The 57,195-nt window shown below is 58.4% G+C and carries 48 protein-coding genes, 4 tRNA genes and 3 pseudogenes (1 of these 55 running past the window's edge); 27 read left to right on the plus strand and 28 right to left on the minus strand.

From position 1 onward, the window contains the following. Positions 1–483: 483 nt before the first annotated feature. From C2U40_RS22825 to C2U40_RS27070, 10 genes and pseudogenes are all read left to right on the plus strand, one after another. Positions 484–1,455 (plus strand): annotated as a pseudogene (locus C2U40_RS22825) (DUF6444 domain-containing protein). A gap of 187 nt (positions 1,456–1,642) precedes the next feature. Continuing rightward, the gene (locus C2U40_RS26310) at positions 1,643–2,092 is read left to right on the plus strand and encodes a hypothetical protein (RefSeq protein ID WP_146054395.1); all 450 of its coding nucleotides are present in this window, start codon (positions 1,643–1,645) and stop codon (positions 2,090–2,092) included. A gap of 176 nt (positions 2,093–2,268) precedes the next feature. Further along, entirely contained in the window at positions 2,269–3,810 is a 1,542-nt protein-coding gene (gene istA / locus C2U40_RS22830) for an IS21-like element ISAs29 family transposase (RefSeq protein ID WP_103829338.1), read from the plus strand. Between the two features lie 14 nt (positions 3,811–3,824). Continuing rightward, positions 3,825–4,580 carry an IS21-like element ISAs29 family helper ATPase IstB gene (istB, locus tag C2U40_RS22835; protein ID WP_000194037.1) on the plus strand — a complete coding sequence of 252 codons (756 nt, stop codon included), beginning with the start codon at positions 3,825–3,827 and terminating at the stop codon, positions 4,578–4,580. A gap of 91 nt (positions 4,581–4,671) precedes the next feature. Beyond that, entirely contained in the window at positions 4,672–5,337 is a 666-nt protein-coding gene (locus tag C2U40_RS26315) for a hypothetical protein (RefSeq protein ID WP_146054422.1), read from the plus strand. 63 nt (positions 5,338–5,400) lie between these two features. Further along, entirely contained in the window at positions 5,401–6,603 is a 1,203-nt protein-coding gene (locus C2U40_RS22840; RefSeq protein ID WP_081000878.1) for an ISL3-like element ISAeme19 family transposase, read from the plus strand. Between the two features lie 75 nt (positions 6,604–6,678). After that, positions 6,679–7,236 (plus strand): hypothetical protein, encoded by a 558-nt coding sequence (locus C2U40_RS22845; RefSeq protein ID WP_199773228.1) that lies wholly within the window; start codon positions 6,679–6,681, stop codon positions 7,234–7,236. Positions 7,237–7,777: 541 nt separating this feature from the next. Beyond that, complete coding sequence (locus C2U40_RS22850; protein ID WP_103829312.1) at positions 7,778–8,866, plus strand: multiubiquitin domain-containing protein; 1,089 nt, start codon at positions 7,778–7,780, stop codon at positions 8,864–8,866. Continuing rightward, positions 8,863–10,233 carry a ThiF family adenylyltransferase gene (locus C2U40_RS22855; protein WP_103829311.1) on the plus strand — a complete coding sequence of 457 codons (1,371 nt, stop codon included), beginning with the start codon at positions 8,863–8,865 and terminating at the stop codon, positions 10,231–10,233. Before C2U40_RS22850 ends, C2U40_RS22855 begins: the two co-directional genes overlap by 4 nt. A gap of 105 nt (positions 10,234–10,338) precedes the next feature. Beyond that, complete coding sequence (locus tag C2U40_RS27070) at positions 10,339–10,575, plus strand: DUF6527 family protein (RefSeq protein WP_373887361.1); 237 nt, start codon at positions 10,339–10,341, stop codon at positions 10,573–10,575. A gap of 401 nt (positions 10,576–10,976) precedes the next feature. Here the strand turns inward: C2U40_RS27070 and C2U40_RS22865 are convergent, their stop codons facing one another. Further along, a complete protein-coding gene (locus C2U40_RS22865) occupies positions 10,977–13,472 on the minus strand; it encodes an AAA domain-containing protein (RefSeq protein ID WP_158656460.1) in 2,496 nt (831 codons plus the stop codon). Positions 13,473–13,677: 205 nt separating this feature from the next. Between C2U40_RS22865 and C2U40_RS22870 the strand changes: the two are divergent. Beyond that, a pseudogene (locus C2U40_RS22870) lies at positions 13,678–14,876 on the plus strand (IS3 family transposase); the annotation flags it as partial. On the opposite strand, the gene C2U40_RS22875 reads toward C2U40_RS22870, so the two are convergent. Both C2U40_RS22875 and C2U40_RS27075 read right to left on the minus strand, forming a co-directional pair. Then, entirely contained in the window at positions 14,871–15,386 is a 516-nt protein-coding gene (locus C2U40_RS22875) for a hypothetical protein (protein WP_103829068.1), read from the minus strand. The pseudogene C2U40_RS22870 and the gene C2U40_RS22875 overlap by 6 nt on opposite strands. A 93-nt stretch (positions 15,387–15,479) precedes the next feature. After that, complete coding sequence (locus C2U40_RS27075; RefSeq protein ID WP_199773229.1) at positions 15,480–15,680, minus strand: winged helix-turn-helix domain-containing protein; 201 nt, start codon at positions 15,678–15,680, stop codon at positions 15,480–15,482. A 212-nt stretch (positions 15,681–15,892) separates the two neighbouring features. Here C2U40_RS27075 and C2U40_RS22885 point away from each other — a divergent pair, with 212 nt between their 5' ends. Genes C2U40_RS22885 through repC form a run of 3 tightly spaced genes read left to right on the plus strand, consistent with a single transcriptional unit; the run spans position 15,893 to position 17,913 of the window. Then, positions 15,893–16,228 (plus strand): helix-turn-helix domain-containing protein, encoded by a 336-nt coding sequence (locus C2U40_RS22885; protein WP_103829067.1) that lies wholly within the window; start codon positions 15,893–15,895, stop codon positions 16,226–16,228. Between the two features lie 7 nt (positions 16,229–16,235). Beyond that, positions 16,236–17,087: a helicase RepA family protein gene (locus tag C2U40_RS22890; protein ID WP_103829069.1), complete on the plus strand. Its 852-nt coding sequence runs from the start codon at positions 16,236–16,238 to the stop codon at positions 17,085–17,087. 25 nt (positions 17,088–17,112) lie between these two features. Beyond that, a complete protein-coding gene (repC, locus tag C2U40_RS22895) occupies positions 17,113–17,913 on the plus strand; it encodes a replication protein C, IncQ-type (RefSeq protein WP_199773230.1) in 801 nt (266 codons plus the stop codon). A gap of 198 nt (positions 17,914–18,111) precedes the next feature. Here repC and C2U40_RS22900 read toward each other — a convergent pair whose 3' ends face one another. The 9 genes from C2U40_RS22900 to C2U40_RS22940 all read right to left on the minus strand — a co-directional run bounded on the left by C2U40_RS22900 (position 18,112) and on the right by C2U40_RS22940 (position 25,692). Then, on the minus strand, positions 18,112–19,254 hold the full coding sequence (locus C2U40_RS22900; protein ID WP_103829065.1) for a site-specific integrase: 1,143 nt from the start codon (positions 19,252–19,254) through the stop codon (positions 18,112–18,114). Positions 19,255–19,416: 162 nt separating this feature from the next. Next, positions 19,417–20,778, minus strand: coding sequence for a tRNA uridine-5-carboxymethylaminomethyl(34) synthesis GTPase MnmE (gene mnmE, locus C2U40_RS22905; protein WP_103829064.1), 1,362 nt, complete (start codon positions 20,776–20,778; stop codon positions 19,417–19,419). Positions 20,779–20,887: 109 nt separating this feature from the next. Next, positions 20,888–22,534, minus strand: a complete 1,647-nt coding sequence (gene yidC, locus C2U40_RS22910) for a membrane protein insertase YidC (protein ID WP_103829063.1) — start codon at positions 22,532–22,534, stop codon at positions 20,888–20,890. A 5-nt stretch (positions 22,535–22,539) separates the two neighbouring features. After that, positions 22,540–22,788, minus strand: coding sequence for a membrane protein insertion efficiency factor YidD (gene yidD / locus C2U40_RS22915; protein ID WP_010635605.1), 249 nt, complete (start codon positions 22,786–22,788; stop codon positions 22,540–22,542). Further along, positions 22,755–23,114 carry a ribonuclease P protein component gene (gene rnpA, locus C2U40_RS22920; RefSeq protein ID WP_011707927.1) on the minus strand — a complete coding sequence of 120 codons (360 nt, stop codon included), beginning with the start codon at positions 23,112–23,114 and terminating at the stop codon, positions 22,755–22,757. The genes yidD and rnpA overlap by 34 nt, the downstream gene beginning before the upstream one ends. Next, positions 23,114–23,248 carry a 50S ribosomal protein L34 gene (gene rpmH, locus C2U40_RS22925; RefSeq protein WP_005307156.1) on the minus strand — a complete coding sequence of 45 codons (135 nt, stop codon included), beginning with the start codon at positions 23,246–23,248 and terminating at the stop codon, positions 23,114–23,116. The genes rnpA and rpmH overlap by 1 nt, the downstream gene beginning before the upstream one ends. 269 nt (positions 23,249–23,517) lie before the next feature. Beyond that, a complete protein-coding gene (locus C2U40_RS22930; RefSeq protein ID WP_017410488.1) occupies positions 23,518–24,252 on the minus strand; it encodes an amino acid ABC transporter ATP-binding protein in 735 nt (244 codons plus the stop codon). A 12-nt stretch (positions 24,253–24,264) separates the two neighbouring features. Continuing rightward, positions 24,265–24,933, minus strand: a complete 669-nt coding sequence (locus tag C2U40_RS22935) for an amino acid ABC transporter permease (RefSeq protein WP_011707929.1) — start codon at positions 24,931–24,933, stop codon at positions 24,265–24,267. Beyond that, complete coding sequence (locus C2U40_RS22940) at positions 24,934–25,692, minus strand: amino acid ABC transporter substrate-binding protein (RefSeq protein WP_005307144.1); 759 nt, start codon at positions 25,690–25,692, stop codon at positions 24,934–24,936. A gap of 313 nt (positions 25,693–26,005) precedes the next feature. Between C2U40_RS22940 and dnaA the strand changes: the two genes are divergently transcribed. From dnaA to gyrB, 4 genes are read left to right on the plus strand one after another with little or no spacing between them, the layout of a single operon-like run. After that, a complete protein-coding gene (gene dnaA, locus C2U40_RS22945; RefSeq protein WP_005307141.1) occupies positions 26,006–27,376 on the plus strand; it encodes a chromosomal replication initiator protein DnaA in 1,371 nt (456 codons plus the stop codon). Between the two features lie 18 nt (positions 27,377–27,394). Then, positions 27,395–28,498, plus strand: a complete 1,104-nt coding sequence (gene dnaN, locus C2U40_RS22950) for a DNA polymerase III subunit beta (RefSeq protein WP_011704048.1) — start codon at positions 27,395–27,397, stop codon at positions 28,496–28,498. A gap of 2 nt (positions 28,499–28,500) precedes the next feature. Beyond that, positions 28,501–29,604: a DNA replication/repair protein RecF gene (recF, locus tag C2U40_RS22955; protein ID WP_024946260.1), complete on the plus strand. Its 1,104-nt coding sequence runs from the start codon at positions 28,501–28,503 to the stop codon at positions 29,602–29,604. Next, on the plus strand, positions 29,601–32,012 hold the full coding sequence (gyrB, locus tag C2U40_RS22960; protein WP_103829062.1) for a DNA topoisomerase (ATP-hydrolyzing) subunit B: 2,412 nt from the start codon (positions 29,601–29,603) through the stop codon (positions 32,010–32,012). Before recF ends, gyrB begins: the two co-directional genes overlap by 4 nt. Before the next feature lie 116 nt (positions 32,013–32,128). Here gyrB and C2U40_RS22965 read toward each other — a convergent pair whose 3' ends face one another. Continuing rightward, entirely contained in the window at positions 32,129–32,506 is a 378-nt protein-coding gene (locus tag C2U40_RS22965; protein ID WP_101150421.1) for a VOC family protein, read from the minus strand. Positions 32,507–32,573: 67 nt separating this feature from the next. After that, complete coding sequence (locus tag C2U40_RS22970; RefSeq protein WP_103829061.1) at positions 32,574–32,933, minus strand: WYL domain-containing protein; 360 nt, start codon at positions 32,931–32,933, stop codon at positions 32,574–32,576. A 235-nt stretch (positions 32,934–33,168) separates the two neighbouring features. Here C2U40_RS22970 and C2U40_RS22975 point away from each other — a divergent pair, with 235 nt between their 5' ends. Beyond that, a complete protein-coding gene (locus C2U40_RS22975; protein ID WP_010635612.1) occupies positions 33,169–33,582 on the plus strand; it encodes an Hsp20 family protein in 414 nt (137 codons plus the stop codon). Positions 33,583–33,674: 92 nt separating this feature from the next. Beyond that, complete coding sequence (locus C2U40_RS22980; RefSeq protein WP_029305108.1) at positions 33,675–34,112, plus strand: Hsp20 family protein; 438 nt, start codon at positions 33,675–33,677, stop codon at positions 34,110–34,112. A gap of 72 nt (positions 34,113–34,184) precedes the next feature. Here the strand turns inward: C2U40_RS22980 and C2U40_RS22985 are convergent, their stop codons facing one another. Beyond that, complete coding sequence (locus C2U40_RS22985; protein ID WP_103829060.1) at positions 34,185–35,435, minus strand: valine--pyruvate transaminase; 1,251 nt, start codon at positions 35,433–35,435, stop codon at positions 34,185–34,187. 283 nt (positions 35,436–35,718) lie between these two features. Between C2U40_RS22985 and C2U40_RS22990 the strand changes: the two genes are divergently transcribed. Continuing rightward, on the plus strand, positions 35,719–35,952 hold the full coding sequence (locus C2U40_RS22990) for a hypothetical protein (protein ID WP_016348875.1): 234 nt from the start codon (positions 35,719–35,721) through the stop codon (positions 35,950–35,952). Here C2U40_RS22990 and C2U40_RS22995 read toward each other — a convergent pair. Then, the gene (locus C2U40_RS22995; protein WP_103829059.1) at positions 35,882–36,706 is read right to left on the minus strand and encodes an AraC family transcriptional regulator; all 825 of its coding nucleotides are present in this window, start codon (positions 36,704–36,706) and stop codon (positions 35,882–35,884) included. The genes C2U40_RS22990 and C2U40_RS22995 overlap by 71 nt on opposite strands. Positions 36,707–36,798: 92 nt before the next feature. On the opposite strand from C2U40_RS22995, the gene C2U40_RS23000 reads away from it, so the two are divergent. Then, the gene (locus C2U40_RS23000) at positions 36,799–37,926 is read left to right on the plus strand and encodes a multidrug effflux MFS transporter (protein WP_103829058.1); all 1,128 of its coding nucleotides are present in this window, start codon (positions 36,799–36,801) and stop codon (positions 37,924–37,926) included. Positions 37,927–38,022: 96 nt separating this feature from the next. Here C2U40_RS23000 and C2U40_RS23005 read toward each other — a convergent pair whose 3' ends face one another. From C2U40_RS23005 to C2U40_RS26940, 10 genes and pseudogenes are all read right to left on the minus strand, one after another. After that, on the minus strand, positions 38,023–38,706 hold the full coding sequence (locus C2U40_RS23005; protein WP_011704058.1) for a response regulator: 684 nt from the start codon (positions 38,704–38,706) through the stop codon (positions 38,023–38,025). Positions 38,707–38,736: 30 nt separating this feature from the next. Continuing rightward, complete coding sequence (locus C2U40_RS23010) at positions 38,737–41,325, minus strand: sensor histidine kinase (protein WP_103829057.1); 2,589 nt, start codon at positions 41,323–41,325, stop codon at positions 38,737–38,739. 103 nt (positions 41,326–41,428) lie between these two features. Further along, on the minus strand, positions 41,429–41,956 hold the full coding sequence (locus tag C2U40_RS23015) for a potassium-transporting ATPase subunit C (protein ID WP_104467500.1): 528 nt from the start codon (positions 41,954–41,956) through the stop codon (positions 41,429–41,431). Between the two features lie 157 nt (positions 41,957–42,113). Beyond that, positions 42,114–44,171: a potassium-transporting ATPase subunit KdpB gene (gene kdpB, locus C2U40_RS23020; RefSeq protein WP_103829161.1), complete on the minus strand. Its 2,058-nt coding sequence runs from the start codon at positions 44,169–44,171 to the stop codon at positions 42,114–42,116. 55 nt (positions 44,172–44,226) lie between these two features. Beyond that, positions 44,227–45,909, minus strand: a complete 1,683-nt coding sequence (kdpA, locus tag C2U40_RS23025) for a potassium-transporting ATPase subunit KdpA (RefSeq protein ID WP_103829160.1) — start codon at positions 45,907–45,909, stop codon at positions 44,227–44,229. Positions 45,910–46,334: 425 nt separating this feature from the next. After that, a complete protein-coding gene (gene gorA, locus C2U40_RS23035) occupies positions 46,335–47,684 on the minus strand; it encodes a glutathione-disulfide reductase (protein WP_103829159.1) in 1,350 nt (449 codons plus the stop codon). Between the two features lie 76 nt (positions 47,685–47,760). Further along, entirely contained in the window at positions 47,761–49,728 is a 1,968-nt protein-coding gene (locus C2U40_RS23040) for an ATP-binding protein (protein WP_171279904.1), read from the minus strand. 122 nt (positions 49,729–49,850) lie between these two features. Continuing rightward, on the minus strand, positions 49,851–52,931 hold the full coding sequence (locus tag C2U40_RS23045; protein ID WP_016348885.1) for a multidrug efflux RND transporter permease subunit: 3,081 nt from the start codon (positions 52,929–52,931) through the stop codon (positions 49,851–49,853). Positions 52,932–52,946: 15 nt separating this feature from the next. Next, positions 52,947–54,053, minus strand: coding sequence for an efflux RND transporter periplasmic adaptor subunit (locus C2U40_RS23050; protein WP_011704066.1), 1,107 nt, complete (start codon positions 54,051–54,053; stop codon positions 52,947–52,949). Positions 54,054–54,085: 32 nt separating this feature from the next. Next, a pseudogene (locus tag C2U40_RS26940) lies at positions 54,086–54,653 on the minus strand (TetR/AcrR family transcriptional regulator). Positions 54,654–54,913: 260 nt separating this feature from the next. Between C2U40_RS26940 and C2U40_RS23060 the strand changes: the two are divergent. The 5 genes from C2U40_RS23060 (at position 54,914) to C2U40_RS23080 (ending at position 56,066) form a co-directional block, all read left to right on the plus strand. After that, positions 54,914–54,990: transfer RNA gene (locus C2U40_RS23060), tRNA-Arg, on the plus strand. 50 nt (positions 54,991–55,040) lie between these two features. Next, positions 55,041–55,116 (plus strand) — tRNA-His (locus C2U40_RS23065). 20 nt (positions 55,117–55,136) lie between these two features. Next, positions 55,137–55,222, plus strand: a tRNA-Leu gene (locus C2U40_RS23070). Positions 55,223–55,294: 72 nt separating this feature from the next. Beyond that, positions 55,295–55,371: transfer RNA gene (locus tag C2U40_RS23075), tRNA-Pro, on the plus strand. 185 nt (positions 55,372–55,556) lie between these two features. Further along, complete coding sequence (locus C2U40_RS23080; protein ID WP_101150428.1) at positions 55,557–56,066, plus strand: RICIN domain-containing protein; 510 nt, start codon at positions 55,557–55,559, stop codon at positions 56,064–56,066. Positions 56,067–56,149: 83 nt separating this feature from the next. Here the strand turns inward: C2U40_RS23080 and C2U40_RS23085 are convergent, their stop codons facing one another. Next, on the minus strand, positions 56,150–56,962 hold the full coding sequence (locus C2U40_RS23085) for a Cof-type HAD-IIB family hydrolase (RefSeq protein WP_029305093.1): 813 nt from the start codon (positions 56,960–56,962) through the stop codon (positions 56,150–56,152). A gap of 93 nt (positions 56,963–57,055) precedes the next feature. Beyond that, positions 57,056–57,195, minus strand: the 3' portion of a protein-coding gene (locus C2U40_RS23090; protein WP_103829158.1) for an alpha/beta fold hydrolase. 901 nt of this gene lie beyond the right edge of the window; 140 of the gene's 1,041 nt are visible here — the last part of the coding sequence; its start codon lies off the right edge, out of view; it ends in the stop codon at positions 57,056–57,058.

Raw genomic sequence — 57,195 nt, forward strand, 5'->3', positions numbered from 1 at the left:
TCCACATAGTGGAATGCCTGTTCAGAACGAGTTATGTGGAATCCTGATCGAAGATTTCCTATCTATCTGGAAACTTCGTGCCGTTTTTCTCTCTGGAATGTTGGACATCTTGTCTGAGGGAGTGGGAGACCCAGTTGTGCTGGAATTGATGGGGGTGGGTTCCTATCTATCTGGAATTTTGGGGTTCTATTTCGTAAAACATATGCAGTTGCCTTAGGGCTCTTCAAGTGTTCGCTCGCAATGGGCATGGTCAAAGTAATTGTCGCGGAAACCTCTTTTTAAGCAGCCTCTGCTCTCCCTTGCTTGATTGAGCATGATTGCCTCGGCTATCAGTTATTGGCCTCGGTTATTGATACAGCTATGTGCTGGAGGTATACACGTGCACTGACCGTAACTGTTCACCGAGATGCGTTGACAGTAAAAATGAGATGATCGTCCGTTGATCCGCTGGTGCTCTTTGCTTGCTCCCGCTCGCTTGGCACTATCAGGGCATTAGCTAATTCAGCCCCTCTGGCCGTATTGCCGCAGATAATTGAGTTGATCCACAAGCAACTGCAACACGTCGCCGAGATTGAAGACTGCCTTAACCAGAACAGTAGTAACTCCTCCAAGTCCCCCTACAGTGATGGGCTAGGAGCTCTTCCATCACCGCAAAAACGGCCCACCTCTGGCAGAAGATGGGGCGCCCAAGCGGGTCACAAAGGGCGTCGACATATCATCACGCGGATGACTGGCTGACCGCAGTGGCGCATTACCCGGCTAGGCAGTACGCCTACTGTGGCGACAAGGTCATGGTCCATGACTAGCCCTACCGGGTTCATTAGGTCTTTGATTTGCCCAAGGTCAGCTATCGGGTGACAGAGCATCAGCAGTTTCTCGGCACCTGTCATGGCTGCATTGAGACCAGTCAGGCGCAGTTGTTTGATACCGTGAGCCAAACTCAGATGGGCGCCAATCTGCTGAGCTGAATCGCCCTGCAAAGTGGCCAGTTTCACTAGGGCATCTGCAAGATCCAGCAGCATTTTGAGCGTGGCTTCATGTGAGGCTCTTTTGGTGAGTCGAAAGAGCTGGTCAGCGCCATGCTGACACCGACCTACCAGTCCATCAAACAGCACGTGCAGTCTGCCGCCTGTGTTAACGCCGACGAAACCCGGTATCAGCGCGGCGGTGAGCGGCTCTGGATGTGGTTTGCTCTGAGCCCGGTCGTGGTCATGATGTCGCAAAGTGGTTGTCGGAATGCCTGCTTGGATTAGCCCATGGCTGCTCAAGGACGATGAGGTGCTGTGGCGCAAGGGGAGCTATGAGGTTCACCAAAGTATCTTGCCGTTGGTAGAGACAGTGAAGCGACTAGAACGTAGTCCGTTGGAGTGGCTGAGGGCAGTGGTGACCTCGTGCATCGAGAAAGCGGACTACTCGCTGTCGGAGGAATTGGTGTTGTCAACACCGTCCCGGTGAACGGTTGCCACTGACCAACTCGATCAGGCTGCCGCAGAATCTTTTTGGATTGGTATGGTTGATGCTTTAAGTGTGAAGTTCTGGTTTACTATGGCCTCACTCATTACGCTGTACGTGCTGTAACATTGTTAGGAAAGTTACTTTTCAATGATAGATAACCCGTTGTTCTCTCTGCTTTGAGCTGGATATGCTGAAAAGAATTATAAAACTACTCAAGGTGCAGCCAAGCCTCAAGGCAAGTGATATAGCCCGTGACTTAGGTGTTTCTCGTAAATCAATAAATCAAGTTTTGCACAAAAACCCCGACATTTTTTTACAAGATGAGACCTTCCATTGGTCTTTGCAGGAAAGCGCTAGTTTTGAACTTGAATTAATCTCGGAAAGACGCTGGGTTACACAGGAGCATTTTGAACGAGCTTTAGATAACAAAGGCTCGCCACTTGACTCGAATTGCAGTGAAGTGCTCATCAAAATTACGGATGATCAACCCGTTTTGTTATGTGCAGCAGCAAGAATCCTTTCTCTTTCAAATCAATTGGTTATGGCTGGAAAGAGGGTTGTGATCGATTTCACTAACAATAATTCAACCGTCTGCATATTCCGGCCGATCATGAACACCGATTCTGGTTCAACGTGAACACCATTTCCGGACCAACGTGAACGCTCATTCCGGTTCAACCTGAACACTTTGCACCTCCTTTCCGGAAACAGTGTTCAACATCCCGGAATCACTGTTCACATTCACCAGAATCATCCTTAACGCATTGATTTAACAACCTTTGATACGCTCTCCCTTTTGCCAGGGAAGAGCCTATGTCTGCCAAGAGGATTGCAATGCGTAAAATTCGTGAAGTGCTGCGACTGCGGCTGGAAGCTGACCTCTCTGTTCGCCAGATAAGTTGCTGCACCAAGGTCAGCGTTGGCTCCATCCAGAAACTCCTCAAAAGTGCCCAGACGCTCGGCCTGACCTGGCCTTTACCTATCGAGCTTGATGATGGCCAACTGGCGGCCCTGTTCTATCCGCAGGCCGATACCACCATCTCGGCCCGCCATGTTGTACCGGATTGGCCCTCTGTCCATCAGGAGCTCAAGCGCAAGGGGGTCTCCAAACAGCTGCTCTGGGAGGAGTACACCCAGCGCTATCCCAATAGCTGTTACAGCTACTCCCAGTTCTGTGACCGTTACAAGTCCTGGTGTCAGTTGCAAAAGCGCTCCATGCGCCAGATCCATAAGGCGGGGGAAAAGCTCTTTATCGACTACTGCGGGCCCACGGTGCCCATCGTCTCGCCGACTACGGGTGAGGTCCGTCAGGCCCAGATCTTTGTCGCCGTGCTTGGTGCGTCCAACTACACCTTTGCCGAGGCCACCTGGTCCCAGTCACTGCCGGACTGGCTGCAAAGCCATGTCCGTGCCTTTGAGTTTTTCGGTGGTACACCGGCACTACTGATCCCCGACAACCTCAAGAGCGGTGTCAGCAAGGCTTGCCGATACGATCCCGAGCTCAACCCCAGCTACCAGCAGTTGGCCGAGCATTATCAGGTGGCGGTGATGCCAGCTCGTCCTTACAAGCCCAAGGACAAAGCCAAGGCCGAGGTGGGTGTGCAGATCGTCGAGCGCTGGATCCTGGCCCGTCTACGCCATCAGACCTTCTTCTCGCTTGCCGAGCTCAACCAGTGCATCCGGGCTTTGTTAAATGAGCTCAACGAGCGCCCGTTCAAGCAACTGCCCGGTAACCGACGTGACGCATTTGAGCAGTTGGACCGCCCGGCACTGGGGTCACTACCGGTGCATCCCTATCGCTATGTCGCCATCAAAACGGTCAAGGTCAACATCGACTATCACGTCAGCTATGAGCAGCACCATTACTCGGTGCCGCACCAGTATGTGGGTCAGCAACTGGAGCTCCATGCGGGCGATACCCTGCTTCAGGTTTATCACCAGCAACAGCTGGTCGCGAGCCATCCGCGTAAAACCATCCCGGGAATGAGCACACTCCCTGAGCACATGCCGGAACGTCACAGCAAGCAGCAACGCTGGACGCCAGGGCGTCTTAAGCAGTGGGCTGCCGACATCGGACCGGGCACCTTGTGCTGGGTTAGCGAACGGCTGGCAGAGAAAGCCCATGCCGAGCAGGCATACCGACTCTGCCTGGGACTGCTGAGTCTTAGCCGGGAGTATCCGCCATCACGAGTCGAAGCCTGTTGCCAGCTGGCCAACCGGGAAGGACTGGTGCGGCTCAAGCAGCTCAAGCCGGTGCTGACCAGTGGCCGCGACCAACTGCCCGCAAGTCCGCTCAGTTATCCAGAACTGCCGCAAGAGCACGAGAACATCCGCGGCCCCCAGAGCTTCCACTAGAGAGGATACGTCCCATGACCCAACAAACGCTGACCCGCTTGAGACACCTGAAACTGACTGGCATGGCGGATGCCGTGCAACAACAACTGGAACAGGCAAGTACCTACGAAGGGCTGCCCTTCATCGAGCGGCTAAGCCTGCTGGTCGAACACGAACAACTGAGCCGGGAGCAGCGTAAACAAGCTCGGCTGGTCAAGCAGGCGAGGCTCAAACTCCAGGCCACGGTGCAAGAGGTGGACTACCAGTCTGCACGCAACCTGGAGCGGTCACAGGTGGCAAACCTGGCCCAAGGAGAGTGGCTGCGCCGGGGCCAGAACCTGCTCATTACCGGCCCCTGTGGCTGCGGAAAAACCTACCTAGCCTGTGCGCTGGGCTACCAAGCCTGTCAGCAGGGGCACAGCACTCGTTACTACCGGCTGCCGCGTCTGCTACTTGAGCTGAGCCAGGCCAAGGTAGATGGCAGTTACGCCAGACTGCTGGGTCAACTGGCAAGGATAGAGCTGCTGATCCTGGATGACTGGGGACTGGAAGCGGTGAATGCCGAGCAGCGCAACGCCCTGCTGGAGATCATGGATGATCGGTACGGGAAATACTCGACGGTCGTGGTCAGTCAGCTGCCAACGGAAGAGTGGTACGCGAGCTTGGGGGACAACACTCTGGCAGATGCGATCCTGGACCGGCTGATGCACAACGCTCACCGGCTGTCACTGAAGGGAGAATCGATGAGAAAGAGGAGAAGTGAGTTGACCCAATCTGAACACTCGAGTTAGAAACGGGGTGACGTGAGCGCGTTAAGGATCAGGGTGTTCACGTTGGCCGGAATGGCTGTTCAACTTCGCCGGAATACGCACCGTCTCATACTTGAGTCGTGCTTGCTTCTTTGCTCGACTTGATGAGGCTGTAGAAGTACTGCCGACAAGGCCACCAAATTCAGATTCTGAGCTCTACAAGGCAAACAACCTTTCATTAGTAGAACTGTTGGAAATATGCCCTGAAGATAATGTGCCGTCGCGCATTAAACAAAGCTTTGTGGATAAGTTTGGTCCCGAGCATTCAACCAAATTATTCACGCTCGTGGCCGAGATGGTCAGTAATGTTGAAGACCACTCAGAAACAAAGATCCCAGGTTTTGCTGGCCTTCAGGTGTATAGCAAAAAGAAAGGAAGATCTGTAATCGTTGTCATTTCTGATGGTGGTATAGGTATTTGTGCCTCGTTACGCCCAGTGTTGGATACACACTTTCCCGACATCGCAGTACGATTCCCGACCGCCGAACCGGACACTGACCCTCAGCTTATCATTCATGCGATGGAGCATAGAGGTCTAAGTCGGTTAGGTAAGGGACGTGGTGCTGGCCTCCATACTAGCCACGGGGAAGCAGCCACATTAGATGCAAAAGTTACAATCCGACAAGAAAATTTTGTTGTATATATGAAGTACAAGAATGGGAGTCTTCATGATAAGAGTTGGGTTACGAAACTCCCTAAAATCAGGTTCTTCGCGGGATCTTGGGGAAGTGGAAGTTGACAGACAGGGTGCTGGTAAACTGGCTGTCTCCAAACACACCACCACCATCACCCTGCTGTCGCCGTGCATCATATTGATATTGCCTCCTTCTGGCCAGGTTATACCGTCATCGCCCAAGCGCTTTCTGCCAACCATCACACCCTGTTTACCCTTGAGCCTCGCGCCGACTTCTTGCCCCGTTGTCGCCGATGCCTGCAACCCACGCCATTGATCCACGACCAACGTATCCGCCGGGTGCGTGAGCGAGACCTATTTGACCGACAAGTCTGGTTACAACTGCCTGTTCGCCGCGTCGACTGTCTGCGCTGTGGTCGCGTCAGTGAACATATCGACTGGCTCCCCTCTGGCTCCCGCCTCACCCGGCGCATGCAGTGCTGGATTGAAGCGCTCGTTCAGTACCTCCCCATCCGCCATGTCAGCCAGCTCACCGGGGTCGGTTGGCACACCATCAAGGAGATCGACAAGCGCCGTTTGCAGACCAGTGTGGGCACCATCGAACTTGGGGAGGTGCGGCGGCTGGTGATGGATGAGTTTGCCCTGCACAAGGGACACCGCTATGCCACCGTGATCATGGATGCCGAGCGAACCCGCGTCCTGTGGGTGGGGCACGGCAACAGCCGGGCCGCTATCCGTCCCTTCTTCGAGCAGCTCGGCGAGCGATGCCAGCAGATTGAAGCGGTGGCGATGGACATGAACACGGCGTTCGACCTGGAGGTGAAGCAACACTGCCCGCAGGCGGAGGTGGTCTACGACCTGTTCCACGTGGTGGCTCGCTATGGCCGAGAGGTGGTGGACCGGGTGCGAGTGGAGCAGGCGAATGCACTGAAAAGCGATAAACCGGCGCGAAAAGTGGTCAAAAGTGCGCGTTGGTTGCTGCTACGTAATCGGGCGAAGTTGAGTGAAAAACAGGATGTGAAGTTGCAGGAGCTGTTGGCGGCGAATCAACCGCTGGCGATGGTGTACGTGCTGAAAGAGGGGTTGAAGGGCATCTGGTATGCGCCGAGCGTGTGGGAAGGATGGCGACGATGGCGGAGCTGGATGCGGCAGGTGAAGGAAAGCGGGCTAGCGCCGCTGCAACGATTTGGTCGAAATTTATCGAAATATATGCGGGGGATCCTGGCGAGTGCAAACTACCCGATGCACACGAGTGTGCTGGAAGGGGTGAACAACAAGATCAAAGTGATAAAGCGTATGGCATATGGATTTAGGGACTCAGAATACTTTTTTCTGAAAATCAAGGCGGCCTTCCCCGGAAAGCCGCGATGAACCTAAAATCATGGGAACTCATATCGTTTTTGAGTTCTTTTTGACAGCCGAATAGGGTCTGGTTAAACTCGAGATATGAAACAGAAAAACTACACTTTAAACCTTCGTCAGTATGCCGATGAATCTAACCCCTATGGCACTAGTCGGGGTCGTAAGGCTCATGGGTTGCTTGTCAGGGACATAGATGTACTCCACGGCGCTTCAGTTGTCGGTATATCCCTTGCTGACATTGAAGCTGCTGATGTTTCTTTTTTCCGAGAAAGCATTATCTATACCGTTAAACGATATAGTAAGCAGATTGCGTTTTATGTTTTTGATATTACTGATGAAGATCTACTTTCCAACTTACACGGTGCTGCAATTTCCGGTGATCAAAGCCTAACCTGTTGGGTAGGTCATGAATGCAGATTTGTAGGCCCCGAGCCATCCGCCTCTAGTAAGGCTCTTTTGGATTTTGTTGTTGAGCATCGTGAAACTACCACTGCAAAAGCAGCATCAGCTTTAGATATCAGTGTTCAGAACGCTAGCACTCGGCTTAAGCGCCTCGCTGACGATGGCTTCTTGCTCCGTTCCGAAGAGTCAGCCGATAGTGGCGGGAAGGAGTTCGTTTACAAGGTGATCGGAAAAATCTGATTAAATGGCTTCCATTAACCAGAAAAAGGATCTACACTGTTTGCAGGTGGTCCTTTTTTAAGGGTTCTGGTTAAACAGCTTTATTTAAACGGTGTGGTTGGCATCGAGAAAAACGTAGCTGTGAGGAGTGAAATCGTGGCTTTGGGAGTGAAGGTTAATCTCAAAGAAGCATGGAGAGCCCCATACGAAAACAGCCATTGCGGGATGGTCTGGGATGCAAAAAGGAGGAGCTCTAAGCAAGAGCAGTCGAAAAGAGAATAGTTGAACTGTAAGAAGCCAAGTGCACTTCGGGTAAGCGCACCAAATAAAGGAGAGATTATAGATAATACAAACATTTCAACGATCGAATCGTTGAAGAAAAACCATAAGCGCTATGGCAATAGCGCTTGGCCGCGAAGAATCAAAAGCAAATGAATTATCTTCGTGTGTTGCCCATCAGTCAAGTGCTGATGTATGGGGTTTCTTTGGCGGTTACCAATAGGCTCCTTTAGAGCGTTTACCTGAACCATACAAGTACGGCAACGTACTGGGGATATTTCAAATGCAAGATAATCAACCGCAGCAACTCCGTCACCGCATCATTGAAGTGGCAGACCAAACCCTTGTTTACCGACCGGTAACAATGAACGACAGCACACCAACTGGGGCACAAATTGCAGCCGCAGCTGGGTTTAAACCCGATCAACTCCCGGTTGTACTGCAATCAATCTCGAACGGATCTCTTGAGGATATCCGCCCTGACGAGGTCGTGAACCTTGGGGATGAAATTTGCCGTTTCATCGTGGTCGAATCCGACCGCACTTATCGGTTCACCGTTGATGGTGCCCGTTTGGAGTGGCCGTGCCGCCACATAACTGGGTATGTTGTTCGCGAACTGGGTGGTATCGGTGAGGATAAGACGCTGCTTCTGGAACGTGAAGATGAGGCTGACCTCGAAATCCAAAACGATGAGTTCATCAACTTGGATGAAACCGGTATTGAGCACTTCATCAGCCGTAAAACCACATGGAAGTTGAATGTGCAGGGTAAGGTATACAACTTTGATACCCCGACAATCGTGATCCGCGATGCGGTCATCCGCGCAGGTCTGAACCCAGACCAAGCATGGTATATCTTCTTCAAAGTCGCAGGGAAACCGAAGGTCGAGAAGGGCATTGATGATGTCATCGATCTACGCACCCCCGGCATCGAGAAGCTGCGCCTCACTCCGCGTGATGTAAACAATGGCGAGGTGTCTCCGGTACTTCGCCGCGAGTTTAACCTGTTGCCTAGTGATGAGCTGTACCTCAATAACATGGACTACCGCTGGGAGACCTGCGTGAGTGAGAGCTCCAACTGGTTGGTCATCCACGACTACGATCTGCCTGCTGGATACAACCATCAGAAAGTGAAATTGGCACTCTTGATCACCTCTGGCTACCCCATGAGCATGTTGGATATGTTCTATGTGTATCCGCTGCTGCTGCTGGCCAATGGCACTGAAATTCCCGCTACGCAAATTAGGGGGGTGGTCGATGGAGTTACGTTCCAAGGCTGGTCACGACATCGTCCGTGGAACCCTGCGACGGACACAATCGTCTCACAACTTGCTATGGCCGATGGCTGCCTTCTGAAGGAGGTGGGTCAATGAGCACGGGCTCTCGTCTGGTGTTGACGCAAGAAATCCATACCTCGCTCTGGGAACACCTGTTCCCAGGCGATGGCAAGGAGGCTGCTGCAATCCTGCTCTGCAACCGCAATAACGGCACACGCCAGAAATTCCTGGTTAAAGAACTGATTCCCATACCATACGACGAGTGTAAGTCGCGGTCCGTCGATTCCATTTCTTGGCCTGGCAGCTACTTAGAAAAAGCTATCGATGAAGCTGATGCGACATCAATGTCAATTTTCCTTGTGCACTCGCATCCTGCTGGTTTTCTGGAATTCTCTGACATCGACGATGAAAGCGATGCCCAGACCATGCCATCGCTGTTTCAAGGAGTCAGCACTATTCACGGTTCGGCATTAATGGTCTCGAGTGGTGAGATGTGTGCACGTATTTACCGCGATGGTAATCACTGCGAACCCGTGGAGCTGGTAACTGTCGCTGGCGACGACATCCACTACTGGTGGGCCAATACCAAAGTGCCAACTATGGCGTTCACCTCTGGAATGACGGACACCTTCAAGCGCCTTACTGTAGCTGTCATAGGTGTTTCCGGAACTGGTTCGATTGTGGCTGAGCAAGTGGCTAGGCTAGGCTTTGGAGAGATACTGCTATTCGATCATGACCATCTGGAGAAGAAAAACCTGAACCGAATCCTGAACTCAACACTCGAAGATGCTCAAGCAGGCCGTTCGAAGGTGGAGATGTTCGCAGAGGCGATTCAGCGCATCAGAGGAGAGGATATAGCTAGGCCTTTTCACAGGACTATCTGCTCGCGGGATGCCATCCTTGCCGCTGCAAATGCAGACGTGATCTTCTGCTGTGTCGATACCTACCAAGCCCGCATGATCGCGGATCTCATCGCTTCAGCTTTTTTGATTCCATTACTTGATGTGGGGGTGAAAATCCCTACTCATGTTGATCCAGAAGACGGCAGGAAGATCACTGATGTGACCGGGCGAATCGACTATGTCAAACCAGGTGGCTCTACTTTGGCAGATCGTGGTGTCTACACCCCCACACTGTTGTACCAAGAGCACATGCGTCAATCAATGCCTGAAAACTACGAGGACCAATTGGCTCGTGGATACATAACAGGGGTATTGGATGAAGCTCCATCGGTAATTACTCTTAACATGCGAGCTGCATCCGCCTGTGTCTCAGAGTTCATCGCTAGGAGCTTCCCTTTCCGTGAGTACCCCAACAAGCAGTTTGCCAGAACCATTTTCAGTCTCACTGAGGCGGAAGAGGATTATCTTGATGAGAGTTCGTTCTCCAAGGCTGCAAATCCTCGTCTTGCCGAAGGTGGTAAGGAGCCCCTTCTTGGCTTGCCTAATCTGGAGATGATGTAGATGTCAATTTTCAAGAGGATATTTAACTATTTCTTACGGAAGGCAGAACCACTGCTCCCTCCTCGACGCTTAATCGTCATTGAAGGAGATTCGTTGCCCAAAAATATGCCTATACGTTCAATTATTCTCGCAAGAGATGGAGAGGAGGATTGGTGTATTGGGTTCAGATGTCCTTGTGGGTGTGGCCGAAAAATCGAGCTACTAATAATTGAAGAAGCAAAGCCACGCTGGGACTACAGCGTTAGTGATGATGGTTTGCCGACGTTACACCCTTCTGTATGGCTAAATAGTGGTTGTAAATCTCATTTTTGGCTGAGGAATGGGAAAATTTACTGGGTATAACTCTTGGGTCAGATTGAGCTGGTGATAGGCTCTGTTGCTCAGGTCGTCAGTGAACTATCTGTAACCTCGGTAGTGAGTAAAACCGCCTACGAGAGCATCAGAAAGGTTAATTCAGTCAGGAACTGGGAACAGAAAAGTTAACTCCTAGTGCTGCGAGGTTCATTGAGCATCTGGATGGATGAGCAGGCCATTGAGACAGCATTGATACTAAAGGGGGACCTAGGGCTTACTCGTCCTCACTGTGTAATGGTCAACTAAATCCGGATACTCGGTTTCGCAATGCCTCTGTCTCTATGACTTCAGTAAAATTTCTGTGGCCAGCTGCAGCCGGAGTATCCAGATGACCGAGATGACTAGGCCACTACATGAGTGGCCTTTTGCTTAAGGCGTGTCTGGGCCAATTAGCACACCTCTTCTGTTGCGCCGGTAGCAAGGTCACGCTGGCGATGGAGGGTGTCAATCTGTTTTCTGAGCAGACCGGAGGGGGAACCAGGAGCTGTCGCGCCAAACACATGTGGGTGGCCAAACACTATGAAGCTGTCTTTGGCGCGAGAGACTGCAACGTTCAGCATGTTATGGTTCATGTCGTAGAACTTGCCGGCACTGATGTCATTTTCACCATAGACGCTGGAGAACAGTACCAGGGTACGTTCATCTCCTTGCAAGCTATGTACTGTACCGACAGTTAGGCCGTATATCCCCACTTTTCCCAGTGCTTGCCGGATCAAACGAGCTTGTTTGCTAAAGGGAGTTATGATGCCAACAGCCAGTTTCAGCACCTCATCATCGTCCTTATCGGACCACTTAGGGTTTTGTTGGCGTGCATAGTCGAGGATTTTGCTTCGTTCTGCATTGAGCCACTCGGCGATATGGTCAGCTTCTCCCGGATTGCCACGACTACCGCCATAAGAGCGTGATGGAGAAGCCGTTTCTACCATGGAAAAGGTACCCCATGGCACGGGTTGCTTGGGGAAGCCGCGCAGTGGTTCGAGAACGCCTTCATAGACCATGGTGTTGCAGTAGCCGACAATTGGGTCGTAGCAGCGCCTATGTTCGGTCAGATAGAGACCGCGCTGCAGGGGGGCAAATTGGTGATAGTGACACTGCCGTTGCGCTACACCCATGACCGACCCACTGCTGGCCAACAAACCGCTTTGATGCCAGAAGTCATCGTAGTCGTACTGCTCGTTGAGTAGCCCATATAACTCTAGGTTGGCGCGATCAACATAGGCGGGAATGCTCCAGACTGGCTCGATCTGATCCGTATCCCCCACAATCAACGCCCGTTTAGCCAGTGCAAAGCTGGCTGCGGCAACATCGGGGACGGCTTGACCAGCTTCATCGACAATCAACAGATCGATCTCATCGAACAGCGGGATATCTCGCCAACAGTTATCGCGCATCTCATAGGCCATAAAGGTCGACGGAATCATGTAAAATGTCGATACAAAACATGGTGTTAGCTTAGCAAGTCGGCGCAATTTTCGTCTTAGCTTCCAGGGAGATTTTTTATCTTTGTCACCTCTGCTGAGGAAACCTTCAAACTCCGTTAGCCAGCGTGCTTCCCAGTAGTGAGTCGCTAGCTTGAAGAGCGTGAAACGAAGCGAGCGATCGTTCACTTCATGCACTTGATCTTCCAGTGAGCACGAGAACAGCCGGGCTGGTCGGTTTATCTCAATCCAGTTGGTTAGGTCCAGAGTTGCTTCCTGGTAACCGGCTACCACCTGCTGTAGCTGGTTGAGAAGTTCTTCCGACTGTTGCCGTTCCCGGTGTGCCTGCTGAATTCGCTGATTGAGCAATGTCTCGACTGCGTAGTCGGAATGATCGTTCTGAAACAGTTCCCAGCTATTGAGCAAACGTGCGCTCTTGCGCTGCTCATGCCGCTTGAGCGGAGGTAGCCACATCAATAAACGGGACCAAACTGAGCGCCGTTCCCACAAGCTATACATTTCGTCGAGTTGCGATTTGGTTCGGCTGTAGTGCGCCTTGGCATAGTCATGTCTTTGCATGGCTTCTGTTATTTGCTCATGCAGTGAGTCCAGGCCTCCATGGCGGAGGTCGATCTCGTGAGCGTTACTCTGCACCTGTTCCAGCAGAGAGATCCCTATTTCAATTGCCTGCCTGGTCTGCAACAGCGCTCGATGTAATTGCTCTTGCACTTTGCTGACCGCGACAGCCTGGCCATTGAGCCACTGGCTGGCACAGGTTAAAAAATGCTCTTTGGCTCTATCCAGATACTCCCGCGTATGCCAGCTTTCCATGCAACCTTCGCCTTTTGGCCCTAGGTACATGTAGGAATTGTGAACATTCACCTTGCCGCTGGAACAGCAGTAGAGGCCATAGCTGTCGATTTCGGGGAGCCAGCGCCCTTTTAGGCTCTCTGTCAAACCCTCTTCATCGACCTTGGCAAAGCTTTCTAGAATATTGGTGACCGCTTGGTTGTTGTTCGAGGCCGCAACAATCAGTGGCGGCTCTCCCTGAGCCAGCGCCGCCTCACTCCATAGATTAGCTACCACTGAGCGAAGCAGGGTTGTCTTGCCTGTGCCGGGAGGGCCGTTAACGGCTAGGATCTCACCGTGTTGCTGTGCAAGGAAATGGTGCAGGGCATTGCGTTGTTTGGGTGACAGAGGGAACTCCCCTGTCATCTGGCCAAGATGCCCCTTGGCTCCTGTGTTCTGATGCTGCAGATCTTGATGGGGTGTTAGCGTAGGGGATTGCTCGGCACAAAACCGCTGGTAGAGCGGTGGGTACTGGCCGCTATCGCGCAGGTTGTTGAGTACCTTCAAAATGTTGGCTTTTGCCCCCACCACGTTGGGTTCGAGTTGTAGCAGGCTTTGCTCGCTCATCTCGAAGTCTGGATGAATGGGCATGGCATGCAGTGGGGGAGCGGCTTGCATGCTGTTCTCGGCATTTGATGAGAGTGGATAGCCCACTACTGCTGCCAACATATGGCAGCAGTAAGCTACGAGTTGCTGCCACTCTACTATCCCCTCGTAGGGGTTGTGGGTCAGTAGATTGGCCCCTTGAAGATCCAGACACTTCGCCCCTCTTAACTTAAGAGGTAGTCTTGGAGCTATGTTCAGTACTAGTCACAACGAGAAGATGGTCGAAGTGTTAACAGGGGCCGAGCGCCGTCGACGCCGGACTCCACAAGAAAAGATCGCCATCGTGCAGCAGACCTTTGAGCCCGGGATGACCGTCTCTCATGTTGCTCGCTTGCACGACGTCAACGCAAACCAGCTTTTCAAATGGCGTAAGCAATTCCAAGAAGGGTCTCTCACGGCGATCACCGCCGGTGAGGATGTTGTTCCTGCTTCCGAGTTGGCTGCTGCCATCAAGCAGATCCGAGAGCTACAACGTCTGCTCGGGAAGAAGACCATGGAGAACGAGATCCTCAAAGAAGCCGTGGAGTATGGTCGAGCAAAAAAATGGATTGCGCATGCGCCCTTGTTGCCGGGGGACGACGATTAAGTGCTGTGAGCCAGGCTCTTAATGTATCGCGTGCGCAGCTATCCGTTCGTGTTCATCGAAAACCGGGTTGGCAAGATGGTCGTCATCATCGCCAGCGTGATGATGCAGCCTTACTTGGCCGTATCATGGAGGCGATGGCAGAGCTTCCCTCCTATGGCTATCGCCGGGTCTGGGCGCTGTTACGGCGTCAGTCTGAGGCAACAGAACAACCTGTGGTAAACGCTAAGCGGGTATATCGCGTCATGCGCGAGCATGGCTTGCTGCTGGAAAGAAAACCAGCTGCACCATTGGCCCAGCAGGCACATAAGGGGCGTGTTGCCGTCAAGGAGAGCAATCGACGGTGGTGCTCAGATGGCTTCGAGTTTCGCTGTGATAACGGTGAAAAACTACGTGTCACGTTCGCCATGGATTGCTGCGATAGGGAAGCGTTGGACTGGGCGGCCAGTACTGGGGGTTACGACAGTGACACTGTGCAAGATGTCATGCTGAGGTCTGTCGAACGTCGCTTTGGGGATTCGTTGCCGGCATCACCGGTGGAGTGGCTGACTGATAATGGCTCGGCGTATCGAGCCCATGAGACCCGCGCGTTTGCACGAGAAATCGGGTTGGAGCCCAGAACTACTGCGGTGAGAAGCCCACAGAGTAACGGTATAGCGGAGAGCTTCGTGAAGACGATGAAGCGAGACTATATCGAGATGATGCCAAAACCGGATAGCCGAACAGCGGTAGGCAATTTGGCTATCGCGTTTGAGCATTATAACGAACACCACCCGCACAGCGCCTTGGGATACCGTTCACCCCGGGAATTTCTGCGCAGTCGGGTATCACAATCCTAAGCGGGAAAAAGTGTCTGGACCTATGGGGTCAAATCCAGTCAGGAAGGCGTCAAGATCGACATAATCGCCGATGGGGTCCGTTGCACTCTGGTTAGGCGCTAGCCACTCCCGCGGGATCCAGGGGCGCTTGTTGGAAGGAAAGAGAGTGCCGTCAGCCACCACTCTGACGAACACGCCAACCGGTAGCAGCACTCGCCGTTTAAGGTTGTTGGTCTCTCCAAACTGGGAGGTCTGGAGATCGACGCGGGGGAACAAAACCAGCTCGGTCACTTCCAGTGGGGGTTGGCCGACAGGCTGTTTGGCATCGAGGATCTGTTTTGCCTGTACGGGGGAAATGCGCCCGTTTAGCCACACTTGGGTATCGATTGCTAGGTAGTCGGAGGAGGGATCTTCGACTTTCTCGATGCCCAGCACGGGCAACAGATTGCGATCATCCGGGCTGAGTCGCTCGGCATCGATTAATGACTGGCGAAAATAGCCGGTAAGATTGTGCAGAAAGGACATAAGATCCTACCTTCGTTGTTCTTTATAATGAAGCCGGATGGCTGGAATGGAGCATCCGTTTGATGCGTTATTCATTATCCCACTCATGCGCTGCTAGGTGATTACACACAAGCCCCTCTTGGGCTGAGTAATTAGCCCTGCTTTGACCAGATAAGTTTTTGCCCAACCAGCTCGAATACCTTGCGTAGAGGGCGAGCTTTGCCATCTGCTAGGCTCGCAAGTACGGCTGGCATCATGGCTTCGTAACTTGGCAGGTTCATTGATGCTTGGCTTGAGTTTGTATCGATAGAACATCTTGCCACATAGGTTCTGTTGGAACCATTCATGTCACTTCTGTATGTGCGCGAGCTGACATATTTTCTGCTACACACTAGCCAAAATTTCACATGTGAAATTTTTCCCGAAAACGCTGTAAGTGCCCAAAACGGGCTCTTACAGCGCTCTGGATTTCGTTAGGTCCTCGGTACGCTTTGCATGTTGATGTTTGTTACAGGGAGATCATCTGCATGCGTGAGCAAAATCCGTCAGTTTACAGCGATCCTAACGGGTCAATTCTGAAAGAGCTTTATGAGCTTAAGCAACTGGTAATCCAGCAAGGACTGGCGCAAAAAGAGATGCTTTCTACCGAGGAGTGCGCCGAGTTGCTGGGGGTTTCTGTCAGCTATGTGTACCGGCTGACCAGTGAAAAGCGTCTGCCGCATTACAAGCCACAAGGCAAAAAGATCTACTTCAAGCGCGTTGAGCTGCTGGACTGGCTGCTCTCCCACCGCATTTCACCGGACGCCGAACTCACTGAGCATGTAACCAAGCGTGTGCGGCAAGCTAGCCATGGGCGGTTGTGAGGCTGTTATGGAGCGAGATCTCATAACATCTCACTGGCCCCAGGATCTCCGGTCGGCTTTTATTGAACCTCCGAAACCCCTCGATTTTGTCCTCCCGGGGCTGCCTGTTGGCTGCGTTGGTGCTTTGGTGTCACCGGGAGGGGTGGGCAAATCGATGTTGGCATTGCAACTAGCAATGCAGATATCCGGTGGGCCGGATTGGATTGGGCTTGGCAATCTGAGCAGGGGGGCTGTGCTCTACCTGCCTGCCGAGGATCCTTGGCCTGTACTGCACCAGCGCCTGTTTGCCTTGGGCGGATATCTTGACCCTGAACTTCGTGCCAACGTTGAGCGAGACCTTCGCCTCATACCGCTGCAGGGATCCAGTCCGAATGTGCTGGATAGCCATTGGTGGGAAGCGATTGCTATATGGGCTGAAGGGGTGAGGTTGATTGTCATCGATACTTTGAGGCGTTTCCACGATGCCGACGAGAACGCTGCCTGTGCCATGACGCAGGTACTGGGTCAGTTGGAGCGGCTGGCCATGAGGCTGAGATGCGCTGTGTTGTTTGTACACCACACCAGCAAATCCGCAGTATTCCAAGAAGCTGGCGATCTGCAGCAGGCCAGCCGAGGTTCGTCAGTTCTGGTGGACAACGTCCGCTGGCAGGCCTATCTCGCCACTATGACCAAGAAAGAGGCGCAGCAGTTGGGCGTATCGGCAGAGCTGAGCCAGCTTTACGTGCGGTTTGGAGTAAGCAAAAGTAATTATGGGCAGCCACTACCGGAGCGCTGGTTGGTGCGGAGGGAAGGTGGCGTGCTGCACCCCGCCAGTTTGGACGTAACACGCCGGGCTGGAGGCAAACGTGCCTTGCTTTGAACTAACTCATGCCCGGCACGACCATATGCACTGTCTGGCCCCAGGATTGTTCAGAGCCATAGCTCCTGGTCAGCGCCGTCGAGACAAGCTGGCGGTGATTTACCGCTTGGATAACGGTAATCAGATTGAGTTTTCTGGGCCAGAACCCTTGGGGGCCGACGATTTGCGAGTACTTCAAGGGTTGGTTGCCCTAGCTGGGCTTGAATCACAAGGTGGCAAGATTGGGCCTGTTGCGAGTGGTGAAACCGGAGAGATATTGCGAGACCTACTTCAGCTGCGTGGGATTGCCAACCAGCAGGATGTCTTGGTGGTCAAAAGCAGCTTGCGCAAACTGGCCAAGGAGATTGGTTACGCCAACCCTCGTGACACCAACACGGTGCGCCGCAGTGTCGAGCGGCTGTGGAAGGTGTCGGTAATAGCACAGGTGGCTGGCCTGCGTAGCGGTTTTCGTCTGCTGGCGAACTATGCCAGCGATGCCTTGACCGATGGGCTCTTTGTGGCGCTAAATCCCTTGCTGACCAATGCCGTGTTGGGGAATGGCCGATATACCTATATCGATCTGGCTGAGGTACGGCAACTGCGTAGTAGCACTGCTCGGATATTGCATCAGCGGCTTTGCGCCTGGATTGATTGTGGCCGCAGCAAGCCAGTAGGTTTAGATAAACTGGTCTCTTACGCTTTTCCTGATAAGTCCAGCGCGGCCACCGACCGAAAGCGGCAATCGCGAGTCCGCAAGGCTCTGGATGAACTGGCTGAACTGGGTTGGTCAATCAGTGAATATGCCAAGGGGCGGTTCACCATAGGTCGGCCTGCGCTATCACGATAATGGTCACGGACTATCACGAAAGTGGTCACAAAGTTCACGATATTGGTCACAGGCCTAATCAGCTAAACCCCAGTGCTACCTGGGCTGCAGGGCGATCCTGAAATCCGATCTATATTATCTAAGATAATCTAGGCCAGCGCATGGTCGCGCTGGCCTATTTGTTGGTTCTTCCTGGCCATGATCTCGTCGAGGGTGCTTCTATGACTCCAATACGTTGGGAAAATCGAGCATGGCATCTCTACGCCGTGATTCAAGGATGTCTGCATAGATCTCTGTGGTTCTCAGCTCACTGTGCCCCAGCAAGCGGGAGAGGGCATAGATATCTACGCCGCGGTTAAGCTGGATGACGGCGAAGGTATGACGCGCGCTGTGGAAGGTTACCTTCTTGGTTATACCCGCCTGCAACGTCCACCGGGTGAGCTCCATGTTGTGCCAAGCCGAGTACTTGAGGCCCTTGAAGATCCGCTCTGTTGCCTTGCCTGGGCGCCCCATCAGCTGCATCGCCATGTCATTCAAATCCAGGTATTGCAGGCCGCTGGTCTTTTTCTGGGTGAAGACGATACGGTAATGGCCATAGAAGGGCTCCAGCTCGGCCCAGGTCAGCTTGTGAATGTCGGACCAGCGCAAGCCAGTGCAACAAGAGAACAGAAAGGCGCGCTTAAGAACGTCGTACCGGCACTCGGCCTGGGCCAGGGCTCGTACCTCGTCTTCGGTCAGGTAAACCCGTTTGTTCTTCTCCCCCTGGATAGCTTTGACACGCCGTACCGGATTATCCGGTAGCAGCCGTTCCTGCTCAGCCTGGTTCAGGGCTGCCCTTAACTTGTTGAAATAGGCACTCTGGGTGTTGCGGCTCAGTGGTGTGCCGCTTTTGGTGCGGGCCTTGTGCATCAGGTAATGCCGAAACCCCTCCAGGAACAGCTGATCTACTTCCTCGAAAGTCAGCTCTGGCAGCTTATGGTACTGGTGTAAATGCTTGAGGGCTGATATCCAGATGGAATGGTTGCTCTTGCTGCCTGCCGCTTTTTGGTCAGTAACCTCTTGGAAGTACTCGAAGAAGCTGGCCTTGTAGGCATTCGAGAAATCCAGATGGTGTTTACCTGTCTCGTACTCGAAGAGCCGCTTGGCGCGGATGGCTTCGGCTGCTCGCTGGGTTTCTTTGTTGTGGAGCCGCTGTGCTGGGGTACGCGGCTTGTCGTACAGGAAGAGATCCAGGGGCTCTCTGCTGCGTTTGTGCTTGCGGATGCCCGTGGTTAGGTCAAGGTAGGAGCCGGCGTAGTAGGTTAAGCGCAGAGCGCGCTTGCCTTCGGCGTCCGGTGCGCGGTATTCGATGCTGATCTTCATAAGTGTCCCCCGAGAGTACCCCAAGAGGTTACTTTGGGGTACTCTCGGGGTAAATTCTCACGAAACAAGATCAGGCAAGAATAGCCAGTAAAAAACAAAGTCCAATATTTACAATATCTTATGCTCTCATTGGCTGCTTTTTATTGCTGATTTTTCACCACATTACTTGCCGATGCAGAAGCTGGAGAAGATACGGCCCAGCAGATCGTCGGAGCTGAACTCGCCGGTGATCTCGGAGAGAGACTCCTGCGCGAGGCGCAGCTCTTCGGCCACCAGCTCGCCGGCCACGAACACCTCCAGCTGCTCCTTGGCCACCAGCAGCCGCTCGGCGGCACGTTCCAGCGCATCCAGGTGACGGCGGCGGGCCATGAAGCCCCCCTCGGTGTTGCCCTGGAAGCCCATGCAAGCCTTCAGGTGCTCGCGCAGGGCGGGCAGCCCCAGCTCGGTCTTGGCGGAGATGCGATAGACGGCGTGGCCCTGCTCCTGACTCGGTGCCAGATCCTCGCCGGTCAGGTCGGCCTTGTTGCGAATGACGGTGAGGCCGATGTTTTTTGGCAACCGATCAACAAATTCCGGCCAGATCTCCCGCGGGTCGACCGCAGCCGTGGTGGTGCCATCCACCATGAACAGCACCCGATCGGCCTGTTCAATCTCGGCCCAGGCACGCTCGATGCCGATCTGCTCCACCTTGTCCTGGGTATCGCGCAGACCGGCGGTGTCGATGATGTGCAGCGGCATGCCATCCAGATGGATGTGCTCGCGCAGCACGTCGCGGGTGGTGCCGGCGATCTCGGTGACGATGGCGGACTCGCGGCCGGCCAGGGCGTTGAGCAGGCTGGATTTGCCGGCGTTGGGACGGCCGGCTATCACCACCTTCATCCCTTCCCGCAGCAGGGCGCCCTGCTTGGCCTCGCCGCGTACGTCATCGAGCTCCGCCATGATGGCGTAGAGATCGCCCGCCACCTTGCCGTCGGAGAGAAAATCGATCTCCTCGTCCGGGAAGTCGATGGCGGCTTCCACATAGATACGCAGCCGGGTGAGACTCTCCACCAGCTGCTGGATCTTGCCGGAAAACTGCCCCTGCAGAGAGTGCATGGCACTGCGGGCCGCCTGCTCGCTGGACGCCTCGATAAGGTCGGCGATGGCCTCGGCCTGGGCCAGATCCAGCTTGTCGTTCATGAAGGCGCGTTCGCTGAACTCGCCGGGGCGGGCAGGGCGCAGCCCTTTTATCTGCAGGATGCGGCGCACCAGCATGTCCATGATCACCGGGCCGCCATGGCCCTGCAGTTCCAGCACATCTTCGCCGGTGAAGCTGTTGGGGGCCTTGAACAGCAGGGCGATGCCCTGATCCAGCGGCTGGCCTTGCTCATCCCTGAACGGCAGATATTCGGCGTAACGCACCCGGGGGAGCTTGCCGAGCACTATCTCGGCGACCTGTTCGGCGGCGGGACCGGAGACGCGGACTATGCCGACGCCACCCCGGCCGGGGGCGGTGGCCTGGGCCACGATGGTATCTGTAGTCATCTTGCTTGGCTCATTTGTTCGCTGATGGTTCACAGCAGTGGGGTCATTGTAATAAAAAAGGCGGCCCGAAGGCCGCCTCTTTTGTCATCCATCTTGCCATCGGGAGCGATTAGCTGCGGGTATGCAGGCCTTTCTTCTCCAGCTGACGGTAGATGATGGTCTGCTGGGTAATGGAGATGACGTTGCTCACCAGCCAGTACAGGGTCAGACCTGCCGGGAACCAGAGGAACATGAAAGTGAAGATGATCGGCATGAACTGCATCACTTTCTGCTGCATCGGGTCGGTAATGGTGGTCGGGCTCATCTTTTGCAGGTACCACATGGACGCACCCATGAGGATCGGCAGCACGAAGAAGGGGTCCTTCACCGACAGGTCGGTGATCCACAGGGCGAACGGCGCGTGGCGCAGCTCAACGGATTCCATCAGTGCCCAGTAGAGGGCGATGAAGATCGGCATCTGCACCAGGATCGGCAGACAGCCACCCAGCGGGTTGACCTTCTCCTTCTTGTACAGCTCCATCATGCCCTGAGACATCTTCTGGCGATCGTCGCCGAAGCGCTCACGCAGTGCGGCCAGCTTGGGCTGCAGCATGCGCATCTTGGCCATGGAGGTGTACTGGGCCTTGGTCAGCGGGAACATGATGCCGCGTACCAGCAGGGTCAGCATGATGATGGCCACACCCCAGTTCTGGACGAAACCGTGGAACACGGTCAGCAGCCAGTGCAGCGGTTGGGCGATGAACCAGAGCCAGCCGTAGTCGACGGTCAGGTCGAGGTGGTTTGCCACCTTGGCCATCTGGTCTTGCAGCTTGGGACCGACCCACAGCTTGCTGGTCACTTCGGCTTGCTGGCCGGCAGCCACGTCAACCAGCGGCGCCTTGTAGCCGATGATGGCCTGGTCTTTGCCAGGGATCACGCGGCTGTAGAAGCTGTTGGTATCGTCGGCATTCGGTGCCCAGGCAGAGACGAAGTAGTGTTGCAGCATGGCGACCCAACCACCCTTGGTGGTCTTGTTCAGGTCGGCATCCTTCATCTCGTCGAAGGTGTACTTCTTGTAGCGGGTATCTTCGCTGGAGAAGGCACCACCACGGTAGGCACTGGCCACCATGGCATGACCCTGCTGGTCTTTCGGGGTAGTCACGGTCTGCTTCAGCTGACCGTAGAACTGTACCTGGACCGGCTCGGCGGACTTGTTGTCGATCTTGTAATCGACGCCAACGGCGTAGTCACCACGCTTGAGGACGAACTCCTTGGTGAAGACCACGCCCTTGCTGTCGGTCCAGGTCATCGGGACGACGACTTGATCCTGACCATCGGCCAGCTGGTAGCTGGTCTGGGCGGCTTCGTAGGTGGGACGACCCTGGGCCTGGCTGTCAGGACCATTGCGACCAACCAGACCGCTCTGGGCAACATAGAGGTGCTCAGGTTGGCTGGTCAGCAGTACGAACGGTTGATCCTTGCCTTCTTCCAGCTTGTGGGCCAGCAGATCGGCAGAGACGATGTCGCCACCCTGGGTATCCAGGGTCAGCTTGAGCACGTCGGAGGAGACGGTGATCAGCTTGCGTGCGGAGTTCGCATTGGCTTGCTCGGAAACCTGAGGAATATCACCGGTCTGACCGGCTTCAGGTACGAAATGTTCGGTTTGGGCCACGGTAGTCGGGGCCGGCTTCGGAGCCTTGTCGGACTCCCACTGTTGCCAGAGCAAAAAGCTCACGAACAGCAAACCGATCAGGATGAGATTGCGTTGTGATTCCATAGTCTTCAGTTTCTTCGCTTTGGTTGCGGAACCGGGTCATAACCACCCTCGGATAAGGGATGGCATTTTAATAGACGTTTGCTGGCTAACCAAACGCCTTTTATGAAACCGTGAAGTCGGATTGCTTCTATCGCAAATTGGGAACAAGTCGGAGTGAAACGGCAGCGCGGCCCGAGCAGCGGGCTAATGATTAGCTGATACAGGCGTATCAGTTTGACAGCTACCCATTGCAACGGCGTGACAGAGTGCGCCATAGCTTTTCCAGTAACTTGAACAGTTCCTCGTTATCCATCTCTTTCACACCGGCCTTGGCGATCACGACGATGTCGATAGCGGGCAGATTGGCCTGATTGAGGCGGAAACTTTCCCGAACCACCCGTTTTACACGGTTGCGCCAGACGGCACGCTTGAGTGCTTTTTTGGGCACAGCGAGACCAAGGCGAGGATGTTCGAGGGTATTGGGACAGGCGAGAAGCGTAATTTGCGGAGAAGCGGCCCGGACAGGCTCGGCGAAAACGCGTTTGAAGTGTTCGGGAGTTAACAGACGTAACTCCCGAGAAAAGGTGTGCTGGGTAGGCATTAGACTACCAGGCGGGCACGACCCTTGGCACGACGAGCGGCCAGAACTTTACGACCGTTGGCAGTTGCCATGCGGGCGCGGAAACCGTGAGAGCGCTTGCGCTTCAGGTTGGACGGTTGAAAAGTACGTTTCATGATTCGATTCCGTATTTCTGTACAGTTTTGATTGTCACACTTAGCCGACGCGCCAGCTATAGCGTGTGACGACTAGCAAAAGAGGCCGAATTCTAAACAGAGTTCGGCTTTTAGTCAATCCGCCGTTCCCTCTCTTCCTGCCCTGACCTTGCAAAGGCCCGAACCGGCAGTGAGGATCCAGAGGATCGAGGGCTCCGGATTATACTGGCAACCCGGGGTTTAACAAGGATCCTCCAATAAAAAAGGCGGCAATGCCGCCAAAGAGAGAGCTATTTAAGCACTTTGCGCAGGAACTCCCGGGTACGGGGATCCTGCGGATCGACCAATATCTGATCCGGCGGGCCCTGTTCCACGATCCGGCCCCCCTCCATGAAGATCACCCGATCGGCAACATCTCGAGCAAATTCAATCTCATGGGTTACCACTACCATGGTCTGGTGCTGGCGGGCCAGCTCCTTCATCAGGCCCAGCACTTCGTCGACCCACTCGGGGTCGAGCGCCGACGTGGGCTCGTCGAACAGGATCACCTTGGAGTGCGCGGCCATGGCCCGGCCGATGCCGACCCGCTGCTGCTGACCGCCGGACAGGGAAGCCGGATAGGCGTCCTGCTTGTCGGCGAGGCCGATGTCTTTGAGGATGCCGAGGGCGGTGGCACGGGCCTCTGCCTTCGGCTGTTTCCAGACGGTGATCAGTCCTTCGGCGATGTTGTCCAGCGCCGTCTTGTTGGCGAACAGGGCGTAATTCTGGAACACGAAGGAGGCCCGCTTGCGCAGCTCAATGGCCTGCTGCTCGCTGGCCCTGGCCAGGTTGAGCTGCAGATCGTCGATGGCGAGGTTGCCGGCATCCGGGGTCTCCAGCAGGTTGAGGCAGCGCAGCAGGGTCGACTTGCCGGTGCCGGAGGGGCCGATGATGACCACTATCTCCCCCTTTTTCACCTCCAGATCGATGCTGTTCAGCACCTGATTGCCGTCATATGCCTTGGAGAGGCCGGTTAGCTTGATCATGAGAGCCCTCCCTTAATAGGCACGGTTGAGACGGACTTCCAGCAGATGCTGCAAGCGGGTAAAGAAGATCACCACCACCCAGTAGACCAGCGCCACCGCCATGAAGCTCTCGAAGAACTTGAAGGAGGAGGAGGCTTCCATCTGCGCCTTGCCCATGATCTCGGCCACCCCCAGGGTAAAGGCCAGCGAGGTGCTCTTGATCATGTCGATGAAGTAGTTCATCAGCGATGGCGTCGCAATGCGGGCCGCCTGCGGCAATATGATCCGCTGCATCGCCTGGTAGCGGCTCATGCCGATACTGAGGGCAGCTTCCATCTGGCTCTTGTGGATGCCAATGATGGAGGCGCGGATCGATTCGGCCATGTAGGCAGCGAAGTGCAGGGTCAGGCCGACGATGGCGGCGGTAAAGGCATCCATTCCCACGAAGATGGGGAACAGCTGCGGCAGCCCGTAATAGAGCAGGAACAGCTGGACGAGTAGCGGTGTACCCCGGAAAAACGAGATATAGAGCATCGCCAGCCAGTGGATCACGGGAACGCGAAACACCCGTACTATCGCCAGGGCCAGCGACAGTACGAGTGCCAGGACGAATCCCCACAGAGCCATCTCCATCGTGGTGCCCAGATATTTGAGCAGGATGGGAAACAGCCCCAGCGTGTATTCGAGGTCAAATTCCATCATTTATTTGTCGGTGATGTCGGAAGCGAACCATTTTTCAGAGATCTGACGCAGGGAACCGTCCTTGCGCATGGCGGTGAGGGCATCATCGACCTTCTTCAGCAGCGCCTGCTTTTCCGGAGTCTTCAGGAAGGGCAGGGCGTTCTCGATGGTTTCGAACGGTGCGCCGGCCTGCTGCAGCGGCAGCTTGGACTCTTTGATCAGCTGGGCGGTGGAGACGCGGTCCATCACGAAGGCATCGATCCGGCCCAGGGCAACATCCTGCTCGAAGGCGGAGTCATAGGTGCGGATGTCGATCTTCTTGTTCGGGTCGTTCTTGCGCAGCAGCTCTTCGAAGTTGGAGCCCAGGTTCACCGCAACCTTCTTGCCTTCCAGATCCTTGATGCCGTGAATGGTGCTGTTGCCCTTGCGGACCACGATCTGGGCGCCGTCATAGACGTAGGGCTGGGAGAAGGCGTACTTGGCCTTGCGCTCATCGGTGATGGTGATCTGGTTGGAGATGGTATCGACGCGGCCGGTTTCCAGCATGCCGAACAGGCCGGAGAAGCTGGCAGTCACGAATTCGACCTTGTAGCCGGTGCGCTCACCGATCTGGTTCCACATATCCACCTCGAAGCCTTGCAGCTTGTCCTGCTTGACGAAGGTGAACGGGAAGTACTTGCCGGACATGCCGACCTTGATGGTTTCCTGGGCGATGGCTTGACCGGACAGGGCGGCCAGCAGAATGGCGGCGCCGGAGACCAGCTTGATGGATGACGTCATGGGGATTCCTCTCTCTCTGTTGTTCTGTATTTTTAGTTGTAAACACTGGATTTGCGCTGATGTTATTGGAATAAAAGCTAAAGAATAAATGATATTTGGTTATATAAAATAACCGCTTCAGGTCTGGATCTTTGGTGCCCCTGTCGATGGATCTGGCTGTGGGTAACTTTGGGGATGAAATCGGATTCGGCGTTGCTGGATCCTTGAAAGTCAAGGATCTTATTTGCTGGATCCGCGAGGTCGCGGCTAGAGATCCAGCCGCTAAAAACGTAGAATAGCCGGTCTTTAGTTAATCAATCGACGGGAGTTTAGAGTGACTGCTTCGCTATGGCAGCAGTGCCTTAACCGGCTGCAAGATGAGTTGCCCTCGGCAGAATTCAGCATGTGGATCCGGCCGCTTCAAGCGGAGTTGAGTGACAATACTCTGACCCTGTATGCACCGAATCGCTTTGTTCTGGACTGGGTTCGAGACAAGTATCTCATCCGGGTGAACGGCATCATCAATGAACTCTGCGGGGTCGACGGCCCCACTCTGCGTTTTGACATCGGTAATCGTCCCCATCCCGTCGCGGTCGCCAGAGCGCCGGCGCGGGGTGCGGATCCTGTGAATAACTCGCAGAAGAGCTGGGAAAGCAAGGCCGAGGCCAAACCCGAGCCGAACCACAAGAGCAACACCAACGTGAACTATACCTTCGAGAATTTCGTCGAGGGTAAGTCCAACCAGTTGGCCCGTGCGGCTGCCCGTCAGGTTGCCGACAATCCGGGCGGGGCCTACAACCCGCTGTTCCTCTATGGCGGCACCGGTCTGGGAAAAACCCACTTGCTGCATGCCGTCGGCAACGCCATCAAGGAGCGCAAGCAGGACGCCAAGGTCATCTACATGCACTCCGAACGGTTTGTGCAGGACATGGTGAAGGCGCTGCAGAATAACGCCATTGAAGAGTTCAAGCGTTATTACCGTAGCGTCGATGCCCTGCTCATCGATGACATCCAGTTCTTTGCCAACAAGGAGCGCTCCCAGGAGGAGTTCTTCCACACCTTCAACGCCCTGCTCGAAGGCAACCAGCAGATCATCTTGACCTCGGATCGCTATCCGAAGGAGATCAACGGGGTGGAAGATCGTCTCAAGTCACGCTTCGGCTGGGGCCTGACGGTGGCGATCGAACCGCCGGAGCTGGAAACCCGGGTGGCGATCCTGATGCGCAAGGCGGATGAGAACCAGATCCACCTGCCGGACGAAGTGGCCTTCTTCATCGCCAAGCGGCTGCGCTCCAACGTGCGCGAGCTGGAAGGTGCCCTCAACCGGGTGATCGCCAACGCAAACTTCACCGGTCGGGCGATCAATATCGACTTCGTGCGCGAAGCGCTGCGCGACCTGCTGGCGCTGCAGGAGAAGCTGGTCACCATCGACAACATCCAGAAGACGGTGGCGGAGTACTACAAGATCAAGCTGGCGGATCTGCTCTCCAAGCGGCGTTCCCGCTCCGTTGCCCGCCCACGCCAGCTGGCGATGGCGCTGGCCAAGGAGCTGACCAACCATAGCTTGCCGGAGATTGGTGATGCCTTTGGTGGTCGTGACCACACTACCGTGCTTCATGCCTGCCGCAAGATCGAGCAGCTGAAGGAAGAGAGTCACGACATCAAGGAAGACTATTCCAACCTGATCCGAACCCTTTCCTCCTAATCACAACGGAGAGCACAGATGCAGCTCGAAATTAGCCGTGAGGCCCTGTTACGTCCTCTGCAACTGGTGTCCGGTGCCCTCGGTGGCCGGCCGACCCTGCCAATCCTCGGCAACGTGCTGCTGGATGTCAGCAACGGTCTGCTGTCACTGACCGGGACCGACCTCGAAGTGGAGATGATCGGTCAGGTCTATCTCAACAGCGACAGTCAGGATGGCCGCACCACTGTGCCGGCGCGCAAGCTGCTGGACATCTGCCGCGGTCTGCCGGAAGGGGCGGACATTCGCCTCAATACCGAAGGCGAGCGCCTGATCATCCGTTCCGGCCGTTCCCGCTTCAACCTGTCGACCCTGCCGGCTACCGAATACCCGAACATCGAGGATTGGGAATCCGTGCTCGAGTTCGACATCGGCCAGCTGGAGCTGAAAAAGCTCATCGATGCCACCCAGTTCTCCATGGCCAGCCAGGACGTGCGTTACTACCTGAACGGCATGCTGTTCGAGAGCGAAGGCCACGGCCTGCGTACCGTGGCGACCGACGGTCACCGGCTGGCGACCTGCCGCCGCGAGGTGGTAACGGAATCGCTGCCCGATCATCAGGTCATCCTGCCGCGCAAGGGCGTGCTGGAACTGGTGCGCCTGCTGGAAGCGGAAGACAAGCCGGTACGGCTGCAGATCGGCCGCAGCAACCTGCGTGCCGCCCTCGATGGCTTCATCTTTACCTCCAAGCTGGTGGACGGCCGCTTCCCGGACTGGCGCCGCGTCATTCCGCGCAACAGCGACAAGGCCCTGATCGCCGGTCGTGAGGATCTGCGCCAGGCCTTTGCCCGTGCCGCCATCCTCTCCAACGAGAAATTCCGTGGGGTGCGTCTCAATCTGCAGGAAAACCTGCTGCGCATCACCGCCAACAACCCGGAACAGGAAGAAGCCGAAGAGCTGCTTGACGTACAATACGAAGCCGGCGAGATGGAGATTGGTTTCAACGTCTCTTATGTGCTGGACGTGCTGAATACGTTAAAATGTGACCAAATCCGGATCAGCCTGAGCGATTCCATCAGCAGCGCCATTATTGAGGATTTTGACAGTCAGGATGCTCAGTACGTGGTAATGCCGATGCGGATCTAGTCGTGTCCCTGGTCAAACTCCAGCTCAGCGACTTTCGCAATATCCAGCAGGCCAGTCTCGCGCTGTCGCCCGGCCTCAATATCCTGGTCGGGTGCAATGGCAGCGGCAAGACCAGCGTGCTGGAAGCCATTCACTACCTCGGTCTCGGTCGCTCCTTTCGTACTCACCTGACCGGGCGGGTCATCCGCCAGGGGGAGCGGGCGTTTACCCTGTTCGCCCAGTGCGAACTGGAAGGGCGCCAGGTGCCCATCGGCCTCGCCAAGGACAAGAGTGGCGAGACCCAGCTCAAGATCGCCGGTGCCCAGGCCCAGCGCCTGGCCGAGCTGGCCGAATTGCTGCCGGTGCAGTTGATCCATCCAGATGGCTTCAATCTGCTGACCGGTGGGCCGCAGGCTCGTCGGGCCTGGCTCGACTGGGGTGTTTTTCATCAGGAGCCGACCTTCTTCTCCCTGTGGGGGCGAGTGCGTCGGCTGCTGAAACAGCGCAATGCGCTGCTGCGTCAGAGCAGCCAGTATCGCCAGCTGGCGTACTGGGATCAGGAATTGGTACGGCTGGGCGGTGAATTGGCCGAGTTTCGCGCCAGTTATTGTCAGGCCATTACGCCCCTGATCAAGGAGATGACGGCGGATTTTTTGCCGGAATTCGATATCAACCTTGGATTCTATCGAGGCTGGGAAAAAGATACCCCGCTCAATGAATTGCTGGAGGCGGGGTTTGAGCGGGATCGGGCGCTGGGTTACACAGGAGTAGGCCCACAGAAGGCCGATGTGCGACTCAAGGCGAACGGCGTCCCCGCTCAGGATATTTTGTCCAGGGGTCAGTTGAAGTTGCTGGTCTGTGCCATGCGACTGGCCCAAGGGCTCTATTTGAATCAACATAGCAGCCGTGGCTGTATTTTTTTAATTGATGATTTTGCCTCTGAACTGGATGTCGACAAGCGCCGCTTGCTGGCCGCAAGGCTGAAGCAGTGTGCGTCCCAGGTATTCATTACCGCCATCGACACCGGTCAGCTCGCAGACATGATGGATGCGAATGACTGCAAATTGTTCCACGTGGAACAAGGCAAGATCTCCGAAACGTTAGAGAAGGCAGAGAGTAAGCTATGAGTGAAAATACTTACGACTCCTCGAATATCAAGGTACTGAAGGGCCTGGATGCGGTCCGCAAGCGCCCGGGGATGTATATCGGCGATACGGATGATGGCTCGGGTCTGCACCACATGGTGTTCGAGGTCGTCGACAACTCCATTGACGAGGCTCTGGCCGGCTACTGCTCCGATATTCAGGTCAAGATCCATTCCGACGGCTCCGTCTCCGTCCGTGACAACGGTCGTGGTATTCCAGTCGACATCCACCCGGAAGAGGGTCGCTCCGCTGCCGAAGTCATCATGACCGTGCTGCACGCGGGCGGCAAGTTCGACGACAACTCCTACAAGGTCTCTGGTGGTCTGCACGGCGTCGGCGTCTCCGTGGTAAACGCCCTCTCTGACAAGCTGCTGCTGACCATCCGTCGTAACGGCCATGTCTACGAGCAGACCTATCACCTGGGTGAGCCGCAGGCACCGCTCAAGCAGATTGGCGACAGCACCGGCACCGGGACCGAAGTTCGCTTCTGGCCGAGCCCGACCATCTTCAGCGATACTCTGTTCCACTACGAGATCCTGGCCAAGCGTCTGCGTGAGCTCTCCTTCCTCAACTCCGGCGTCTCCATCCGCCTGCTGGATGAGCGTGACGGCCGCGAGGCGCACTTCTGCTACGAAGGCGGCATCAAGGCGTTCGTCGAATACCTGAACCAGAACAAAACCCCGATCCACCCGAAGGTGTTCCACTTCACCACCGAGCAGGACGGCATCGGTGTCGAAGTAGCGATGCAGTGGAACGACGCCTATCAGGAGGGGGTCTACTGCTTCACCAACAACATTCCGCAGCGCGATGGCGGTACCCACCTGGTGGGCTTCCGTACCGCACTGACCCGTACTCTGAACTCCTACATGGACAAAGAGGACTACAGCAAGAAGGCCAAGTCTGCCGCCAGTGGCGACGACGTGCGTGAAGGTCTGATTGCCGTTATCTCCGTCAAGGTGCCTGACCCTAAGTTCTCCTCCCAGACCAAGGACAAGCTGGTCTCTTCCGAAGTGAAGACTGCCGTCGAACAGGCGATGGGTGAGAAGCTGGCCGACTTCCTGCTGGAAAACCCGGGCGACGCCAAGATCGTGGTCAACAAGATCATCGATGCGGCCCGTGCCCGCGAAGCGGCCCGCAAGGCCCGCGAACTGACTCGCCGTAAAGGCGCGCTGGATATCGCCGGTCTGCCCGGCAAGCTGGCCGACTGTCAGGAAAAAGACCCGGCGCTCTCCGAACTCTACATAGTGGAAGGGGACTCTGCTGGCGGTTCCGCCAAGCAGGGTCGCAACCGGAAGAACCAGGCTATCCTGCCGCTCAAGGGCAAGATCCTGAACGTGGAGAAGGCCCGTTTCGACAAGATGATCTCTTTCCAGGAGGTGGGCACCCTGATCACCGCACTGGGCTGCGGCATCGGTCGTGACGAGTACAACCCGGACAAGCTGCGTTATCACAACATCATCATCATGACCGATGCGGACGTCGATGGTGCGCACATTCGTACCCTGCTGCTGACCTTCTTCTATCGTCAGATGCCGGAAATCATCGAGCGTGGCTACGTCTACATCGCCCAGCCGCCGCTCTACAAGGTGAAGAAGGGCAAGCAGGAGCAGTATCTGAAAGACGAAGATGCGCTGCTGCAATACCAGACTGCCATGGCGCTGGATGGTGCGACTCTGCATGTCAACGAGTCCGCTCCGGCCATCGGTGGCGAGGCGCTGGAGCGTCTGGTCAACCAGCATCGCTCGGTGACTCACCTGATCACCCGCATGTCTCGCCGCGCGCCGGAAGCCGTGCTGACCCAGCTGATCTATCAGCCGGAGCTGAACGAAGCGCTGCTGAGCAGCGAGAGCGATCTGCTGGCCTGGTGTCAGAGCATGGAAGCCGTGCTCAACGAGAGCAACCACGGCATCCAGTACCAGATGCAGGTACGCCACGACGAAGAGCGCCGTCTGTTCGTGCCGCACGCCGTGGTACGCCAGCACGGGGTCGACCGCGAATACCCGCTCAGCTACGACTTCCTGCAATCCTCCGAGTACCGTCAACTGGTCTCGTTGGGCAAGGAGATCGCCAACCTGATCGAGGAAGGTGGTTACATCAAGCGTGGCGAGAAGGTGAAGCCGGTCGCCAGCTTCGTCGAAGCGGTCGAGTGGCTGATGGGCGAAGGCAAGCGTGGCATCTACATCCAGCGCTATAAAGGGCTGGGCGAGATGAACCCGGACCAGCTGTGGGAAACCACCATGGATCCGGAAGCCCGTCGCATGCTGCGCGTCACCATCGACGACGCCGTCGGTGCGGACCAGCTCTTCTCCACCCTGATGGGTGATGCCGTTGAGCCGCGTCGTGATTTCATCGAGACCAACGCCCTGCGCGTGGCCAACCTCGACGTCTAATTCGGCGCTGTCAGCTCGATATAAAAAAACCGCTCCCTGTGAGCGGCTTTTTGTTTTCCTGGTGAAGAAGGTTGCACGTTCCACGTGAAACATGGCTCCGTCTTGATGGTGCCGGCTCAGCCCAGTTCGGGGGCCGGGCAGTAGAGGCGCAGACGATGGCCATCCGGATCGAGGGCCATGCAGGTGTAGCCAAACTCCATTCGGGTCGGTGCCTGGATCAGGGTGAGCCCGCGCGCCTGCCACTCGGCAGACTGGCGATCGACGGCGGCATCATCGGGGAGGGCGAAGGCCAGCTCCATGGCCCCGGCCGTTTGGGTCACGGCGGGCTCGACCGTGGCGCTGGACCAGAGTGCCAGTCTGGCGCCCGATTCGAACACGAACATGGCAAAGGTGGGGGACTCCTCCACCGGTGGGCGTCCGAACAGCTCGCGATAGAAGAGCGCGCTGCGGGACGGGTTGGCAACGTAGAGGATGGTGAACTGGGGGATTAACATGGTGATGCTCCCTTGCTGATGAGATGACGCATCGGCGCCGACCCCGTCAGCATGGCGCTGCCTGCTGTCAGTTTCTGTCAGCAATGAATCTGGGCTGCGGGATCTGCTGGTTGTCCCGCCACTCCTTGAGCAGCCGCTCTCGATTGCCCGGATAAGATTCCGCCTCCAGCCGCATCGCGCTGATCCTGTCCACCCGAAAGTGGCGAAAGTCCTGGCGCAGCTCGCACCAGGCCACCAGTACCCGCACCTGGTCGAAGTAGCCGAGGGCACAGGGCCAGACGGTGCGCTCCGAACTCTCCTCCTTGAGATCCCGATAGAGGGTGCGCAGGCTGATGCCAAGCTGGCTGGCCAGCTCGCTGCCGGTAATGGCGTAGCGGTGGCCGCGCAGCAGTTGCAGCAGGGCCAGCAGGCGTTCTGAACGGGACATTATGTGGCTCCTCAAGATCTCCACTCAGGGTGCCATGTTTGCGACCGGGGGAGGAAGCACAATGAGTAAAAAGCCTGAGACGGGCGGTGAGAAGATTTTTCGAGCAGAGCCCTTGAAAGCGGAAAGTGGGCCCCTATATAGATAACAAGGCCGGAACGCTCGACAGAGGTTTCGACCTGGCGCCCGTCTATCAGGAGGGCAAACAATCAGTTATCGCTCAAAAGAGGATAATACTATGCGTTCTATCGACTTTTCTCCGCTCTATCGTTCTGCCATCGGTTTCGATCGTCTGGCCAATCTCATCGAATCTGCGGCCAGCAATGGCAATGCCGGTTATCCCCCCTACAACATCGAGCAGCTGGGTGACAGCGACTACCGCATCAGCATGGCGGTGGCGGGCTTTACTCAGGAAGAGCTGGAGCTGAGCTTCCAGGAAAATCTGCTGACGGTGAAGGGCAACAAGCAGGCCGATACCGAGCGCAACTACCTCTACCAAGGCATAGCCGAACGCGGTTTCGAGCGTCGCTTCCAGCTGGCCGACTATGTGCGGGTGAAGGGCGCCGATCTGAAAAACGGTCTGCTGCACATCGACCTGGTGCGCGAAGTGCCCGAGGCGATGAAGCCCCGCAAGATCGAGATCAACGGCTGATAGCCTGACTTCATTGAATTGTTGACGTTTTCCGGGTGCCGATGACGGGCCCGTGGAGAAGTGAAACCTGTTGCTTATAGAAGGATAGGATTATGCGTAACCTCGATTTTTCTCATCTCTATTCCAACGCCGTCGGCTTCGAGCGGATGGCCCGTGAGCTGGAAGGTCTGTTCGAGCAGAAGACTGCCGCTTACCCGCCGTACAACATCGAAAAGCGCGATCAGGACGGCTATCGCATCACGGTTGCCGTGGCTGGTTTCGAGCGCGAAGAGCTGGAGCTGGAAACTGAAAACGGCACCCTCAAGGTGAAGGGGCGCAAGGCCGCCGCCGATGAACGCCAGTTCCTCCATCAGGGGATCGCCGAGCGGGACTTCGAGCTCGCCTTCAAGCTGAGCCAGCACGTGGAAGTGCAGGGCGCCAAGCTGGAGCATGGGCTGCTGACCATCGATCTGGCGCGTGAGCTGCCGGAGGCGCTCAAGCCCCGTGCCATCCCCATCGGCAAGCCCGAGCAGCTGGCACTGCCCGGTTAAGCCAACCAGCGCGTGATAAACAAGAGAGGCCTGCATGTGCAGGCCTCTCTGTTTTTGTATCGCCGAACTGGCTTAGCCAGCGTAGAGGGCGTTGATCTCGTCGGCCAGGATGGCGATGCCGCGCCGTACCAGCTCCTCGCTCTGGGAGTAGTTGAGGCGGATGCACTCCTGACTGTGACGCCACTTTGGATCATCGATGCCGGGGAAGAAGTAGTGGCCCGGCACGATCAGCAGGTTCTTCGCCTTCAGTCGCTCGTACAGCTCCTGACAGTGGATCGGCAAGCCCTCGAACCAGAGCCAGAGGAAGAGGGCGCCTTCCGGCTTGTGGATGTGGAAGCGCGGATCGGGGATCGCTTCGCGCAGCAGTTGCACCGCCAGCTCTGCCTTCTGCTGATAGAAGGGCTTCACCACCTGTTCGCTGAGGGCGATGATCTCGCCGCTCTCGATCATCGGGATGGTAATGGCGGGGCCCAGACTGCCCGGCGCCAGATTGATGATACCGCTCAGGTTGGTGATGGCCTGAATGATCTTCTCGTCGGCGATGACGATACCGCAGCGGGTGCCCGGCAGGCCGAGCTTGGAGAGGCTCATGCAGAGGATGGTATTGGCGTTCCAGAACGGCTTGGCCTCGCTGAAGATGATGCCCGGGAAGGGGACGCCGTAGGCGTTGTCGATCAGCAGCGGAATGCCCTTGTCGCGGGCAATCTGGTCGAGGTGTTCGATCTCTTCGTCGGTCAGCACGTTGCCGGTGGGGTTGGTCGGGCGGGAGACGCAGATCACCCCGATGTCGTCACCCACCTGCAGGCTCTCGAAATCCACGTGGTACTTGAACTGGCCATCGGGCAGCTTCTCGATGGTGGGCTTGTAAGCCACGAAGTAGTCGTCTGCCAGCGCCGAGTCGGCATAGCCGATGTATTCGGGGGCGAGCGGGAACAGCACCTTTTTCTTGCGGCCATCGGCAAATTCGCCCGCCAGCAGGTTGAACAGATAGAAGAAGGCGTTCTGGCTGCCGTTGGTCAGGGCGATGTTGCGGGCGGAGATGTCCCAGCCCAGCTCCTTGCTGAGCAGGGCCGCCAGCGCCTTGGTGAACCTGTCCTTGCCCTGGGGGCCATCGTAGTTGGCCATCGCCTTCACCAGCTCGCCGTTGTCGAGCAGGCTCTTGGCCTCGGCCTGAAAGCGTTCCAGCATGGCGGGGATGGGGGCCGGGTTGCCGCCACCCAGCATGATGGCGTCCGGATTGGTCAGCCCCTGATTAAGGTCATCCATGAGTTGGGTAATACCGGCATGGCGAGTGAACTTCTCGCCGAACAAGGAAAATTCCATTCGGTGACAGATCCAGAGTCAGTTACGGGGAAGCTAGCACCATAGCTCAGTTTAAAAGCGGGTGTCGATCAAAAAAATGGGACGTTCCACGTGGAACAGCAGGCAAAAATTAAGCGTGGTGAAAATGACCACTTGTTGGTTCAATTCTGACTACAGGATGTTTTCCAACTGGCGCCATTTATCATCTAAAAACAATTAATTTAAATAAAATCATGTCGTTATAGATGTGGCACAACAATTGGAATAGCTATCTGGTCATCTCAACCACACCGGAGCACATCAGATGAAAATCCTGATCGCAACCTTGATTGCCAGCAGCCTGAGCCTGAACGTCATGGCCGACGAGTACCCCAGACCCGAACTGGACAGCGCCAAGCTGGCGCAGGAGATAGCGGCCCAGCAGCAGCAGGCCTCCCATGCGGTGGTGGAGGAGGCGATCCACAACCTCAAGCCGCTGGCACTGGAGACCCTGGTGGTGGAGGCGAGCTCGGCCGATGCGACTCACCCCGAGAGTTGAGATAGCGCCGCGGGGTCTGCCCCGTGTGTTGTCTGAAGAAGCTGATGAAGGCGCTGTCGCTGGCGAACTCCAGCGTTGCCGCCACCCGGCTGATGGGTTCGGCCTCGGCCAGCAGCTCCAGCGCCCGCAACAGTCGCCACTGCTGGCGCCAGGCCTGGTAGCTCATGCCGGTCTCCCGCATGAAGATACGACCTATGGTCTTGTCACTGGCACCCACCCGTTCGGCCAGCCGGTTGAGCCGATCGGGCAGGGTGTCGCCCCGCTTCACTTCCTGCAGCCAGCCGGCCAGACGTGGGTCTGACGGCAGCGGCAACTGCCAGGATTCCCGCGGCGCTTGCATCAGCTCCTCCTGCAACAGCGCCAGCGTGCAATGCTGCTCCGCTGCCGGCTTGTCCCACGGCCAGATCGCCATCCGCTCGATGATCTCCCGCAGCAGCGGGTTGACCGCCAGCACCGCCATCTCGGTCGGCAAACCGGGCTCCGGCTGGAAGTAGAGGGAGCGATACGCCACCACGCCGCGCATCAGCACCCGATGGGGCAGCCCTGCCGGCAACCAGGCCGCTCGCGTCGGCGGCAGCAGGCAGACCTGATCGTCCAGCTCTATGGTCATGCAGCCGGCCTGGGCGAACAGCAGCTGATGGCGCCTGTGCTGATGGCGGCCGGAGTCGTGCCAGCCGAGGGCGGAGGCGATCCCGATGGCGCTGCCGTCGTGCTGATCCGGGTCAAAAGGGTGATCGGGAAGAATAAAGGCCATGTGTCCGATTGTTGATGTTTATAGTCCTGCTTATTGTAATCGGACAATCGGCATCACTCTAGAATGACGGCCTCTTGTGAAGGAGGTTTGTCATGAACAACAAGTTGCCACCGCTCTGGCTGGTGGTCGGATTGATGATGTTTCCGCAGATAGTGGAGACCATCTACAGCCCGGTGCTGACCCATATCGCGAGCCAGTTTCGGGTGAGCGAGGGGCAGGCATCCCAGACCCTGTCGGTCTATTTTTTGGCGTTTGCGGCGGGCGTGGTCTGCTGGGGCAGACTGTGCGATCTGGTCGGGCGGCGTCCCGCCATGCTGGCGGGGCTGATGACCTATGGCGCCGGCACTCTGCTGGCTTTGCTAGCCACTCAATTTGAAACCCTGCTGCTGGCCAGGGTCATCGCGGCCTTCGGCGCCGCCGTGGGCTCCGTGGTGACCCAGACCATGCTGCGCGACAGCTATCAGGGCAGCGAGCTGGCGCGGGTCTTTTCGGTAATGGGCATCGCGCTCTCCCTCAGCCCGGTGCTGGGGCTGGTGAGTGGCGGCCAGCTGGCGAGCGGGTTCGGCTATCTCGGGGTATTCAGCGCCCTGCTGGTGCTGGCTGCCGGGTTGCTGCTGGTCACTTGCTGGCAACTGCCGGAAACCCGGCCGGCCATCACCCAGCGGGCGGCGCTCTGGCCGCTGGCACAACGGATGGTGCGTGATGCAGCCTTGTGGCGCAGCGCCGCACTGGTGGCGCTGTTCAACACCATGCTGTTTGGCTACTACAGCCTGGCTCCCTTCCTGTTTGCCGGGCTGGGGTTGAGCGCGGGCGAGTTTGGTTACTCCGGCATCTTGCTGGCGCTGGCGACCCTGGGGGGCAGCCTGCTCAACAAGCGCCTGCTAGGGCGTGGCTGGTCGCCTTCCTCGCTGATCCGGCTTGCTGCCGCGTTGGCGCTGGGGTCCGGCTGGCTGGTGTGGGCCAGTCAGGCTTCGCTCTGGTTCCTGCTGCCCATGATGGGGGTGGTAGTGGCGTTCGGGCTGGCGATCCCCAATGTGCTGTGCCAGGCACTGCTGGCCTATCGGGAGGTGGCAGGCAGTGCCGGTGCCCTGTTCGGGCTCGGTTACTACCTGTTGCTCAGTCTGGGGTTGGCGGTTGCCGCCAGCTTGCAGGATCTCGGTCTGCTGCTCGGTGGCTGCGGTCTGCTGGCTCTCTGCTGCGGTTGGCGTCGTTCCACGTGAAACATCAGCTGCCGATAAAACGGTAACCGATGCCGGATTCAGTTTCGATCAGCGTAGATTGCTGGGAATGTTGCCGCCCAGCTTCTTGCTGCAACATCAGCTGCCGATAAAGCGGTAGCCGATGCCGGATTCGGTCTCGATCAGCGTGGGTTGCTGGGGGTTATCTCCCAGCTTCTTGCGCAGGCTGGCGATGACGATGCGCAGGTAGTGGGTGTCTTCCTTGTGGCTCGGCCCCCAGATGTCGTTGAGCAGCTGGGTCTGCAGCACCAGCTTGCCGGGGTGGCACACCAGTGCCTGCAGCAGGGCGAACTCCTTGCGGGAGAGGGGCACCTCTTCCTCGCCCAGAGTGACCCTGTGGCTGCTGCTGTCCAGGGTCAGCCCGCACTGGGGGAAGTGGCGCTGCTCGCCACTGCTGACCCCGGCCCGCTGGCGCAGCAGCACCCGAATGCGGGCCATCATCTCGCCGATGCCGAACGGCTTGCTCATGTAGTCGTTGGCCCCGGCATCCAGCAAGCGCACCTTCTCCTGTTCAGAATCCCGCGCCGACAGCACCAGTACCGGGTGCTGATGGTGCTCGCGAATGGCCTGCAACACCTGAATGCCGTCCCCGTCCGGCAGGCCGAGGTCCAGGATCACCAGATCGGGATTGAGGTGGCGATACTGCGCCAGCCCCTCGTTGACGCCGACCGCCTCGCTCACCTGATGCCCCTCGGCGATCAGGCTGATCCGCAAAAAACGGCGGATGGCCGCCTCGTCGTCGATGACCAGTATGTGAGCCATTCAGCCTCCAGCTGGATAGAGTAAAAAGGTTCAGGCCGCGGCTGCATTGAGCGCCAGCGGCAGGGAGATGCGCATGCAGGTGCCGTTGCCGTTGGGGCCGGAAAATGCCCAGATGCGGCCGCCGTGGGCCTCTATCATAGCGCGGGAAATGGCGAGGCCAAGCCCGGTGCCGCGGCTGCCGCAGTCGCCGACCGGCTGGGTGTAGAACAGATTGAAGATCTTGTCCCGATCCGACTCGGCGATGCCGACCCCGATATCGATGATGTCGAGGATGAGATCGGGGTCTGCCAGCATCACCTTGAACTCGATGGGGGTGCCGGCCGGCGAATAGCGGGAGGCGTTGTCGAGAATGTTGACCAGCACCTGCTCGATCAGAGCGCCGTGCACATAGAGCCGGGGGATCTGCTGATCGAAGTGCACCAGCAGCTTGTGCTGGCGCCAGGAGGAGTCGAGCCGGCGGCGGGCGTTTTCCACCAGATCCGCCAGGTCGACCCAGTCCCGTTTCAGCTGGAAATCCGGCGAGCCGATGCGGGTCATGTCCAGCAGGTTTTGCACATAGCTGTGCAGGCGGCGCGCCTCGTCCTGCACCGAGTGCAGCAGCTCGCTGCGGTCTTCACTGCTGATCCGGTCACCATATTCCAGCAGGGTGCTGCCGGCCCCCATGATGGTGGCCAGCGGCGTCTTCAGATCGTGGGAGACCGAGGAGAGCAGGGCGGCACGCATCCGGTCGGTCTCCGCCTGCAGCTGGCTGTCGGCCAGCCGTTCGTTGAGATCGATCCGGGCCAGCGCGGCGCGGATATCGGTGAGCAGGGCCTGCAGCTGATGCTCGGCCGAGGAGGCGAGCGGGTTGGCCAGCACTATCCCCAGCACCAGTTCATCGCTGAGGTGGTGGTACTGGGCCTCGGCTGCGTTGAGAGTGGCGGTGTGGGCGCCGGCGCTCTGCTTCTGGGCCAGACACCAGTCGATGGCCGCCTTGTCGGTCTGCCCCGGCTTGTGCTGGGTCGAACCGGCCCTGTGATGGTAGTGCTGATCGAGGGCGAACACCGGCTGGCCCAGCGCCAGCGAGATGGCCTGGGATCCCTGTCTGAGCACCTCTTCCGGGCTGCTGGCGGTGGCCAGACCCTGGCTCAGCGACAGCAGGGCATTGCCCAGTTGCTGGGTCTCGCGCAGGCCGATCAGCTGTTGCCGTTGACGGGAGGCGAGCCGCCCGGCCGTGATGCCGACGATCAGCAACACGAACAGAGTGAGCAGATCGCTGTGGCTGGCCACGCTCAAAGAGAAGTAGGGGGCAGTGAACAGCAGATTGTGGCCGACGAAGCCCAGCACCGCGGCCAGGATGGCGGGCATCAGGCTGGTGGTGAGCGCGGTGGCCAGCACCCCCAGCACGAACAGCATGGGCAGGGAGGCAGGCGGTAGCCAGTGGGAGAGGCCCCAGACGGCGGCCGAGGTGGTCCCCATGATGGCTACCGCCAGCAGGCTCTGGCGAATGTCCTTGGGGTGGAGCGGCTGCAAGCCCAGACTGGGCTTGCGCTTCTCGGTATCCACCAGCGTGATCTCGAGCCCCTGCGCCTGCTTGAGCAGGTGTTGCACCAGCGAGCGACGCCAGGGCGCCTTGTGGGGTTTGCCCAGCAGCAATTGCGACACCTGCTGCTGCTCGGCGGTCTCCAGCAGGGTGTCGGCCACCGCCGGACTGGAGAGGGTCAGCACCTTGGCCCCCAGCTGGGAAGCGAGCGCCAGCGCCTGCTCCAGCTCGACCGAGCGCTGCCCCTTGCTGTCGATGTGCACCACCAGCCAGGGCAGCTGGCGGCGCTGGGCGAAGCGGTGACCGTAGCGCACCAGGGCCGCGCCGTGCTGATCGCCGAGGCAGACCATCAGCTTGCCCCGCAGCGGCAGTGTGGTCTTGCCGGCCGCCTGCCACTGCAACTGCAGATCTCCCTCCACGTGGCTGGCGGCGGTCTGCATCGCCAGCTCGCGCAGGGCGGTCAGGTTGTTCAGAGAGAAGAAGGACTGCAGGGCGGCCTTGGCCTGGTGGGGCACATAGACCTTGCCCTCCTTGAGACGGCCAAGCAGCTCCTTGGGGGGGAGGTCTATCAGCACCAGGCTGTCGGCCTCCAGCAGCACCTGATCCGGCAGGGTCTCCTTGACCCTGACCCCGGTCAGCTGCCACACCAGATCGTTGAGGCTCTCCAGGTGCTGCACGTTGAGGGTGGTGTAGACATCGATGCCGGCACCCAGCAGCTCCTCCACATCCTGCCAGCGCTTCTCATGGCGGCTGCCGGGGGCGTTGCTGTGGGCCAGCTCGTCCACCACGGCGATGGCGGGCTTGCGGGCCAGCAGGCCGTCCAGATCCATCTCCTCCAGCCGCTGCTGGCGGTGCAGGTGCAGCTTGCGCGGCTGGATGGCGAGCTTGTCGAGCAGGGCCAGGGTCTCCTGGCGGCCGTGGGTCTCCACCACCCCGATCAGGATGTCGACCCCCTCCTTGGCCTGCTCCCGTACCGCTTGCAGCATGGCGTAGGTCTTGCCGACACCGGGGGCGGCACCGAGAAACACCTTCAGCTTGCCCCTGTGCTCCTGTTCCAGGCTCGCCAGCAGGGCGTCCGCCCTCACCTCATCACGCATCCCCGTGCTCCCGTTGCATCGGCCGAACCGCGGCCGTGACCTCATTGCTCATGCTTGCCCCCGTTGTCGAAAGGGAGCCTGTCCCGAACTACAAGGAGCTCCCTCAGGCGCCCTTTTGATGATCGAGTTGCAGGTTCAACTGGAGAATGTTGACCACCTGCGGGCCAAGGATACCAGCTTGTGCCGCCGACTTGACCTGCTCCGTCAACTGAACGGGATCCAGCCCGCGTTGCCCGGCGACCCGCGTCACCTGAGCCAGCGCTGCAGCGAGCGGCAGATGGGGATCGAGGCCGGAGGCGGAGCGGGTCAGCAGGGCGGGGACCCTGGCTTCCGGCTGCGCCCTGGCCGCCGCGGCGGCAAACTCGGCCCGCAGCGGCGAGCTCATCCCCAGGTTGCTGGCGCCTCCGCCTATGGTGGCGAAGTCGCTGGCGGAGGGGCGGGAGTGGAAGTAGTCGGCCCGCTCGAACTTCTGTGCCAGCAGGACGCTGCCGACCACCTGCTGTTTGGCGTTGGTGAGCAGGCTGCCGTTGGCCTGCCAGGGGAAGAGCAGCTGGGCCAGCCCGGTGACGGCCAGCGGATACGCCACCCCCAGCAGCAGGGTCAGGGTCAGCAGGGTTCTGATTGCGATCATGATTTTTTGCTCCAAATGTGTTGGGTGGATGCGGGTCTGCCCCGCATCCGGTAATGCCGTTACACCAGCCCCAGGCCGGTGATGACCAGGTCGATCAGCTTGATGCCGATGTATGGGGGCACGATCTGGCCGTGGATACCATCGCGCGGCGTTTTCATCACACCAGCCCCAGCCCGGTGATGACCAGGTCGATCAGCTTGATACCGATGAAGGGCACTATCAGGCCGCCGACGCCGTAGATCAGCAGGTTGCGGCGCAGCAGGCTGGCGGCCGAGCCCTGCAGGCTGACCCCGCGCAGGGCCAGCGGCACCAGCGCGACGATGATCAGGGCGTTGAAGATGATGGCCGACAGGATGGCGCTTTCCGGACTGCCCAGCTGCATCAGGTTCAGCACCCCCAGCTGTGGATAGGCGGCGATGAACAGGGCCGGCAGGATGGCAAAGTACTTGGCCACGTCGTTGGCGATGGAGAAGGTGGTCAGGGCGCCGCGGGTCACCAGCAGTTGCTTGCCCACCAGCACCACGTCCAGCAGTTTGGTGGGGTTGGAGTCGAGATCCACCAGGTTGCCCGCCTCCTTGGCGGCCTGGGTCCCCTCGTTCATGGCCAGGCCCACGTCGGCCTGGGCCAGCGCCGGTGCGTCGTTGGCGCCGTCCCCGCACATGGCGACCAGCCGGCCATCGGCCTGCTCCTGACGGATGTAGGCCAGCTTCTTCTCCGGTGTCGCCTCGGCGATGAAGTCGTCCACCCCGGCCTCGGCGGCGATGGCGGCGGCGGTCAGCGGGTTGTCACCGGTGATCATCACGGTGCGGATCCCCATGTGGCGCAGGATCTGGAAGCGGGCCTTGATGCCCGGCTTGATGATGTCCTTGAGGAACACCACCCCCAGCAGCTTCTCGTGGGTACAGACCAGCAGCGGGGTACCGCCCTGGCGGGCGATGTTGTCCACCGATTTGAGGATGAGCTCGGGCACCGCCTTGCGATCGAGCGAGAGGTAGCGCAGCACTGCATCCACCGCCCCCTTGCGATAGTGATGGCCGTTGCGATCCAGCCCGCTCAGCCGGGTCTCGGCGCTGAAGGAGATGAGGATGTCGCTCTCCAGCTGGCTTGGTTTGGTGTGGCTCTTGCCCGCCAGGGTCAGGATGGATTTGCCCTCCGGCGTATTGTCGCCGAGCGAGGCCAGCATGGCGGCCTGGGCCAGCAAAGAGGGGTCCACGCCGGGGGCCGGGATCAGCTCGTCCGCCATCCGGTTGCCGAAGGTGATGGTGCCGGTCTTGTCCAGCAGCAGGGTGCGCACGTCGCCGGCGGCTTCCACCGCCCGGCCCGACTTGGCGATCACGTTGAGCTTCACCAGCCGGTCCATGCCGGCGATGCCGATGGCGGAGAGCAGACCGCCGATGGTGGTCGGGATCAGGGTGATGAACAGTGCCAGCAGATAGAGCCGGGGCACCTGGGTGCCGTTGTAGTCGAGGAACCAGGGCAGGGTGGCCACCACCAGCAGGAAGATCAGGGTCAGCCCCACCAGCAGGGCGTCCAGCGCCATCTCGTTGGGGGTCTTCTGCCGCTTGGCCCCTTCCACCAGGGCAATCATCCGATCCAGCGTGCTTTCGCCCGGGTTGTTGCTGATGTGCACCCAGATCTGGTCGGAGACGACGGTGGTGTTGCCAGTCACGCCACTGCGGTCGGTGCCCGACTCGCGGATGACGGGGGCGGATTCGCCGGTGATGGCCGCCTCGTTGACCGAGGCGATGCCGGCGACCACTTCGCCGTCGGCCGGGATCATCTCGCCGCTGCGCACCAGCACCAGATCGCCCTTGAGCAGGCTGGTGGCCGGTACCCACTCGCCCTTGTCATCCTGCGGGCTGGTGACTCGACGTGCCTTGAGCTGGCTCATGCCGGCCTTCAGGCTGTCGGCCCGCGCCTTGCCGCGCCCCTCGGCCAGGGTCTCGGCGAAGTTGGCAAACCAGAGGGTGAGCCAGAGCCAGGCGGTCAGCTGCCAGGCCAGTGAAGGGGCAACGCCGGAGAGCGGCTGCCCCAGCAGCGACTCTAGGGTCGCCATCACGGCCGCCAGCCAGAGGGTGAACAGGATGGGGCTGCCGAACAGCGCCCTGGGGTTGAAGCGATAGAGGGCTTCCACCATGGCCTGCAGGATCTGTGATTTCTGTTTCTTGCCCTTCACCTGAATGGTGTCGGTGCTCATTGAAGCGGACTTGCTCATTGGAAAGCTCCCTGCATCGAATAGTTGGTCACGCAGATCAGTCGGGTGTGCAGCATCAGAAGGCACCTCCCAGCAGGCTCAGGTGTTCCGCCACCGGGCCCAGCGCCAGCACCGGCAGGAAGGAGAGACCCCCCATCAGCAGCACGGTGACGATCAGCAGGGTGATGAAGAGCGGGCCGCTGACGGGGAAGTCCCCCTCGCTTCGCTCCTGGCGCGGGGCGCGGGCCAGCTGGCCAGCGATGGCCAGCACCGGAATGATGTAGCCGAAGCGGCCGAGCAGCATGGCCAGCCCGATGGCGATGCACTGCCAGCTGTCGGCGGCGGCAAAGCCGGCGAAGGCGGAGCCGTTGTTGCCGGCGGCCGAGGCGTAGGCATAGATCAGCCGTGACAGGCCGTGGGGGCCGTCGTGTCCGATGACGGTGGCGGAGTCCGGCATCAGCAGGGTAATGCCGCCGATCACCAATACCCCGACCGGCATCACCAGCATGCTGGCGACCACCCATTTCATCTCGGTGATGCCGAGCCGTTTGCCCAGATAGGTCGGGGTGCGCCCCACCATCAGGCCGCACAGGAACACGGTCAGCAGCACGAACAGCATCATGCCGTAGATGCCGGCACCGACGCCGCCGAACACCACTTCACCCAGCAGCATGTTGATCATGGCGACCATGCCGGCGAGCGGGGCGAAGCTGTCGTGCATGGCGTTGACCGAGCCGTTGGAAGCGGCGGTGGTGGCCACTTCCCAGATGCTGGACAGCACAGGGCCGAAGCGGCTCTCCTTGCCTTCCCAGTTGCCGGCTTCGCTGGTGAGGTGGGCGAGGGCGGGATCCGGTTTCAGCTCCTGGCCGATGGCGAGGCAGAGCCCCAGCACCAGCATGATGGTCATGGCGATGAGGATGGCGCGGCTGTGGGCCAGATCCTTCACGTAGCGCCCCAGGGTGCAGACCATGGCGGCGGCCAGCGTCAGCAGGGCGACCATCTCCAGCCAGTTGGAGAGGGCTGTGGGGTTCTCGAACGGATGGGCCGAGTTGATGCCGAAGAAGCCGCCGCCGTTGGAGCCGAGCTGCTTGATGGCGATCTGGGAGGCAGCCGGGCCGAGCGGCAGCAGCTGCTCCTGGCCTTCCAGGGCGTGGAACGGCAGGTAGGCGGACAGGCTCTGGGGCACCCCCTGCCAGACCAGCAGCAGCGCCAGGATCAGTGCCATCGGCAGCAGCACATAGAGACAGAAACGCACCAGATCCTGCCAGAAGTTGCCGAGGTGGGTGGTCTGCTGGCGGGCGATACCGCGAAACAGGGCGATAGCGACGGCGGCGCCGGTGGCGGCGGAGACGAAGTTCTGGGTGGTGAGCCCCACCATCTGGCTGAAGTAGGAGAGGCTGGCTTCGCCGGAGTAGGCCTGCCAGTTGGTGTTGGTCATGAAGCTGACCGCGGTGTTGAAGGCGAGTTGCCAGTTCAGCCCGGGCAGCTGCTGCGGGTTGAGGGGCAGCAGCCCCTGCGCCAGCAGGATCAGGAACAGCAGGCCGAAGCCGGCGCCGTTGAAGGCCAGCAGGCTGAGGGTGTAGGACTTCCAGTCCTGCTCGCGCCCGTCCGTGCCGCAGCAGGCCAGGGTGGCGCGCTCAAGCGGGGCCAGCCAGCGACTCTTGCCTTCAAATACCCGATACAGGTAGTTGCCAAGCAGAGGCGCCGGCAGCAGCACCAGCAGCACGAACGCGACGGGATAGATGATCTCTTGCCACATATCCGGTTCCTCACTCATGGGTACGCGCGAGGGCGCGCAGCAGATAACCCGCGAGGGCGAGGACCAGCAGCAGATATAGCCAATTCATAACGACTCCGTTGAGGTAATTAGCGTCAGGGATCGATGCATATCCGTGTCGATCCCATAGGTCTCATTGACGCTGAAAGGGTATGTAAAACGGGCGTAAAGGCGCCATAAAGCCCGATTTGGCTGGCGTAAAATCGGCGTAAAAATGAAGAGCTGGCAGAGTGGGAGGGGTGGGCTGCGATCAAAAAACCCGGCCTGAGCCGGGTTTGGTAACAAGTTGCTGTGACTTTGATATGCGGTTAGCGCATGGTCACGAACTCTTCCGCGCTGGTGGAGTAGGAAGGGGGACGCAGTTGTTGAAGCTGGCCCGATGGTGATGAGGCCAGTTTCATATGCGGTTAGCGCATCGTCACAAACTCTTCCGCGCTGGTCGGATGGATGGCGACGCAGTTGTCGAAGTCCGCCTTGGTGGCGCCCATCTTCATGGCGACGCCGAAGCCTTGCAGGATCTCGTCCATGGCGAAGCCGATGCCGTGCAGGCCGACCACCTTCTCTTCCGGCCCGACGCAGACCAGCTTCATCCGGGTGGGCTGGCGATGCTGGGTCAGCGCCGAATACATGGCGGTGAACTGGCTGCGGTAGACCTTGACCTGATCTTCACCGTATTCGGCGATGGCTTCCGGTTCGGTCAGGCCGATGGTGCCGATGGGGGGGTGGCTGAACACCACGGTTGGCACCAGGTCGTAGTTGAGGTGCTCGCCCGGCTTGTTGTTGAACAACCGCTCGGAGAGGCGGCGGCCCGCCGCGACGGCCACCGGGGTGAGCTGGATGCGGCCGGTGTTGTCACCGACGGCATAGACGTTGGCGACGGCGGTGTTCTGGAACTTGTCGGTCGGGATAAAGCCCTTCTCGTCCAACTCGATACCGGCGGCGGCCAGATTGAGGTTGTCGGTGGCCGGGACGCGGCCGATGGCCCAGATCAGGCAGTCGACGGTGAGGTGGCGACCATCTTCCAGCTGCAGGGTCAGGCTCTCATCGGCGTTCTTGACCACGGCTTTTGGAATGGCGTGGGTGTGCAGCTTGGGCCCTTCCTGCGCCATGATCTCCACCAGGGTCTCGTGGATCATGGGGTCGAAGTTGCGCAGTGGGGCGTGTTTGCGCACTACCAGGTGAGTCTCGGAGCCGAGCGCCTGCATCACCCCGGCGATCTCCACTGCGATATAGCCGGCTCCTACCACGGCGACCCGTTTGGGCTGGCTCTGCAGCTCGAAGAAGCCGTCGGAGTCGATGCCCAGCTCGGCGCCCGGAATGGCCGGCACTTCAGGGCGGCCGCCGGTGGCGATCAGGATGTGATCGGCGCTGTACTGCTCGCCATTCACTTCGATGGTGTTGCTGCTGACGAAGCGGGCGAAGCCCTTGATGACGGTGATCTGGTTCTTGCCCAGCACGTTCTGGTAGGACTGATGAATGCGGCCGATGTAGGCCTGGCGGGACTCGACCAGCTTGGCCCAGTTGAAGTGGTTGAGGGTGGTGTCAAAGCCGTAGTCGGCGCCATATTTCAGGGCATCGGCGATCTGGCCGGCATACCACATGGCCTTCTTCGGCACGCAGCCGACGTTGACGCAGGTTCCACCCAACTCTTTGGCTTCAATCAGGGCAACTTTCTTACCGTACATGGCAGCCCGGTTGGCCGAGGCGATGCCGCCGCTGCCGCCGCCGATGGCGATATAGTCAAAATGCTGTGCCATTGCGAGGTTCTCCGCTCATTAAGAATGCAATCACAGCATGATGGGGATAAAGCGGCTGGCTCACAAGAGCCAGTGCTCAGTTATGTTGGATCGGCAGGCGAATATGGAACTGGGCGCCGTTGTCCGGCTCGCTGACGCAGTTGATGCGACCGCGCAGCAGCTGCACCACCAGGTTGTAGATGATGTGGGTGCCGAGCCCGCTGCCGCCCTGGCCCCGCTTGGAGGTGACGAAGGGGTCGAAGATGCGCGGCAAGATCTCGGGCGGGATGCCGCGGCCATTGTCGCTGTAGTCGATCAGCAGCTCTTCACCCTGCTGCTCCACCTTGATGGTGATCTTCTTGGGCTTGTCCCAGTTGTCGAAGCCGTGGTTGATGGAGTTGAGGATCAGGTTCGAATAGATCTGGGTGAAGCTGCCGGGAAAGGAGAAGATCGACAGCTTGGGATCGCACTGGATATCCACCTCGCACTGGGCCTTCTTCAGCTTGTGGCCGAGGGAGACCACCACCTGGTGCAGGTTGTCGGCGAGGCTGAAGTTGTAGCGTGCCTCGGACGACTGATCCACCGCCACCTGCTTGAAGCTGGCGATCAGCTCCGAAGCGCGGCGCAGGTTGCCCTGCAGCAGCTGCATGGACTCGTCGAGGTTGACGGTAAATTCGGTGAGATAGGAGCGCGACAGCTGCTTGGAGTCGATGTGCTGCTTGAAGTCGGCCACCCGCTCCTGCAGGTAGGAGGAGGCAGTCACGCTGATGCCGATGGGGGTGTTGATCTCGTGGGCCACGCCGGCCACCAGCGAACCGAGGGAGGCCATCTTCTCCGACTCCACCAGGGTCTGCTGGGCCTGTTTCAGATCGTCGTAGGCCTTGCCCAGCTGGTCGTTGGCATCGCTCAGGCTGCGGGTACGCTCCACCACCTTGCCCTCCAGCTGTTCGTTGAGCTGGATGATCTCCCGCTCCACCTTCTTGAGGCGGGTGATGTCGTAGCCGAAGCCGATCAGATACTTGAGGTTGGGCCCCTCGTAGAAGGGGGCGAAGGTCCACTGCAGCACCAGCTCGTGGCCCTGCTGGTCATGCATGATGACCTCTTTGTCCTCGATGGAGCCGTGATCGGCCAGGGTGGCCGCCAGCTCATCGCGCTGGGCCTTGCTGACGAACAGATCCAGCCAGTTGTGCTGCAGTATCTCCTGCTGGTGGTAGCCGGTCAGCAGAATGGCAGCCGGGTTGATGCTGGCGATGTTGAGGTCCGGCTCCATGCAGCAGATGACCATGTTGGCCGAGTTGATCAGGGTGGCGGAGAAGTCCCGCTCCTGTTGCAGCTGCTCGGCGGCCTGATGGCGCGCCGCAAATTCGTCGTTCAGCCGGGTACGCATCTGGTTGAGGGTGGCAACCAGGGTGTCGAGTTCGTCGGGTTTCTTGCGGGGCAGGGGGCGCCCCTCCAGGGTCAACTCGATGGCCAGCCGGTCCAGATTGAACTTCTGGGCATAGTTGGCGATGCGGTTGAGGTGCCGCACCACCAGGTAGTAGATGATGATCAGGATGCAGAACGAGACCACCAGGGTCTTGATGGTCTGGCTGACCATGATCAGCACCGATTTTTCGATCAGGCGCTGGTAGATCTGCTCGAGGGAGGCGGCGACGAACAGTTTGCCCACCACTTCGCCCTGATAGGTGAGGTTGAACTCGCGGGAGATGTCGTAGCTTTCCCGCTCCACCCCCTGGGTCAGCAGCGGCACCTCGGAGTTGCCCAGCATCTCCTTGACCATCACGAACTGCATGTTGGGCAGGTTCATGATGCCTTCGATCTGTACCTTGACCTGCTCTTCGTCCAGGTTCCACAGGCTGGCGGCGATGGGTTGCAGGAAGGACGCCTCGATCTGGCCGATGCTGTCCTCGATGACGGCCACATCCTTGCGGTAATCCCAGGCAAGCTGCAACACCGTAATGATCATCGCCAATACGGTACTGCACACCAGAATGTAGGAGAGCAGGCGGTATGAGAGTCCGTTACGGCCGACGGCCTTAGCGGTCTTGGAGAAGAGTCCTGACATGGCGTCCTTGCGGTCTGGATATATTGCCATTTAGTTTAACTGCTTCATGCACTTATGTCGTGTTTCGTTAGCGTGATAAAAACAAGGCCCCGAAACGGGGCCTTGTTGATTAGGAACGGTTTTTAATGACTCCCTTTCGCCTTGGGCGGAATGGATTCGTCAAACACCGGCAGCGGTTTGTGTTCGGAGGCCAGGTAGGTGTAGATCACCGGCAGCACGAACAGGGTGAACAGGGTGCCGATGGCCAGACCGGCCACGATCACGATGCCGATGCTGAAGCGCTGGGCTGCCCCGGCCCCCGTTGCATAGAGCAGCGGGATGAGACCGGCGATCATGGCGGCCGTGGTCATCAGGATGGGGCGCAGACGCACCTTGGCGGCGGCCATTACGGCTTCCATCCGGTTGCGACCGTGCAGCAGCTGCTCCTCCTTGGCCACCTCGCAGATCAGGATACCGTGCTTGGTAATCAGGCCGACCAGGGTGATCAGACCCACCTGGGAGTAGATGTTCATGGTGGCGGCACCCCAGGCCAGCGCGATCAGTGCGCCACTGATGGCCAGCGGCACGGAGACCATGATCACCAGCGGGTCGCGGGCCGACTCGAACTGGATCGCCAGCACCAGGAAGATGATGGCCAGCGCCAGGGCGAAGGTGGCGTACAGGGCGCTGCCTTCGGTCACGAACTGGCGGGCTTCACCCATGTAGTCGTAACGGTAACCCTGCGGCAGCTTCTCGCTGGCGGTGGCATCCAGCCAGGCGATGGCGTTGCCCATGGTGGTGCCCGGCATCAGTACGGCACCGATGGTGGCCGAGTTGAGCTGGTTGAAGTGGGGCAGGGCGCGCGGTTCGCCGACCACCTCGATGCTGATCAGGCTGCCGAGCGGGATGGACTGGCCATCGGCCGCCCGCACGTAGTAGCCCTTGATCGACTCGGGGTTGAGGCGGTATTTGCGCTCGACCTGCGGGATCACCTCGTAGGAGCGGCCATCCAGGTCGATCCGGTTGACGTAACCGTCCGACATCATGGTACCCAGGGTGATGCCGATGTCCTGCATGGTGATGCCGTAGGCACCCGCCTTGTCCTTGTCGATCTTGATCTTCATGGTGGCGGAGTCGTACTGCAGGTCCAGTTCGGAGTAGACGAAGCGTCCGCTCCCCTGGGCTGCGGTCAGGATCTCGCTTGCCACCTGATAGAGGCTCTCGAAGTTGTTCGGCGTGGTGATGACGAACTGGATCGGCAGGCCGCTCGAGGCACCCGGCAATTCCGGGAACTGGAAGGTGGTGATGGACATGCCGGGCACGTTCTCGACCAGCTTGCCAACCCGCTCCAGCACCTCTTTCTGGCTTGCTTCACGCTGGCTCCACGGCACCATGGAGGCGATACCGAACGCCTGGTTGGCGTTGAACACTCCGGAGAAGACCTGGGAGAAGGCCACTTCCGGCTGTTCGTCCAGCACCTTGTTCACCTGCTCCATGGTGCCCTGGATATAGTCCAGGTTGACGTTGGAGGGGGCGGTACCCAGCACGGCCATGACGCCCTTGTCTTCGTTCGGTGCCAGTTCGCTCGGAATGAACTTGAACAGCATCGGCAGGCTGGCGAAGACGATGACGGCGAACAGCACCACCACGATGCGCTTCTGCATCACGGCGTGCAGCATGGCATCGTAGCGGACCGTCATGCGGTCGAGCAGGTGATGCACCTTGCTCTCGAACTTGCCCGGCTCCTCGTTGGCCTTGAGCATCTTGGCGCACATCATGGGTGACAGGGTCAGCGCTATGATGCCCGACACGAACACGGCGCCGGCCAGGGTGAGGGCAAACTCCTTGAACAGGGAGCCGGTAATGCCCCCCATCAGGGCGATGGGTGCATACACGGCGGCCAGGGTGACCGTCATGGCGATGACCGGCACGGCGATTTCACGGGTACCTATGATGGCGGCCCGGAACGGTTCTTCCCCCTCCTTGACGTGGCGATCCACGTTCTCCAGTACCACGATGGCGTCATCCACCACCAGACCGATGGCCAGCACCATGGCCAGCAGGGTCATCAGGTTGATGGAGAAGCCGAACATCTGCATCACCATCACCACCCCGATCAGGCTGAGGGGAATGGTGATAATCGGGATGATGACCGCCCGGAACGAGCCAAGGAACAGGGTGATCACCACCAGCACGATGGCGGCTGCCTCGGCGATGGTCTTGATCACCTCGCTGATCGACTCGTTGATGGCAACGGTCGAGTCATAGAGGACGTTGGCCTCCATGGTGCTCGGCATGTTGCTCTTCAGGCTCGGCAGCATCTCCAGTACGTCGTGGGCGATGTTGATCGGGTTGGCGGTCGGCGCCGCGTTGATGGCCAGTACCACGGCCTCGCGGCCGTTGGCGGTGGCGCGATAGGTATCGTGGCTCTTCTCCAGGCTGACCTTGGCGATGTCTGCCAGACGGATCACCTTGCTGTCACGGGTCGCTACCACCAGGCGCTCGAGCTCCTCGGTGGTGTTGACCTGGGTCTCGGCATTGCCGTTGTAGAGGGTGAAGTAGCCGGTGGCCTGACCGGTGGCGGACTGATAGTTGTTGCTGTTGAGCACGCTCATCACGTCCGCGGCGGTCAGGTTGAACGCCGCCATTTTGGCCGGATCCAGCCACACCCGCAGGGCGTACTTGGTACCACCGTACATGTCGACCTTGGAGACGCCGCCGACGGTGAAGAGCTGGGGCTTGATGACCCGCTCCAGGTAGTCGGTGATCTGGCTGGCGTTGAGCTCGGGGCTGGTGAAGCCGATGTAGAGCACCGCCGTGGTCGAGCCGGTCGACATGGTCACCGAGGGATCTTCCGACTCCTTCGGCAACTGGGAACGTACCGAGTTGACCTTGGCCAGAATGTCGGACAGGGCCGCATTCGGGTTGGTGTTGAGCTTCATGTAGGCAGTGATGGTCGAGCTGCCGAGCTGGGTGGACGACGTCATGAAGTCGATGTTGTCCGCCTGGGCGATGGCCTGTTCCAGCGGCTGGGTGATGAAGCCCTGGATCAGGTCGGCACTCGCGCCATAGTAGCTGGTGCTGACCGTGACGACCGTGTTGGTCATCTCGGGGTATTCCCGCACCTGCATCTTGAACACGGCCTGGACACCCAGCAACGCGATCAGAAAGCTGATCGAGATGGCCAAGATGGGCCGCTTGATGAATATATCGGTAAAGCGCATCTGTCTCTCCGCGTTTTACAGCATGGGAACCTGGTCCGGAACCTTCAGGCCCTGGTCCTGCACGATTTTCACTTTGGCGCCGTTGCTCAGGCGTACCTGGCCGGACATGACCACTTCGTCACCCGCCTTGATGCCGGAGACCACGTGCGCATCGTTGCCCTTGCGCTCGCTGACCTTGACCACCACCTGCTCGACGCGCTTCACGCCATCCTTCTCCTTGACCAGGTAGACGTTCTCGCCATACAGGGTAAAGGTGATGGCGGTCTGCGGCAGCACGATCTGGTCCTTCTGGGCCGGCAGCAGAATGCTGGCGCGGGCAAACATGCCGGAGCGCAGCTGGCCGTCGTTGTTGGGGATGTCCGCCTGCACCTGGATCAGGCCGCTCTGGTAGTTGACGGCCGGCTCGATGGCGCTGATGTGGCCCTTGAACTGGCGATGCGGGTAAGAATCCACGTTGATCAGAATGTCCTGATTCAGGCGAATGCGGGAGATATCGGTCTGCGGCACGGTGAAGCGCAGGCGCATCACGCTGGTGTCCTCCAGACGGACGATATCGGTACCCGGTTGCAGGTACTGACCGAGGAAGACGTTGCGCAGGCCGACTACGCCGGCAAACGGTGCGCGCACTTCGCGGCGGGCGATGGTCGATTTCAGACTCTCGATATCGGCCTCGAGGGAGCGGTAGGTCGCCTCGGTATCGTCCAGCTGGTCGCGGGAGATGGAGCCCTTGGTGAACAGGTTCTGATAGCGATCGAACTTGGCCTTGGCCGCCGGCAGCTTGGCCATGGAGGCGCGCAGGTTGGCCTTCTCGACGCTGGCATCCAGGCTCAGCAGCAGCTGATCCGGCTTGACGGTATCACCCGACTCGAAGGAGATGCTGTCGATGGTGCCGGATTGCTCGGTCGACAGGGTTACCCCCTGGTTGGGTTCGATGAAACCGATGGCCTCGATGGTCGGCACCCAGTCGCGGGTCTCCACCTTGTGGGTGGTGACCGGAAACTCGGGCTCCGGCATGTTGGCCATGTAGTTGGCTATCATCTTTTGCTTGAACAGGTTGAAGCCAATCACGCTGCCGAACAGGGCCAGCGCGATGAGCAACATGATGCTCATCCACTTTTTCATGAACTCTCGCTCCTGAGATATGAGTGCAATGTTTAAGGGGTCAAAATAGCTCGCCAGCAGGCCCGGATCACGGCTTCCAGCTGGTCTTGCGTCAGTTCGAATTGGTGCACCTGGCTTTGCAGCGCCATATTTGCCACGCAATCCAGGCTCAGCACCTGCAGTACCCGGACGGGCAGGTCGATAAACAGACCCTGTTCCAGACCCCGTTCGAAGAAGCGATCCAGCGGGGCCCAGGCAGCCTTGATGACCGGGTCCTGCTCCAGCTCTGCTCCCAGCGGGGACGTTTCATACTGCAATTTGCATTTGAGCGCGTTCGGTTCGTCGACAAAGAAAGATGGCGTGGATGTTGAGCCACAAACGCCGAAATTGTTCGAACGATACCTCCTCTGTCTGCACGCCTTCCATGACCAGGGGATGACACTGGAGGATGGTGTGCCGATAGAGTTGGCGGATCAGGTCATCCTTGTCGCTGAAATAGCGATAGATGGTGCCTGCCGCCACCCTGGCTTTCTTGGCCACCACGGCAATGGAGAGGCCGTGGAAACCCTGTTCGCCGAGTACTTCATGAGCCGCATCGAAAATGCGTTCTTTCTTGTTCATGACGGGATAATCACAACGGCTGAATGAACGTTCATTCATTCTAGGGAGGCTTTGAGGCAAGTCAAGTTTTGCCCATCATCGGATTGCTATGTGGGGGGAGCCAAAAGTAGCGGAGCGGGGCTGGATCCAGCCTGAATGAAACAAAAACGCTTAAAAAAAGCCAGAAACGATGGAAAAACAAGCGGTTGATTCTGTGGGATAAAAAAATAGTAGACAAGGTGGGTCCCCATCATTAATATTGCGCCCCGTTCGACAGCGTAGCGCCCGTAGCTCAGCTGGATAGAGCGCTGCCCTCCGGAGGCAGAGGTCACAGGTTCGAATCCTGTCGGGCGCACCATCAAAAGTGCGCCGGTTAAGCGGGCGAGTTGAAGAACGAAAACAGCTGTGGTGGCTGTAGCTCAGTTGGTAGAGTCCCGGATTGTGATTCCGGTTGTCGTGGGTTCGAGCCCCATCAGCCACCCCATTTTACAGCTTGTCAGGTATGCGAAGGTGGCGGAATTGGTAGACGCGCTAGCTTCAGGTGTTAGTGCCCCCCGGGTGTGAGGGTTCGAGTCCCTCTCTTCGCACCATACTTGCTGTATGACGAGGATGACCGTTCATGGTCGTCTTTGTGTTTTGAAAAGAAAGCTTTTTTAAAGCCTCGGTGATTAGCGCAGCCCGGTAGCGCATCTGGTTTGGGACCAGAGGGTCAAAGGTTCGAATCCTTTATCACCGACCACATTCTGAAAAACCCCGCTCAGGCGGGGTTTTTTGCTTTCTGTCGTCTGCCAGCCTGCTGATGCAGGTTTCTGTCACGTCTGTTTACATTTCTGTTGGCACTTTCTCGCTGTCGCTTCGGGTATGCTGGGACGCAGACCCACGGCAAGTGGGCGTTATTGAACACAATTCAGGCCAACATGTCATATGCACCCAAATTCTTTTCGCGTCAGCACACTGGCGCTGGTTGTCGTGGCCCTCAGCGGCTGCTCATACAAACCCAAACCCGACGAGATCCTGATGGGGGCTGCCCCCATGCAGAGTATTGCCACCTCTGCGCTGGTAACCGATGCCGGATTCTGCGTGGCCCTCAATGACCACAATCAGCTGATCACCCAGCCTTGCGACCAAACTGTTCGCCAGCAGTTCAGCTGGGATGCCGGTGCCTTGCAGCTTGACCAGCGTTGCCTGGTGGCCAAAGGGGTGAGTGAGCTGACCATGGCCGAGTGTCAGGATGAGAGCCGGCAATGGCAGTGGCAGGAAGATCGGCTGTTCAACAGCAAGGCTGACCGCTGTCTGGATGTGGCCGGCCGTCGTCACAAGCCGGGCACCCCGCTGCGGCTGGCCGACTGTTTCGGCGGGGCCAATCAGAGCTTCGCATGGCAGAACAAGGGCAGCATGTTCGACAAGCTGAACCTGAAAAGCCTCATTTGGTGAGGCATTAGGCAACAAGAAGGGAATTTAGCGGATGCGGACCTCATGGATACGGCCGAGGCGTGTATCCATGAGGCTCAGAAGCATCAGGCGACGTTGACGCCCTGCAGGGCGAACAACTGCTCCAGATAGACGGCGACGCCATCCTCGTCGGAGCTCAGGGTCTGTTCGTGATTGGCCAGTGCCAGCTTGAGCCGGTCGTGGGCATTGCCCATCACCACGCCGCGGCCGACCATGCTCAGCATCTCGAAGTCGTTCATGCCATCGCCAAAGGCCACTGCCTGGGACATCTCCAACCCGTGCTGCTCCAGCACGGCGCGCACGGCATTGCCCTTGTGCACCCCGGCGTGCATCACCTCGAGGCAGTCCGGCAGGGAGAAGGTGACGTTGAGTCGATCACCATAACGCTGGTTCAGCTCTGCCTCGATCTGCAGCAGCTTCTCGTGCTCGCCGATGTAAAACACCTTGTTGACCTTGTCCAGCGGGTGGCTGGCGAGATCGGTCAGGCGATAGCTGAAGCCGGATTCATGATGGAACTGCAGCAGCCAGGGCATCTCCTCTTCCACCAGCCACTCGTCGCCGTAGTAGAGGTTGATATGGATGGAGGGGTCGCGCTCCAGCGCGATCAGCTCGGCCGCCACGCTGTCCGGCAGGGCCTGGTTGAAGATCAGCTGATCCTGCTTGTCGTGTACCACGGCGCCATTGGAGGTGATGAGATAGATGTCGAGCCCGAGCGTGTCGCGGATGCTGCGCACATCCACATGGTGACGGCCGGTGGCCACCACGAACTTGATCCCCTGATCCACCAGACGGTGCAGGGTATCGCGGGTGCGGGGGGAGATCTGGTGCTGCCCGTTGAGCAGGGTGCCATCGAGATCGGATACAACGACCTTATACATCATCACCTCGGGGTTACGAATGAAAGCGGGAGCAGTGTACAGCAACCGCTCCCGCGACCCCATTTATTTAGGGATACAAAAAATAACCAGCCGCTAGTAGCGTGCGAAGAAGGTCAGAGTCGCGTTGAGCGCGGCCTGGCGCTGGGGATCGGCCTCCATGAACAGCTCGTGCCAGGCCCCTTCTATGCGCAGCGGCTTGCCTCCCTCGCAGCGAGCGAGCGCGCAGAAGGCGT

This window comes from Aeromonas sp. ASNIH4, from assembly GCF_002934425.1.
Taxonomy (GTDB): domain Bacteria; phylum Pseudomonadota; class Gammaproteobacteria; order Enterobacterales; family Aeromonadaceae; genus Aeromonas; species Aeromonas hydrophila.

Excerpts from the sequence above, each read along its gene's own strand:
- kdpA (WP_103829160.1), bottom strand. The coding sequence starts at position 45,909 with ATGTGGCAAGAGATCATCTATCCCGTCGCGTTCGTGCTGCTGGTGCTG.
- C2U40_RS23000 (WP_103829058.1), top strand. The coding sequence starts at position 36,799 with ATGAACAACAAGTTGCCACCGCTCTGGCTGGTGGTCGGATTGATGATG.
- istB (WP_000194037.1), top strand. The coding sequence starts at position 3,825 with ATGACCCAACAAACGCTGACCCGCTTGAGACACCTGAAACTGACTGGC.
- C2U40_RS22990 (WP_016348875.1), top strand. The coding sequence starts at position 35,719 with ATGAAAATCCTGATCGCAACCTTGATTGCCAGCAGCCTGAGCCTGAAC.
- C2U40_RS27070 (WP_373887361.1), top strand. The coding sequence starts at position 10,339 with ATGCCTATACGTTCAATTATTCTCGCAAGAGATGGAGAGGAGGATTGG.
- C2U40_RS26310 (WP_146054395.1), top strand. The coding sequence starts at position 1,643 with ATGCTGAAAAGAATTATAAAACTACTCAAGGTGCAGCCAAGCCTCAAG.
- C2U40_RS23045 (WP_016348885.1), bottom strand. The coding sequence starts at position 52,931 with ATGCGCTTTACCGATATATTCATCAAGCGGCCCATCTTGGCCATCTCG.
- C2U40_RS22855 (WP_103829311.1), top strand. The coding sequence starts at position 8,863 with ATGAGCACGGGCTCTCGTCTGGTGTTGACGCAAGAAATCCATACCTCG.
- C2U40_RS23040 (WP_171279904.1), bottom strand. The coding sequence starts at position 49,728 with ATGTCAGGACTCTTCTCCAAGACCGCTAAGGCCGTCGGCCGTAACGGA.
- C2U40_RS23015 (WP_104467500.1), bottom strand. The coding sequence starts at position 41,956 with ATGATCGCAATCAGAACCCTGCTGACCCTGACCCTGCTGCTGGGGGTG.
- kdpB (WP_103829161.1), bottom strand. The coding sequence starts at position 44,171 with ATGAGCAAGTCCGCTTCAATGAGCACCGACACCATTCAGGTGAAGGGC.
- C2U40_RS23085 (WP_029305093.1), bottom strand. The coding sequence starts at position 56,962 with ATGTATAAGGTCGTTGTATCCGATCTCGATGGCACCCTGCTCAACGGG.
- yidC (WP_103829063.1), bottom strand. The coding sequence starts at position 22,534 with ATGGAATCACAACGCAATCTCATCCTGATCGGTTTGCTGTTCGTGAGC.
- rnpA (WP_011707927.1), bottom strand. The coding sequence starts at position 23,114 with ATGCCTACCCAGCACACCTTTTCTCGGGAGTTACGTCTGTTAACTCCC.
- mnmE (WP_103829064.1), bottom strand. The coding sequence starts at position 20,778 with ATGACTACAGATACCATCGTGGCCCAGGCCACCGCCCCCGGCCGGGGT.
- C2U40_RS23080 (WP_101150428.1), top strand. The coding sequence starts at position 55,557 with ATGCACCCAAATTCTTTTCGCGTCAGCACACTGGCGCTGGTTGTCGTG.
- C2U40_RS22850 (WP_103829312.1), top strand. The coding sequence starts at position 7,778 with ATGCAAGATAATCAACCGCAGCAACTCCGTCACCGCATCATTGAAGTG.
- C2U40_RS23050 (WP_011704066.1), bottom strand. The coding sequence starts at position 54,053 with ATGAAAAAGTGGATGAGCATCATGTTGCTCATCGCGCTGGCCCTGTTC.
- rpmH (WP_005307156.1), bottom strand. The coding sequence starts at position 23,248 with ATGAAACGTACTTTTCAACCGTCCAACCTGAAGCGCAAGCGCTCTCAC.
- C2U40_RS22930 (WP_017410488.1), bottom strand. The coding sequence starts at position 24,252 with ATGATCAAGCTAACCGGCCTCTCCAAGGCATATGACGGCAATCAGGTG.
- gorA (WP_103829159.1), bottom strand. The coding sequence starts at position 47,684 with ATGGCACAGCATTTTGACTATATCGCCATCGGCGGCGGCAGCGGCGGC.
- C2U40_RS22980 (WP_029305108.1), top strand. The coding sequence starts at position 33,675 with ATGCGTAACCTCGATTTTTCTCATCTCTATTCCAACGCCGTCGGCTTC.
- C2U40_RS23010 (WP_103829057.1), bottom strand. The coding sequence starts at position 41,325 with ATGCGTGATGAGGTGAGGGCGGACGCCCTGCTGGCGAGCCTGGAACAG.
- C2U40_RS22935 (WP_011707929.1), bottom strand. The coding sequence starts at position 24,933 with ATGATGGAATTTGACCTCGAATACACGCTGGGGCTGTTTCCCATCCTG.
- gyrB (WP_103829062.1), top strand. The coding sequence starts at position 29,601 with ATGAGTGAAAATACTTACGACTCCTCGAATATCAAGGTACTGAAGGGC.
- istA (WP_103829338.1), top strand. The coding sequence starts at position 2,269 with ATGTCTGCCAAGAGGATTGCAATGCGTAAAATTCGTGAAGTGCTGCGA.
- C2U40_RS27075 (WP_199773229.1), bottom strand. The coding sequence starts at position 15,680 with ATGTTCTATCGATACAAACTCAAGCCAAGCATCAATGAACCTGCCAAG.
- C2U40_RS22965 (WP_101150421.1), bottom strand. The coding sequence starts at position 32,506 with ATGTTAATCCCCCAGTTCACCATCCTCTACGTTGCCAACCCGTCCCGC.
- C2U40_RS22875 (WP_103829068.1), bottom strand. The coding sequence starts at position 15,386 with ATGTCCTTTCTGCACAATCTTACCGGCTATTTTCGCCAGTCATTAATC.
- C2U40_RS22885 (WP_103829067.1), top strand. The coding sequence starts at position 15,893 with ATGCGTGAGCAAAATCCGTCAGTTTACAGCGATCCTAACGGGTCAATT.
- C2U40_RS22970 (WP_103829061.1), bottom strand. The coding sequence starts at position 32,933 with ATGTCCCGTTCAGAACGCCTGCTGGCCCTGCTGCAACTGCTGCGCGGC.
- C2U40_RS22865 (WP_158656460.1), bottom strand. The coding sequence starts at position 13,472 with ATGCAAGCCGCTCCCCCACTGCATGCCATGCCCATTCATCCAGACTTC.
- repC (WP_199773230.1), top strand. The coding sequence starts at position 17,113 with ATGCACTGTCTGGCCCCAGGATTGTTCAGAGCCATAGCTCCTGGTCAG.
- yidD (WP_010635605.1), bottom strand. The coding sequence starts at position 22,788 with ATGGCGCACTCTGTCACGCCGTTGCAATGGGTAGCTGTCAAACTGATA.
- C2U40_RS22940 (WP_005307144.1), bottom strand. The coding sequence starts at position 25,692 with ATGACGTCATCCATCAAGCTGGTCTCCGGCGCCGCCATTCTGCTGGCC.
- C2U40_RS22985 (WP_103829060.1), bottom strand. The coding sequence starts at position 35,435 with ATGGAATTTTCCTTGTTCGGCGAGAAGTTCACTCGCCATGCCGGTATT.
- C2U40_RS22890 (WP_103829069.1), top strand. The coding sequence starts at position 16,236 with ATGGAGCGAGATCTCATAACATCTCACTGGCCCCAGGATCTCCGGTCG.
- C2U40_RS22975 (WP_010635612.1), top strand. The coding sequence starts at position 33,169 with ATGCGTTCTATCGACTTTTCTCCGCTCTATCGTTCTGCCATCGGTTTC.
- C2U40_RS22995 (WP_103829059.1), bottom strand. The coding sequence starts at position 36,706 with ATGGCCTTTATTCTTCCCGATCACCCTTTTGACCCGGATCAGCACGAC.
- C2U40_RS22900 (WP_103829065.1), bottom strand. The coding sequence starts at position 19,254 with ATGAAGATCAGCATCGAATACCGCGCACCGGACGCCGAAGGCAAGCGC.
- C2U40_RS23005 (WP_011704058.1), bottom strand. The coding sequence starts at position 38,706 with ATGGCTCACATACTGGTCATCGACGACGAGGCGGCCATCCGCCGTTTT.
- dnaN (WP_011704048.1), top strand. The coding sequence starts at position 27,395 with ATGCAGCTCGAAATTAGCCGTGAGGCCCTGTTACGTCCTCTGCAACTG.
- C2U40_RS22845 (WP_199773228.1), top strand. The coding sequence starts at position 6,679 with ATGAAACAGAAAAACTACACTTTAAACCTTCGTCAGTATGCCGATGAA.